General features: G+C 66.5%; 50 protein-coding genes (2 of these 50 only partly in view). 21 read left to right on the forward strand and 29 right to left on the reverse strand.

The window, feature by feature from the left end:
• The 7 genes from ACSYAO_RS05585 to ACSYAO_RS05615 form a co-directional block, all read right to left on the reverse strand.
• Positions 1 to 693, reverse strand: partial view of a biotin-independent malonate decarboxylase subunit beta gene (locus tag ACSYAO_RS05585; protein ID WP_197655877.1) — the 5' portion only. Its footprint begins 216 nt before the window's first position; only the first 693 of its 909 coding nucleotides appear in the window; its start codon is at positions 691 to 693; its stop codon lies beyond the left edge, outside the window.
• The gene (gene mdcC / locus ACSYAO_RS05590) at positions 690 to 1010 is read right to left on the reverse strand and encodes a malonate decarboxylase acyl carrier protein (protein ID WP_197655878.1); all 321 of its coding nucleotides are present in this window, start codon (positions 1008 to 1010) and stop codon (positions 690 to 692) included. Before mdcC ends, ACSYAO_RS05585 begins: the two co-directional genes overlap by 4 nt.
• Before the next feature lie 10 nt (positions 1011 to 1020).
• A complete protein-coding gene (gene mdcA, locus ACSYAO_RS05595; protein ID WP_197655879.1) occupies positions 1021 to 2664 on the reverse strand; it encodes a malonate decarboxylase subunit alpha in 1644 nt (547 codons plus the stop codon).
• Positions 2665 to 2886: 222 nt separating this feature from the next.
• Positions 2887 to 5094, reverse strand: coding sequence for a TonB-dependent siderophore receptor (locus tag ACSYAO_RS05600; protein WP_197655880.1), 2208 nt, complete (start codon positions 5092 to 5094; stop codon positions 2887 to 2889).
• Positions 5095 to 5362: 268 nt separating this feature from the next.
• Positions 5363 to 7063, reverse strand: a complete 1701-nt coding sequence (gene mqo, locus ACSYAO_RS05605) for a malate dehydrogenase (quinone) (RefSeq protein ID WP_121503932.1) — start codon at positions 7061 to 7063, stop codon at positions 5363 to 5365.
• 228 nt (positions 7064 to 7291) lie between these two features.
• The gene (locus tag ACSYAO_RS05610) at positions 7292 to 7738 is read right to left on the reverse strand and encodes a GNAT family N-acetyltransferase (protein ID WP_197655881.1); all 447 of its coding nucleotides are present in this window, start codon (positions 7736 to 7738) and stop codon (positions 7292 to 7294) included.
• Positions 7739 to 7920: 182 nt separating this feature from the next.
• Positions 7921 to 8826: a LysR family transcriptional regulator ArgP gene (locus ACSYAO_RS05615; RefSeq protein WP_010483397.1), complete on the reverse strand. Its 906-nt coding sequence runs from the start codon at positions 8824 to 8826 to the stop codon at positions 7921 to 7923.
• Positions 8827 to 8964: 138 nt separating this feature from the next.
• Between ACSYAO_RS05615 and ACSYAO_RS05620 the strand changes: the two genes are divergently transcribed.
• Positions 8965 to 9600 (forward strand): LysE/ArgO family amino acid transporter, encoded by a 636-nt coding sequence (locus tag ACSYAO_RS05620; RefSeq protein ID WP_005408523.1) that lies wholly within the window; start codon positions 8965 to 8967, stop codon positions 9598 to 9600.
• A 167-nt stretch (positions 9601 to 9767) separates the two neighbouring features.
• Positions 9768 to 11750, forward strand: coding sequence for an alpha/beta hydrolase family protein (locus tag ACSYAO_RS05625; RefSeq protein ID WP_197655882.1), 1983 nt, complete (start codon positions 9768 to 9770; stop codon positions 11748 to 11750).
• A gap of 58 nt (positions 11751 to 11808) precedes the next feature.
• Here the strand turns inward: ACSYAO_RS05625 and ACSYAO_RS05630 are convergent, their stop codons facing one another.
• Both ACSYAO_RS05630 and ACSYAO_RS05635 read right to left on the reverse strand, forming a co-directional pair.
• The gene (locus ACSYAO_RS05630; RefSeq protein WP_032127610.1) at positions 11809 to 13563 is read right to left on the reverse strand and encodes a peptide MFS transporter; all 1755 of its coding nucleotides are present in this window, start codon (positions 13561 to 13563) and stop codon (positions 11809 to 11811) included.
• Positions 13564 to 13642: 79 nt separating this feature from the next.
• On the reverse strand, positions 13643 to 14791 hold the full coding sequence (locus ACSYAO_RS05635) for a DUF1624 domain-containing protein (protein WP_197655883.1): 1149 nt from the start codon (positions 14789 to 14791) through the stop codon (positions 13643 to 13645).
• A 200-nt stretch (positions 14792 to 14991) separates the two neighbouring features.
• Here ACSYAO_RS05635 and ACSYAO_RS05640 point away from each other — a divergent pair, with 200 nt between their 5' ends.
• The 3 genes from ACSYAO_RS05640 (at position 14992) to ACSYAO_RS05650 (ending at position 20635) form a co-directional block, all read left to right on the forward strand.
• Positions 14992 to 16956 carry an OPT family oligopeptide transporter gene (locus ACSYAO_RS05640; RefSeq protein ID WP_032127608.1) on the forward strand — a complete coding sequence of 655 codons (1965 nt, stop codon included), beginning with the start codon at positions 14992 to 14994 and terminating at the stop codon, positions 16954 to 16956.
• Positions 16957 to 17170: 214 nt separating this feature from the next.
• Positions 17171 to 19249: an alpha/beta hydrolase family protein gene (locus tag ACSYAO_RS05645; RefSeq protein ID WP_149909369.1), complete on the forward strand. Its 2079-nt coding sequence runs from the start codon at positions 17171 to 17173 to the stop codon at positions 19247 to 19249.
• 141 nt (positions 19250 to 19390) lie between these two features.
• The gene (locus ACSYAO_RS05650; RefSeq protein ID WP_032127606.1) at positions 19391 to 20635 is read left to right on the forward strand and encodes a DUF819 family protein; all 1245 of its coding nucleotides are present in this window, start codon (positions 19391 to 19393) and stop codon (positions 20633 to 20635) included.
• Positions 20636 to 20861: 226 nt separating this feature from the next.
• On the opposite strand, the gene ACSYAO_RS05655 is transcribed toward ACSYAO_RS05650, so the two are convergent.
• Genes ACSYAO_RS05655 through ACSYAO_RS05675 form a run of 5 tightly spaced genes read right to left on the reverse strand, consistent with a single transcriptional unit; the run spans position 20862 to position 23887 of the window.
• Entirely contained in the window at positions 20862 to 21341 is a 480-nt protein-coding gene (locus ACSYAO_RS05655; protein ID WP_049398895.1) for a hypothetical protein, read from the reverse strand.
• A 47-nt stretch (positions 21342 to 21388) separates the two neighbouring features.
• Positions 21389 to 21649 (reverse strand): cell division topological specificity factor MinE, encoded by a 261-nt coding sequence (minE, locus tag ACSYAO_RS05660; protein WP_004148073.1) that lies wholly within the window; start codon positions 21647 to 21649, stop codon positions 21389 to 21391.
• A gap of 2 nt (positions 21650 to 21651) precedes the next feature.
• Complete coding sequence (gene minD / locus ACSYAO_RS05665; RefSeq protein WP_010483375.1) at positions 21652 to 22461, reverse strand: septum site-determining protein MinD; 810 nt, start codon at positions 22459 to 22461, stop codon at positions 21652 to 21654.
• Between the two features lie 35 nt (positions 22462 to 22496).
• A complete protein-coding gene (gene minC / locus ACSYAO_RS05670) occupies positions 22497 to 23345 on the reverse strand; it encodes a septum site-determining protein MinC (RefSeq protein WP_049461776.1) in 849 nt (282 codons plus the stop codon).
• A complete protein-coding gene (locus ACSYAO_RS05675) occupies positions 23291 to 23887 on the reverse strand; it encodes a GNAT family N-acetyltransferase (RefSeq protein ID WP_032127604.1) in 597 nt (198 codons plus the stop codon). Before ACSYAO_RS05675 ends, minC begins: the two co-directional genes overlap by 55 nt.
• Positions 23888 to 24040: 153 nt before the next feature.
• On the opposite strand from ACSYAO_RS05675, the gene ACSYAO_RS05680 reads away from it, so the two are divergent.
• The 4 genes from ACSYAO_RS05680 (at position 24041) to ACSYAO_RS05695 (ending at position 27667) form a co-directional block, all read left to right on the forward strand.
• A complete protein-coding gene (locus ACSYAO_RS05680) occupies positions 24041 to 25243 on the forward strand; it encodes a sensor histidine kinase (protein ID WP_049461775.1) in 1203 nt (400 codons plus the stop codon).
• Positions 25243 to 25884 carry a response regulator gene (locus ACSYAO_RS05685; RefSeq protein WP_006424175.1) on the forward strand — a complete coding sequence of 214 codons (642 nt, stop codon included), beginning with the start codon at positions 25243 to 25245 and terminating at the stop codon, positions 25882 to 25884. The genes ACSYAO_RS05680 and ACSYAO_RS05685 overlap by 1 nt, the downstream gene beginning before the upstream one ends.
• Positions 25885 to 26118: 234 nt before the next feature.
• Entirely contained in the window at positions 26119 to 27192 is a 1074-nt protein-coding gene (locus tag ACSYAO_RS05690) for an SRPBCC family protein (RefSeq protein ID WP_032127602.1), read from the forward strand.
• A 103-nt stretch (positions 27193 to 27295) separates the two neighbouring features.
• Complete coding sequence (locus ACSYAO_RS05695; protein WP_019659313.1) at positions 27296 to 27667, forward strand: DUF423 domain-containing protein; 372 nt, start codon at positions 27296 to 27298, stop codon at positions 27665 to 27667.
• A 394-nt stretch (positions 27668 to 28061) separates the two neighbouring features.
• Here the strand turns inward: ACSYAO_RS05695 and ACSYAO_RS05700 are convergent, their stop codons facing one another.
• From ACSYAO_RS05700 to ACSYAO_RS05720, 5 genes are read right to left on the reverse strand one after another with little or no spacing between them, the layout of a single operon-like run.
• Positions 28062 to 28871, reverse strand: coding sequence for a M15 family metallopeptidase (locus tag ACSYAO_RS05700; RefSeq protein ID WP_197655949.1), 810 nt, complete (start codon positions 28869 to 28871; stop codon positions 28062 to 28064).
• A 9-nt stretch (positions 28872 to 28880) separates the two neighbouring features.
• The gene (locus ACSYAO_RS05705; RefSeq protein WP_049461504.1) at positions 28881 to 29474 is read right to left on the reverse strand and encodes a PH domain-containing protein; all 594 of its coding nucleotides are present in this window, start codon (positions 29472 to 29474) and stop codon (positions 28881 to 28883) included.
• Positions 29475 to 29477: 3 nt separating this feature from the next.
• The gene (locus ACSYAO_RS05710) at positions 29478 to 29657 is read right to left on the reverse strand and encodes a DUF4177 domain-containing protein (protein ID WP_032127598.1); all 180 of its coding nucleotides are present in this window, start codon (positions 29655 to 29657) and stop codon (positions 29478 to 29480) included.
• Positions 29654 to 29833 (reverse strand): hypothetical protein, encoded by a 180-nt coding sequence (locus tag ACSYAO_RS05715; protein ID WP_049398902.1) that lies wholly within the window; start codon positions 29831 to 29833, stop codon positions 29654 to 29656. The genes ACSYAO_RS05710 and ACSYAO_RS05715 overlap by 4 nt, the downstream gene beginning before the upstream one ends.
• A 45-nt stretch (positions 29834 to 29878) precedes the next feature.
• Complete coding sequence (locus ACSYAO_RS05720; RefSeq protein WP_414574487.1) at positions 29879 to 30760, reverse strand: SPFH domain-containing protein; 882 nt, start codon at positions 30758 to 30760, stop codon at positions 29879 to 29881.
• Between the two features lie 137 nt (positions 30761 to 30897).
• Between ACSYAO_RS05720 and purT the strand changes: the two genes are divergently transcribed.
• Positions 30898 to 32085: a formate-dependent phosphoribosylglycinamide formyltransferase gene (purT, locus tag ACSYAO_RS05725; protein WP_012479445.1), complete on the forward strand. Its 1188-nt coding sequence runs from the start codon at positions 30898 to 30900 to the stop codon at positions 32083 to 32085.
• Positions 32086 to 32157: 72 nt separating this feature from the next.
• Here purT and ACSYAO_RS05730 read toward each other — a convergent pair whose 3' ends face one another.
• Entirely contained in the window at positions 32158 to 33372 is a 1215-nt protein-coding gene (locus ACSYAO_RS05730; RefSeq protein ID WP_044569657.1) for an endonuclease/exonuclease/phosphatase family protein, read from the reverse strand.
• Positions 33373 to 33410: 38 nt separating this feature from the next.
• Positions 33411 to 34166, reverse strand: coding sequence for an arginyltransferase (locus tag ACSYAO_RS05735; protein WP_005408547.1), 756 nt, complete (start codon positions 34164 to 34166; stop codon positions 33411 to 33413).
• Positions 34167 to 34322: 156 nt separating this feature from the next.
• Between ACSYAO_RS05735 and ACSYAO_RS05740 the strand changes: the two genes are divergently transcribed.
• Positions 34323 to 34886, forward strand: coding sequence for an EF-hand domain-containing protein (locus tag ACSYAO_RS05740; RefSeq protein ID WP_049461453.1), 564 nt, complete (start codon positions 34323 to 34325; stop codon positions 34884 to 34886).
• Positions 34887 to 34937: 51 nt separating this feature from the next.
• On the opposite strand, the gene ACSYAO_RS05745 is transcribed toward ACSYAO_RS05740, so the two are convergent.
• The 4 genes from ACSYAO_RS05745 to ACSYAO_RS05760 form a co-directional block, all read right to left on the reverse strand.
• The gene (locus ACSYAO_RS05745; RefSeq protein WP_049398908.1) at positions 34938 to 36155 is read right to left on the reverse strand and encodes an RNA polymerase sigma factor; all 1218 of its coding nucleotides are present in this window, start codon (positions 36153 to 36155) and stop codon (positions 34938 to 34940) included.
• Between the two features lie 207 nt (positions 36156 to 36362).
• Entirely contained in the window at positions 36363 to 36872 is a 510-nt protein-coding gene (locus tag ACSYAO_RS05750; protein WP_049447046.1) for a pathogenicity-like protein, read from the reverse strand.
• 4 nt (positions 36873 to 36876) lie between these two features.
• On the reverse strand, positions 36877 to 37797 hold the full coding sequence (tesB, locus tag ACSYAO_RS05755) for an acyl-CoA thioesterase II (protein ID WP_414574486.1): 921 nt from the start codon (positions 37795 to 37797) through the stop codon (positions 36877 to 36879).
• A gap of 127 nt (positions 37798 to 37924) precedes the next feature.
• A complete protein-coding gene (locus ACSYAO_RS05760; protein WP_049462328.1) occupies positions 37925 to 38701 on the reverse strand; it encodes an enoyl-CoA hydratase/isomerase family protein in 777 nt (258 codons plus the stop codon).
• A gap of 34 nt (positions 38702 to 38735) precedes the next feature.
• Here ACSYAO_RS05760 and ACSYAO_RS05765 point away from each other — a divergent pair, with 34 nt between their 5' ends.
• Complete coding sequence (locus ACSYAO_RS05765) at positions 38736 to 39182, forward strand: copper chaperone PCu(A)C (RefSeq protein WP_049462329.1); 447 nt, start codon at positions 38736 to 38738, stop codon at positions 39180 to 39182.
• 241 nt (positions 39183 to 39423) lie between these two features.
• Here the strand turns inward: ACSYAO_RS05765 and ACSYAO_RS05770 are convergent, their stop codons facing one another.
• From ACSYAO_RS05770 to uvrA, 3 genes are all read right to left on the reverse strand, one after another.
• Entirely contained in the window at positions 39424 to 40149 is a 726-nt protein-coding gene (locus ACSYAO_RS05770; RefSeq protein ID WP_049462330.1) for a hypothetical protein, read from the reverse strand.
• Between the two features lie 98 nt (positions 40150 to 40247).
• Positions 40248 to 40655 (reverse strand): acyl-CoA thioesterase, encoded by a 408-nt coding sequence (locus tag ACSYAO_RS05775; RefSeq protein WP_006424673.1) that lies wholly within the window; start codon positions 40653 to 40655, stop codon positions 40248 to 40250.
• Positions 40655 to 43657, reverse strand: coding sequence for an excinuclease ABC subunit UvrA (uvrA, locus tag ACSYAO_RS05780; protein ID WP_049462331.1), 3003 nt, complete (start codon positions 43655 to 43657; stop codon positions 40655 to 40657). Before uvrA ends, ACSYAO_RS05775 begins: the two co-directional genes overlap by 1 nt.
• Positions 43658 to 43996: 339 nt before the next feature.
• On the opposite strand from uvrA, the gene rplU reads away from it, so the two are divergent.
• The 3 genes from rplU to cgtA all read left to right on the forward strand — a co-directional run bounded on the left by rplU (position 43997) and on the right by cgtA (position 45817).
• On the forward strand, positions 43997 to 44305 hold the full coding sequence (rplU, locus tag ACSYAO_RS05785; protein WP_005408557.1) for a 50S ribosomal protein L21: 309 nt from the start codon (positions 43997 to 43999) through the stop codon (positions 44303 to 44305).
• Positions 44306 to 44323: 18 nt separating this feature from the next.
• A complete protein-coding gene (gene rpmA, locus ACSYAO_RS05790; protein ID WP_005408558.1) occupies positions 44324 to 44587 on the forward strand; it encodes a 50S ribosomal protein L27 in 264 nt (87 codons plus the stop codon).
• A gap of 177 nt (positions 44588 to 44764) precedes the next feature.
• The gene (gene cgtA / locus ACSYAO_RS05795; protein WP_440566650.1) at positions 44765 to 45817 is read left to right on the forward strand and encodes an Obg family GTPase CgtA; all 1053 of its coding nucleotides are present in this window, start codon (positions 44765 to 44767) and stop codon (positions 45815 to 45817) included.
• 204 nt (positions 45818 to 46021) lie between these two features.
• Here the strand turns inward: cgtA and rpsT are convergent, their stop codons facing one another.
• Positions 46022 to 46291, reverse strand: a complete 270-nt coding sequence (gene rpsT, locus ACSYAO_RS05800) for a 30S ribosomal protein S20 (RefSeq protein ID WP_005408560.1) — start codon at positions 46289 to 46291, stop codon at positions 46022 to 46024.
• A 117-nt stretch (positions 46292 to 46408) separates the two neighbouring features.
• On the opposite strand from rpsT, the gene murJ reads away from it, so the two are divergent.
• The 6 genes from murJ to ACSYAO_RS05830 all read left to right on the forward strand — a co-directional run.
• Positions 46409 to 48013: a murein biosynthesis integral membrane protein MurJ gene (murJ, locus tag ACSYAO_RS05805; RefSeq protein WP_049462332.1), complete on the forward strand. Its 1605-nt coding sequence runs from the start codon at positions 46409 to 46411 to the stop codon at positions 48011 to 48013.
• A gap of 75 nt (positions 48014 to 48088) precedes the next feature.
• Positions 48089 to 49036: a bifunctional riboflavin kinase/FAD synthetase gene (locus tag ACSYAO_RS05810; RefSeq protein WP_032127582.1), complete on the forward strand. Its 948-nt coding sequence runs from the start codon at positions 48089 to 48091 to the stop codon at positions 49034 to 49036.
• Complete coding sequence (gene ileS, locus ACSYAO_RS05815; protein ID WP_049462333.1) at positions 49033 to 51864, forward strand: isoleucine--tRNA ligase; 2832 nt, start codon at positions 49033 to 49035, stop codon at positions 51862 to 51864. Before ACSYAO_RS05810 ends, ileS begins: the two co-directional genes overlap by 4 nt.
• Positions 51864 to 52388 carry a signal peptidase II gene (gene lspA / locus ACSYAO_RS05820; RefSeq protein WP_049424357.1) on the forward strand — a complete coding sequence of 175 codons (525 nt, stop codon included), beginning with the start codon at positions 51864 to 51866 and terminating at the stop codon, positions 52386 to 52388. Before ileS ends, lspA begins: the two co-directional genes overlap by 1 nt.
• A 27-nt stretch (positions 52389 to 52415) precedes the next feature.
• Entirely contained in the window at positions 52416 to 53366 is a 951-nt protein-coding gene (ispH, locus tag ACSYAO_RS05825; RefSeq protein ID WP_019337505.1) for a 4-hydroxy-3-methylbut-2-enyl diphosphate reductase, read from the forward strand.
• A gap of 201 nt (positions 53367 to 53567) precedes the next feature.
• Positions 53568 to 55298: the 5' portion of a M61 family metallopeptidase gene (locus tag ACSYAO_RS05830; protein ID WP_134951753.1), read on the forward strand. It continues 153 nt past the right edge of the window; the window shows 1731 of its 1884 coding nt (coding positions 1–1731); the start codon lies at positions 53568 to 53570; the stop codon falls past the right edge of the window.

Consider the following 55298-nt stretch of genomic DNA (forward strand, 5'->3'; position numbering starts at 1 on the left):
ATTACTGGCAGCCTGCGCGAACGCCTCGATGGCATCGGGCACCAGCACCTGTGCCTGGTCGATCAGGTAGCGGTGCTTGCCTCCCGTTATGCGCCAGACCAGCGCGCGATCGCGGGAATCGAACTCTTCCACACCACGCACGGTCTCGATTACTTCCGGCCCGGACAGTGACAGCCGGCCTTCCTCGGACATGACCACCGTGCTGCAGCAGCGGGCGACGATGCCCATGCCACCGAATGCGCCGTTGCCGCTGCCGATCAGCGCCACCACAGGGACGCCTGCAGCGCGCGCATCCAGCGTGGCGCGCATGATCTCGGAAATGGCGATCAACCCCGCGTTGGCTTCGTGCAGGCGCACGCCGCCGGTATCGAGCAGCAGCAGCACACCGTCAGGTCGGGTTTCTGCTGCACGGTGCAGCAGCCCGGTCAACTTGGCGCCGTGCACCTCGCCCACGCCGCCGCCCATGAATTCACCCTGCTGTGCGGCCAGCAGCACGCGTCGGCCGCGCAGTGTGGCTTCGCCGACAACGATGCCGTCGTCGAACGCCGCGGGCTGGTCGAGCTGTGCCAGGTGCGGGCTGATCATCCGCCGCGCCGGGCCGAGGAATTCGCGGAACGAGCCGGCGTCGGCCAGGCCGGCGATGCGCTCGCGTGCATCGGCTTCGTAGTAACTGTGGCGCTGCGTCCGGCTCATCGTGGATCTCCAGCAAGCAGGGTTTCCACCGCCTGGCCCAGGCGCAGGCTGACCACCGCCGGGGTCGCACCGGCATCATTGATCGAGACGCGTACATCGCGCAGCGGATGGCGCTGTGCGAAATCACCGATCACCGCCTCCCATACGCGGCCAAAGCCCTGCGCGGCGGTGATGATGCGCACCGTCATCGCGCCGTCCAGTGCGGCCGGTTCCAGCAGGATTTCCAGGTTGCCCGAGGCCAGTACGCCGACCAGCACTGCATCGCGCGGAAACTGCACCGCCGTGTGTCCTTCGAATCGATAGTCGAGGGTTTCCATGCTCAGCCCCTTACCAGTTGCGGAAGCGCTTGGGCGGGTCGTACAGGCCGCCGGACCAGCGCACCAGGTCCTTCACCGAACGCGCCGCAAGCAGGTCACGGCTGGCATCGCGCACGGAGATGCCGAGGTCATCGGGACGGCGGATCACGCCGCGGTCGCGCAGGTTCTCCACCATCGCGCGGTCGCGCCCCATGCCCACGGCGGTATAGCCGGACACGCCGCGGATCGCCTGTTCGCGCTCTTCAGGGGTGCGGCACAGCAGCAGGTTGGCGATGCCTTCTTCGGTCAGTACATGGCTGACGTCGTCGCCATAGATCATCACCGGTGGCAGCGGCATGTCCGCGCGCTCGGCCAGCTCCCAGGCGTCCAGCCGATCGACGAAGGCCGGTGCCATGTGTTCGCGGAAGGTTTCCACCATCTGCACCACCAGCTTGCGGCCACGCGGCATCTCACCGGGGCGTGCGGCCTGCTGGCCGGCCTTGACCCAGGCCTCGCTGGCATGGCGGCGGCCACGTGCATCGGAGCCCATGTTCGGTGCGCCACCGAAGCCGGCGATGCGGTCGCGGGTGGCGGTGGAGCTGTTGCCCTGCAGGTCGATCTGCAGGGTGGAACCGATGAACATGTCGCAGGCATACAGGCCGGCGGTCTGAGAGAACGCGCGGTTGGAGCGCATCGAGCCATCGGCACCGGTGAAGAACACATCGCTGCGTGCGGCGATGTACTTCTCCATGCCCAGTTCGGAACCGAACGAATGCACCGATTTGACGAAGCCCGATTCGATCGCCGGAATCAGTGCGGGGTGTGGATTGAGGGCCCAGTGCTGGCAGATCTTTCCCTTCAGCCCGAGCGATTCGGCGTAGGTCGGCAGCAGCAGCTCGATGGCCGCGGTGTCGAAGCCGATGCCATGGTTGAGGCGGTTGACGCCGTACTCGGCGTAGATGCCCTTGATCGCCATCATCGCCATCAGCACCTGGATCTCGGAGATCTGCGCCGGGTCGCGGGTGAACAGCGGCTCGATGTGGTTCGGCTTCGGGGCCTGCACTACGAAGTTGACCCAGTCAGCAGGGATATCGACGCGGGGCAGGGTGTCGACGATCTCGTTGACCTGGGCGATGACGATGCCGCCACCGAACGCGGTTGCTTCGACGATCACCGGGGTGTCTTCGGTGTTGGGGCCGGTATAGAGGTTGCCGTGGCGGTCGGCCGCCTGCGCGGCGACCATCGCTACGCGGGGCGTGAGGTCGATGAAGTAGCGGCCGAACAGTTCCAGGTAGGTGTGGATGGCACCGATCTGGATGCGCCCTTCGGCCACCAGGTTGGCCAGCCGCACCGATTGCGGGCCGGAGAACGAGAAGTCCAGCTTCGAGGCGATGCCGCGTTCGAACACATCCAGGTGCGAGGGCAGCGACAGCACCGACTGCACCATGTGCAGGTCATGCACCCGCGCGGGATCGAGGTCAGCCAGGCACTGGGCGAGGAAGTCGGCCTGCTTCTGGTTGTTGCCTTCCAGGCAGACCTTGTCGCCCGGCTCCAGCAGCGCGTGCAGCAGCTCGCCCACGTCGGTGGCGGCGACCTCACGTCCCCGGGCCCACTGTGCGGCACGTTCCAGGCGGGCCTGGCGGCTGCGTTCCAACGTATCCCAGCTCGGGTTCATCGACCGGCTTCCGATTGGTGTCGATGTAATTACGGCATAATTACAGTCGGGCATGCAACCCGCACTGCAGCAAAAAGAAGGGCCCGCGCGAAGGCGGGCCCATTCAGATTGAAATGGAGGATGACCCGCATCGATCGGGGTAGTGCCGGCCGCTGGCCGGCTCCGCGTCATCGATGCATCGCTTGGAGCCGGCCAGCGGCCGGCACTACCGTTTCTGGTGGCTCAGAACTTCCAGCGCAGGCTGGCCGACACGAAGCGCGGTTCGCCGTAGTTGTTGTAGTCCAGATTCGCCCAGTAGGTCTTGTCCAGTGCGTTGCGCACGCTCAGCGTTGCCGTCCAGTTGTCGCTGATGCGGTAGTTGGCGTTGAACTGCACCAGCATGTAGGCCGGCTGGTTCACCGTCACCGTGCCGCCCAGCGGGTAGGCGATGTTGTAGCCCTGCACCTTGCTCTGCCACTGCACGCCACCGCCAACGCTCAGGCGTTCCAGCGCACCGCGCAGCTGCAGCTGGGTGTTGAGCTGCAACAGATCCTTCGGCGGGTTGGCGTACAGCAGATCGGTGGCGGCGCGGGTGACCTTGACGTGGGTGTAGCCGGCATTGACCATCCAGCCCGGCAGGATCTCGCCATTGACGTCCATCTCCCAACCGCGCGCCTTGGTGCCGTTGACGCCGACGTAGGCGGAGGTGCCATCGCTCAGCGAACCCTCCGGCACGCCCATGTCACGCACCGCGTAGTTGTCCTGCTTGGCTTCGAACACGGCGGCATTGGCGGTCAGGCGGCCATCGAACCACTGCGTCTTGATGCCCGCTTCCAGGTTCGAGCCCTGTACTGGCGCCAGCAGGTTCTCGTTGCGGTCCTTGAAGTTCTGCGGGTTGAAGATCTCGGTGTAGCTGGCGTACGCCGAGACGTTCGGCGTGATGTCGTAGACCAGGCCCACGTACGGGGTGACTTCATCACTCACCTTGTATGCACCGCTGGTGCCGGTGTAGGCGCCTGCGGCGTTGTAGGAGCGGCTGAGGGTTTCCCAGCGGCTCAGGCGTGCGCCGGCAATCAGCGACAGCGGATCGGCCAGGCGCAGGCGGGTGGCCAGGTAGATGCCACTCTGCGTGGTCTTGGCCACGCGGCGCGCGCCGGTACGGCGGTAGGTGACCTCGGAGATATCGCCGTTCCAGCTGTACACGTTGGGAATGTAGTAGCAGCGTTCGCGTGCACCCGTGGCGCTGACACACGTTGCCCAGTCGGCCGGGAAGTTCAGTGCCAGGGTATTCGTCGTGCCTTCCAGGTCCGACCACTGGGCCCCCACAGTGAGGTCGTGGTCGCGGCCGAACAGATCGAAGCTGCCGGTCAGGTAAGCATCGACGTTGCGCCGGGTGTCCTTCGAATCACCGGCGGCCGCGCGCAGGAAGATGCCCGAGCCGGTCACCGGGTCCGGGTTGCCGGTGCCGTACAGGCGCACATTCTGCACGTTGCCGCGGGTGTAGGCGGTGTTGATCTTCAGCAGCCAGTTGTCGCCGAAGCGCTGTTCCAGGTTGGCGAAGGCAGTGTTGCTCTCGCGCTTCCAGTAGCTCCACTTCGGCGACAGGTTGGTCGAGCGCGGCAGGTGCGCAAAATTGCCCTGGTTGTCGAAGAACGGCACGGTGCCCCAGGTCGAGCCGGTCGGATTGTTGTCCTGGCTCTGGTAACCGAGGGTGATCGTGGTGCTGTCGGTGACGTCGCCTTCCAGCACCGCCATGCCGGCCATCTTGTTCTCGTCGTAGCGGTCGTAATACAGGCCACGATCGGTATAGGCGGCGACCACGCGGCTGCGGAAACGGCCGTCATCGGTCAGCGGCGCGGTCACGTCCGCCTCCATGCGCCGATAGTCCCAGCTGCCGGCGCTGACCGCGAACGAGGCATCGAACTCCTTGCCCGGCCGCTTGCGCAGCAGATTCACCGTGGCCGACGGCACGCCGGCGCCGCTGAGCAGGCCGTTGGCACCGCGGATCACTTCGATGCGGTCGTAGAAAGCGGTGTCGTATTCCTGGTTGGTGGAACCGCTGTAGGTGGGAATGCCATCGACCTGGAAGTCGGTGATGGCGAAGCCGCGTGCGTAGTACAGCGGGCGCTGGGTGTCATAGAAGGACACGCTTACGCCGGTGACGTTGCGCATCACGTCGTTGATGCTGAACAGCGATTCGTCCTGCAGGCGCTTCAGGCTGATCGCAGTGGCCGACTGCGGGGTTTCCTGCAGTGTGATCGCCAGGCGGGTGGTGCTGGATGGCGGAGCGGACTGCTCGGCACGGACGCTGACCCGGTCCAGGGTCTTGGCGTCGGATGCATCGGCGGCGGCCTCGGCGAACGCCGGAGACGCGACCAGCGCGAGCGAAGAGAGCAGGGCAGCCGGCAGCAGCGCGCGGCGGGGCAGGCGGTTACGGAACGTCAGGGACATGGTGGGTTCGAAGCTCGGAGACGGGAAGGGGGCGGCAACAGTCGTCCAGCACCCGGGGCGGCGGCTTCGGGCACATCAGGTCCATCTGGGAGGGGCGCGGTCACTGCGCAGGGCGCAAATGTAAATAATTCTTAACAACATTACAATTCGCGTCATTGTGCATAGGATTCCCGGCGCCGGGCATCGCTTTCTGCAGCAGGGAGCGGCCCAAACGCGAACGGCCACCCGAAGGTGGCCGTCCGTGTCTGCTGCAGGGAATCTGCCAGGCTTACAGCGCCTGCAGTTCCTCGTTGGCGTTGCGCTTTTCCTTGGCTGGTGCCGGAACCGCTGCCGGCACCACCGCAGGAGCGGGCGATGCCGCGTCCGCATCCACCGGCACCTCCAGGTACGGCAGGCGCAGGGTCTGGCTGGTCAGCGTGCGGATCTCGTTGACCAGCGCGGCGTTGTCGTTGAGCTTGCGCCCGTACGACGGCACGATCTCGCGCAGGCGGGTTTCCCAGCCGGCCTTCATCTGGTCCGGGAAGGCCTTGGCCATCAGGTCCAGCATGATCGGCGGCGAGGTCGATGCACCCGGCGAGGCACCGAGCAGGGCGGCGATGGTGTGGTCCTTGTCGGTCACGATCTCGGTACCGAACTGCAGCACCGGGCCCTTCAGCGGATCACGCTTGATGATCTGCACGCGCTGGCCGGCGGTGACCAGCTTCCAGTCGCCCGGCTTGGCATTGGGGAAGTACTTGACCAGTTCGGCCTGGCGATCAGCATCGTTCAGGCGTGCCTGGGCCATCAGGTACTGCACCAGGTCCAGGTTGTCCTTGCCCACTTCCAGCATCGGGCCAACGTTGTTGTGGGTGACCGAGGAGTACAGGTCCCACCACGAGCCGTGCTTGAGGAACTTGGTGCTGTACAGCGCGAACGGCCCGAACAGGACCACCGGCTTGCCGTCCAGCTTGCGCGCATCCAGGTGCGGCACCGACATCGGCGGCGAACCGGTTTCGGCCATGCCGTAGGCCTTCACACCGTGGCGCGAGGTCACGTCCTGGCCCTGGAAGGCGAGGAACTGGCCACCGACCGGGAAGCCGGCGTAGTCCTTCGATTCCGGAATGCCGGACATCTGCAGCAGCTTCAGCGCGGCGCCACCGGCACCGATGAACACGAAGCGGGCGTGGGTGGTGGACTCGGTTCCGGCCTTGAGGTCCTTTACCGTCACGTTCCAGCTCTTGTCAGCGTTCTGCCGCAGTGCGCTCACTTCGTGGTTCAGGTGCAGGCTGAAGTTCGGGCTGCGCTGCAGGCCGGTGGTCAGCTGGCGGGTGATCACTCCGAAGTTGACGTCGGTGCCCAGCGGCATCCAGGTCGCGGCGACCTTCTGCTTCGGGTCACGGCCTTCCATCAGCAGCGGTGCCCACTGCTTGATCTGTGCCGGATCCTCGGAGTACTGCATGCCGTAGAACAGCGGATTCTTCACCAGGGCCTGCTGGCGCTTGTGCAGGTAGGCGATGTTGTCATCGCCCCAGACGAAGCTCATGTGCGGGGTCGGGTTGATGAAGTCGCTGGGCTGGCTCAGGCGGCCTTCCTTCACCTGGTGCGACCAGAACTGGCGCGAGACCTCGAACGATTCGGCGATGCCGACCGCGCGCTTGGTCTCGATGCTGCCGTCGGGCAGTTCGGGGGTGTAGTTCAGTTCGGCGAAGGCCGAGTGGCCCGTGCCGGCGTTGTTCCAGCCGTCGGAGCTTTCACCGGCGACGCCGTCGAGGCGTTCGTAGACCTGGATGTTCCAGTCCGGCTGCAGTTCCTGCAGGTAGGTGGCCAGGGTGATGCTCATGATGCCGGCGCCGACCAGCACAACGTCGACGGGCTTGTCGTTGCTGGCGGCGGGCACCGAGCGCTGGGTCAGCGGCCAGTACAGGAACAGCGCGGCGGCCAGCAACAGCAGCACGAGCAGGGCGAGCAGGGCCTTGCCAAATTTCTTCATGGGGGCGGGATCGTTGGCGGAGGGGAAGGGGTCAGGATGCGCGTGGGGCAGGGAAAGGGCGTGAAGAAACAACGCCTTGCGCCATCCATCCGCGATTCTAACCGGATCCGGTCCGTTTTTGATGCAACGCAGCATCCGACGTTTCGCGGCCCCGTCACGTGAGCGGCGGGCCCAAGCCTGGCGATCGTAGCCCCAGTAGCGCCAGGCCATGCCTGGCGACGCCTTCAATCAGACCAGCTCCAGAATCTCGTCACCGGCCTCATCGATCTCGCCGGTCGGACGCCAGCCCAGGCGGCGGTAGAAGCCGTGCGAGCGCGAACGCGGGTCGGCCGAGCAGGCCAGGAACAGGCGCCGGTGGCCCGCATCGCGGGTCAGGCTGACCACTTCCTGCAGCAGCTGCCGACCGACGCCACGGCCTTCGTAGTCCGGCAGCAGGGCCAGCACCAGCACCTCGCCGCTGTCGCGGTCGGCGAAGCAGTAGCCGGCCATGCGTTCGCCTTCCCAGGCAACGCGGCCGATCGAATCGCCCTGGGCGATGCCGGCCGCCCAGCTTTCCGGCGTGATGCCCAGCTCCGCCAACTGCGCGGCACTGAAGCCGTTCTCGCGGGTGCGCCCGCGCAGGTCGATGCAGGCGGCGGCATCTTCGGGGCGCGCATCGCGGACGAATACAGGCATGCAGGGCATCCTTGCAGTGATCGGCCGACCAGTATCCGCATCACGCATGGACCCGGTGTGGAGACTTCGTGGAGATTGGATGGAGCAAAAAGGGGACGGAGGGGATTAAGTCGTCTTTGCCCAGAATGTCGTTTGGGCCTTAAACGACTTAATCCCCTCCGTCCCCTTTTTGCGGCGCTGCCTCAGCGCTTGCGCCGCACCAGCGCTGAGGAGGCATCCAGCACGGCGCGGGTCAGCAGGGCCATGGTCTGGACGTCACCCTTCCAGTGCTGCCAGTACAGCGGCACGTCCTCCCACGCGCGCTGGCGTACGTAGACCAGGCGGCCGGCGTCCAGGTGCCGTTTGACCAGCGGCAATGGGTTCATGGTCCAGCCCATGCCGCCCAGATTGGCCTGCACGAAGGCGCGGGTGGAGGGAATCCACCAGGTCGGCGCGGTGCTGGGCAGGTCGTCGCCGGCCATGCGCCGGGCAAAGCGCGACTGCATTTCGTCCTTGCGGTTGAACACCAGCACCGGCGCCTGCGCCAGCGCCTGCGCGGTCACGCCCTTGGCAAAATGGCGTTCGCGGAATTCGGGGGTACAGGTGGCGGCGTAACGGATGCTGCCCAGCGCGTGGATCTGGCAGCCCTGCACCGGCTCGTCCAGCGTGGTCACCGCACCCAGCACCGTGCCCTGGCGCAGCAGTTCGACGGTGTGGTCCTGGTCCTCCACGCGCAGGTCCAGGGTGGTGCCGGTGCTCTGTGCGAACTGCGAGGCGGCCTGCGGGAACCAGGTTTCCAGGCTGTCGTGGTTCACCGCCACCGGAATGCTGGCCTGCGGCAGGTCCTCATCGGCCAGGCCCATCCGGTGCAGGGCGTCGTGCTCGAGCAGGGCGGTCTGCTCGGCCAGCTGCACCAGCACCTGGCCCTCGGCGGTGGCGGTGGCCGGGGTGCCGCGCTTGACCAGCAGGCGACCGACCCGGTCCTCCAGTGCCTTGACCCGCTGCGAGATGGCCGAGGGCGTGACATTCAGCGACTGCGCGGCGCGGTCGAAGCTGCCTTCGCGGATCACTGCGGCGAGGGCGCGCAGCTGGGCATGGTCGATACGCATCGAATTAAGTTCCGCTAATGTTGGTTTAGGAAGTTTAGCTCGTCTTTTTCATGTTGCGGCGCGACAATGGCGCCCGTTCCGGTGCTGTCCGCCTTCGCGAGGCACCGTCCCCCCAAGCAAGCAAAGGCACTGAATCCCATGTTCTCGGTCATCTCCGCCAGCACCGGCCTCGGTGCCTGGTTCTCTGGTGCAGCTACCGGCATCGGCCTGTTCGCCGTGGTCGGGGCCCAGAGCGCCTTCATTCTGCGCCAGGGCATCCTGCGCAAGCACATCGTGCCGGTGGTTGCCACCTGTGCGGCCATCGATGCGATCTTCATCTTTGCCAGCGTGGCCGGCCTGCGCACGCTCACTTCGGCGCTGCCGTGGCTGACCACCGCCGTGCTGTGGACCGGCGTCGCGTTCCTGGCCTGGTACGCCATGAAGTCGGCACGCCGTGCGATTGCCGGTGGCGGCGGCATGGGCGAGGCTGACAGCGACGACGGCAGCCGCCGCGCGGTGCTGATGGCCGCGGTCGGCTTCTCGCTGATCAACCCGCACTTCTGGCTGGACATGATGGTGATCGGCTCGATCGCCGAGAACTTCGGCAACGCCCGCATGGCCTTCGCCGCCGGTGTGGTGACTGCCAGCTGCCTGTGGCTGACCGCGCAGGGCCTGGGCGCACGCCTGCTGGCGCCGCTGTTCACCAAGCCCAGTACCTGGCGCGTGCTCGACGGCACCATCGCCGTGATCCTCAGCATCCTGGCCCTTACGTTGGCGGTGCGCGGGGTCCACTGACCCGGCGCACGCCCCCCGAACCCACGTCCTGACTCTCTCTCCAAGGTAGTGGTAACGACGGCACCGGCAACGGTGCCGTCGTTTTTTCTGCCGATGTGGCGCGGCAAACGGTCACGTGCCTAGAATCGTGCATCCGGACAGGGTGTCCGGTTTTCCATGGGGGAAGGATGCGCAGGATTGTGCTGGCTGTACTGTTGGGCGCGGTTGTGGGTGGGGCATCGGCCGCAACGCTGGACCTGGATCGCTATCTGCGGCAGGAGTCGTTTACCGACATCAAGATTTCACCAGGGGGCGAGTACATCGCCGCGACGGTTCCGCTGGAGGCGGGAACCGCATTGGCGATCTACCGCATTGCCGACATGAAGATGGTCGGCAGCTTCCGCCCGCCCCGCAACGATCACGCGCACACCTTCGACTGGGTCAGCAACGAGCGGCTGCTGGTGGGCATGGCACAGAAGTTGGGCGTGCTGGACCGGCCGACGCCGACCGGTGAACTGTTCGGTATCAATGCCAACGGCAAGGGCGGCGAGCTGCTGGTGGGGTACCGGGTTGCCGACCAGAGCCTGGGCACCAACATCAAGGTCAAGCCGGCAGGCCTGGTGGCCGCCTACCTCAGTGATGAGCTCAAGGACGATGACCGCAACGCGCTGGTGACGGTGATCCCGCTGGTCGGCAGTTCGCATGCGCAGGTCGAGCGCATGGACGTGATCACCGGTCGCCGCAACGCCGTGGCGCGCGCTCCCATTCCCGATGCGGACTTCACGACCGATGAGCAGGGCGAGGTGCGTTTCGCACGCGCTGTCGTTACCGATGGCACGCAGAAGCTCTACTACCGCACGGGCAGCAACAGCGACTGGGTCCTGCTCAATGATGAATCCCTGAGCAAGCGCATCGAGGCGCCGCTCGGCTTCTCGGCCGATGGTCGCCTGGCGTACCTGCAGGTCGAGCAGGCAGATGGACCTGATGCCATTGTCAGCTGGGACCCCCAGAGCAATGAACGACGCACCGTGCTGCGCGATGGGAGTGCCGACCCGGCGCGCATCATCCGGCGCCCCGGCAGCCGCGTGCCAGTCGGGGCCCTGTTCCTTGGCAGTGCGCCGCGAACGGCATTCTTCGATGACGCCTCGGACGACGCTCGCCTGTACCGCAGCCTCGAAGCCGGCCTGGGCGGAGCGGTCTACATCACCTCCAGCACGCGCGATGGCAAGACGGTGCTGGTGGAAACCTGGTCAGGCAGCAATCCGGGCGATTTCTATCTCTATGACACGGTTGGCAAGAGTGCACGGCACCTGATCAGCCGCAGTGACTGGATCGACCCCGCGCTGGCGGCGGAGGTGCGTCCGATCAGCCTGACGGCCCGTGATGGGCGTCCGCTGCATGGCTTCCTTACCGTCCCGCATGGCCGCGAGGCCCGTGCGCTGCCGATGGTGGTGGTGCCGCACGGAGGTCCGATCGGTGTTGCCGACCAGGGCGCCTATGACACCGAGACACAGATGCTGGCGGCGGCAGGTTACGCGGTACTGCAGGTGAATTTCCGCGGCTCTTCCGGCTATGGCCGGGCCCACATGCAGGCCGCGCGAAAGCAATGGGGGCTGTCGATGCAGGATGACGTCACCGATGCCACGCGCTGGGCGATCGAACAGGGCGTGGCCGACAAGAACCGCATCTGTATCTATGGGGCCAGTTACGGTGCCTATGCGGCGATGATGGGGGCGGTGCGCGAACCGGGCCTGTACCAGTGCGCGGCCGGCTATGTCGGCATCTACGACCTGCCGTTGATGTACGCCCGCGGAGACATCCAGAGCGATGAGTCAGGCCTGGCCTACCTGCGGAACTGGCTGGGATCGCCCAAGGATCTTGCAGAGCGTTCCCCGGTGAATCTGGCCGCGCAGGTGCGGGTGCCGGTATTCCTGGCCGCGGGTGGCCAGGATCAACGTGCGCCGATCGTGCACAGCGAACGCATGGAAGCTGCGTTGAAGAAGGCCGGCACGCCGGTGGAAACCCTGTACGTCAAGAATGAAGGGCATGGTTTCTATTCCCCTGCCAACCAACGTGCGTACTACAGCAGGTTGCTGGCCTTCCTCTCGCGCAGCCTGGGCGGCCAGGTGGCCGGGCAGGCCGCACCTGCGGAGAAGAGCAGCGCGCCCTGAACAAGCCGGGGGCGGCGGATGATCGATCCGCCGCCCCCGGAGTTCGCCTGCATCAGGCTTACTTGACCCCGTGCATCATCTTCTTCAGCAGCGGCGCGGCGATGAAGGCGGCCAGCGCACAGCCCAGGCCGATCCACATCAGCAGCCAGAACAGGTGCGCATAGGCGCCGGCAGCGGCCACCATGTCCAGCGATTCGCCCTCCGGCACCTCGATCGCGGCCAGCTTGCCGAACAGCGCGGCCAGCGTTTCCGAGAATGCGGTGGCCAGGAACCAGGTGCCCATCATCAGGCTCATCACCCGCGGCACGGCCAGCTGGGTCACTGCCGACAGGCCGACCGGCGACAGGCACATCTCACCGCTGGCCAGCAGGAAGTAGGCCAGCACCAGCCACCACACGCTGGCCATCTCGCCGGTGGCGCCGACCTGCTGTGCGGCCAATGCCAGCGGCACGAACGACAGCGCGCCGATCACCAGGCCCCAGGCCGATTTGACCGGCTTGCCCGGTTCCCAGCCGCGGCGGTCCATCCACGTCCACAGTGCGGCGAAGGCCGGCGCCAGCAGCACCAGGAACAGGCCGCCGAGGTAGGTCAGCGAGCCGGCGGTCTGCGGAATCACCAGGCAGTCGCGCACCAGCAGCACCAGCATCAGCACGACGATGGCGGCGAAGAACGTTCGCGGCGCAGATGAGCCCGGACGGCGCTCGGACAGCCGCGCGCTGACCACGAAGCCCAGCGGCGCCAGCAGCAGCGAGATGATCGACCACGGCAGCGGGGTACCGCCGGTGATCACCAGCGAGGGCACGATGTCCTTGGTCAGCAGGCGGTCGGTGAAGGTCACCCAGGAGCCATACGACTGCTCGTACATCGTGAAGAACACCAGTGCCATGAAGATCAACACCATCAGCGCGACCATCTGCTGGCGCTGCACCGGCGTGCACTTGCTGCCGGTGAACCAGGCGAACCAGACCAGCACGCCGCCCAGCACCACCAGCATCAGCATCAGTGCCAGGCTGATTTCACCGCCCAGCGCGAACGCGCCGTTGCCGGCCGCCCACATCAGCCACGCCACCGGCAATACACCGAGCATCGCGCACAGATAGATGAGCCATTCGCGCGGCAGGCCCAGCACCTTCTGCTTCAGCGCGGCCGGCTGCGGCGGCTCGGCGTGGCCCTGCAGGTACTTCTGGCCCCACAGGAACATCGCCAGGCCGGCCAGCATGCCGATGCCGGCCGCACCGAAACCGTACTTCCAGCCATAGGCCTCGCCGAGGAAGCCGCACACCAGCGACGAGAACAGCGCGCCGAGGTTGATGCCGGCGTAGAACAGCGAGAAGCCCGAATCACGGCGCGGATCGTCCTTGGCGTACAGCTTGCCGACGATGGTGGAGATGTTCGGCTTGAGGAAGCCGACGCCCATGATGATCAGCGCCAGCGACAGGTAGGTCACCGCCAGTGCCGAGGTGTCGCGCACCACTTCGCCGTTGACCCGATAGGCGGCGTGGCCCTCGAAGGCCATGCCGAGGTGGCCGAGCACCAGCAGGATGCCGCCGAACAGCACCGCCCGGCGCATGCCCAGCCAGCGGTCGGCCAGCATGCCGCCGAACACCGGGATGCAGTACACCAGGCCGCCATAGGCACCGAGCAGGTCCAGGCCGGCCTTGTCGCCGAACAGGTGGTACTTGGTCAGGTACAGCAGCAGCAGCGCCTTCATGCCATAGAAGGAGAAGCGCTCCCACATTTCGGTGAAGAAGCAGACGTAGACGCCCTTGGGATGGCCCAGGAAATCGTCGGAAGCGATAGCGGTGGAATTCATCGCGGAATTATAGGCCTGTGGCCCGATCCGCTTTCAGTAGATCCACGCCATGCGTGGATTGCCGGACTGGCCTGGGCGATCACAGGTACCGCAGCCACGCCAGATCGCGCCTTCGTGCCTTGAACCGCGCGAACGCCCGTGTCGGCGGGTACAGCACCACCGCCAGCGCACAGGCCACCAGCAGCAGGCCGGCCACCGAATCCAGTGCGTACAGATCACCGTGTGTCGGCCCCCAGATCGCCAGCGCGGCCAGGTACAGCCCCTTCAGCACATACAGGTGCAGCAGGTAGAAGAACATCGGCGCGGCGCCGACATCGGCCAGCGGGCGCAGCGCACGCGCCAGTGGCGGCCATTCGTACAGGCGCAGCAGCAACAATCCCACGCCCAGCGTCAACAGCAGGAACTGCAGCGACGGCGGGTACTTGGTGATGTTGAACACGCTCATCCAGGTGCGCAGCGTGCTGGTCTGGTACTGCCACGGTGCATCCCCGTACTGGTTGGCGAACCGCAGCAGGGCGAACAGGGCCAGCGCGCCGACGCCTGCGCACAGCAGCCAGCGCTGGCGTTGCGCCGGGTCGCGGTCGCGGGCGAACCACGGCCCCATCAGGTAGCCCAGCGCGATTACCCCGATCCACGGCAGCACCGGGTAGGAAGTGCGCAGGCGCAGCGCGCCGGTCTCGATCCAGTCGCGCTGGTGCAGCACTTTCCACAGCATCGCCAGCAGACCGTGGCCTTCCACTCGCACGCCGTCCAACAGGTTGTGCCCGGCCACCAGCGCGACTGCCAGCACCAGCAGGGCCGGGCGCGGCAGCCACAGCAGGCCGGCCAGCGCGATCATGCTCAGGCCGATGGCCCAGATCACCTGCAGGTACAACGTGTCCGGCGGCAACTGGAAGGTCCAGGCGAAGTTCACCAGGGTCAGTTCCAGCACGACCAGGAACAGCCCGCGCTTGAGCAGGAACGTGGCGGTGGCCCGGCGCGGATCCGCCTGGCGCTGGCCGTACAACCAGGCCGACAGCCCGGTCAACAGGACGAACACGGGCGCACACAGGTGGGCCAGCAGACGGCAGGCGAACAGCGCAGGGGAGACCGTCGATGCGTCCATCGGGTCGCTTACCTGATGCTGCAGGAAGAAGGTCTCGCGCACGTGGTCCAGCAACATCAACAGCATCACGGTGCCGCGCAGCTGGTCGATGGAGGCCAGGCGAGGGGAGGGGGAAGGGGGCATGCGATGCAGTAACAGCAAGGTAGAATTAAGATATAACATATCATTTGCTCCGCGCCCAGCCGGACTTTGCCGGGTCGGTCGATTGCCGGTCCACGTACGGGCCCATTGCGCTGCAGCACACGCCCCCATCCTTTGGCACGCTGGACTTGATCTGCCCTGAACGCTAGCGTGGCAGGGATTTTTTGCCAGCAGGGGCTTCCATGAACCACGACGCTGCGCCCAAGCAGCTCACCTTCCGCGCAGTGGCCCTGGCCATCGTGCTGGCGGTGGTGCTGTCGGCCGCAAACGCCTACCTCGGTCTGTTCGCAGGCCTGACCATCGCCACCGCCATTCCCGCCGCGGTGATTTCCATGGGCGTGCTGCGCCTGCTGGGCGGTGGCTCCATCCTTGAAAACAACATCGTGCAGACCGGCGCCTCGGCCGGTTCGTCGATCGCCGCCGGTGTGATCTTCACCATCCCGGCGCTGGTGATCATGGGCTACTGGCCGGACTTCAAGTACTGGTGGGTGCTGGGCATCGCCGGCCTCGGTGGCCTGCTGGGCGTGCTGTTCTCGGTGCCGCTGCGCCGTTCGATGATCGTTGAAGACCCGCTTCCGTTCCCGGAAGGCAAGGCCGCGGCCGAAGTGCTCAAGGCCGGTGAGAACCCGGGCCCGGGCCTGAAGATCCTCGGCCTGTCGGCAGTCATCGGTGCCTTCGTCAAGCTGGCCGCGGAAAGCGGCATGCGCCTGATTCCCGACGCCTGGGCCACCTCGGCCTACGTCGGCAGCTCCAAGGTCACCGCCTTCATCGGTACCAACCTGTCGCCGGCACTGCTGGGCGTGGGCTACATCGTCGGCCTCAACGTCGGCATCGTGGTCGTGTCCGGCTCGATCCTGACCTGGCACATCGCCATTCCGATCTACCAGGCGTTCTTCATGAACACCGATCCGGCACTGGCCGCGTCGGTCGCCACGGCATCCTCCACCGAAGCGGCGTTCGCCATCTGGGGCGCGAAGATGCGCTACCTGGGTGTCGGCGCAATGCTGATCGGTGGCATCTGGACCCTGATCTCGCTGCGCAAGTCGCTGCTCAATGGCGTCAAGAGCGGCTTTGCCGCCGCCCGCAAGAGCGGTGGCCCGGTGCTGGCGCACACCGAGCGCGACCTGCCGATGAAGTGGATGCTGGTGGCCCTGGTGGTCTTCGTGCTGCCGCTGCTGGCCCTGTACCAGGCCATCGTGGGCCAGTGGCACGTGTCGATCCCCATGACCATCATCATGATCGTTGCCGGCTTCCTGTTCGTGTCGGTCTCGGCCTACCTGGCCGGCTTGATCGGTTCGTCCAACAACCCGGTGTCGGGCATCACCATCTCCACCATCCTGTTCGCCTCGGCCGTGCTGGTGGTGCTGTTGGGCGCCGATGGCCTCAAGCCGGTCGGTGCCGGCGGTGCGCCGCTGGGCGCGGTGGCGGCGATCATGATCGGCGCGGTGGTGTGCTGCGCCGCAGCGGTTGGCGGTGACAACCTGCAGGACCTCAAGGCCGGCTATATCGTAGGTGCCACCCCGTGGAAGCAGCAGCTGATGCTGGGCATCGGTGCCTTCTCGTGCGCGCTGATCATGGCCCCGGTGCTGAACCTGCTGGCCACCGCCTACGGCATCGGCGTGAAGTCCGAGCTGCACCCGAACGCGCTGGCTGCGCCGCAGGCCAACCTGATGGCCTCGGTGGCCAAGGGCCTGTTCGGTGGCGAACTGCCCTGGACCTTCATCGGCATCGGTGCCGTGGTCGGTGCCGCCATCATTGCCTTCGACAGCTGGCTGAAGTCGCGCAACGCACGCTTCCGCGTGCCGGTGCTGGCCGCCGCCATCGGCATCTACCTGCCGCTGGAGCTGATGGTGCCGATCTTCCTCGGCGGCCTGATCGCCCACCTGGTCGAGCGCTTCCACAAGGTGCGCGCCGATGACGAAGAAGGCCGCGACCGCGTGCACAAGCCGGGTGTGCTGTTCGCTGCGGGCCTGATCACCGGTGAGGCACTGATGGGCATCGCCATCGCGATTCCGATCGTGGTCAGCAGCCGCGCCGACGTGCTGGCCGTGCCGTTCCACCTGCCGGGCGCGCAGTGGATCGGCCTGGCCGTGCTGTTCCTGGTGGGCTGGCTGATCTACCGCACCGGCAAGTACACCAAGGCGTAAGGGACGGGTAGTGCCGGCCGCTGGCCGGCAATCCCGGAATCCCGTGATACCCCTGGTTGCCGGCCAGCGGCCGGCACTACCGCAAACCGCGCTACGGCGCGGTTTGCTTTTTCTGGCGGCGGGGCCAACCCCGCGGGCAGCCATGACCGATGGCCTTGGCAGCCCCGGCCGCACGGGCCTAACATCGGTTTTTTGCCGTCCTGCGGAGACCCCGATGAAACTGCGTCATGCCCTGCTGCCACTGAGCCTGCTGGCTGCCCTGCCCAGCGTTGCCGCTGCCCGTGGCCTGGAAGTCCGCGACATGGTGGCCATGGACCGCGTCTCCGCGCCGGTACTGACCACGGACGGTGGCACTGTGGTGTTCGCCAAGCGCAGCGTGGACGCCAACCTGAAGGCCTCCACCGCGCTGTTCGCGCGCAACCTGCGCACGCGTGACGCCGCTCCGCCGAAGCAGATCACCCCGGCTGGCTGGAGCGTCAATTCCGCGTCGCTGTCGGCCGATGGCCAGACCGTGTATTTCCTCAGTGCCAAGAACGGCAGCCAGCAGCTGTACGCGCAGCCGATCAACGGCGGCACCCCGCGCCAGCTGACCGACTTCCCGGTGGACGTGGACAGCTACCACGTGTCACCGCAGGACGACCGCGTGCTGTTCAGTGCCGGCGTGTTCCAGGCCTGTGCCTCGGACCTGGCATGCACCGAGAAGAAGCTGAAGGAAAAGAAGGACGCCAAGGCCAGCGGCCAGGTGTGGGATTCGCTGTTCGTGCGCCACTGGGATACCTGGAACGACGGCCGCCGCAACACCCTGTTCGTGGCACCGCTGCCGGCAGCCAAGGCCGGCGCGGTCAAGGGCGCCTCGGCGCTGAGCGCGACCATCGACGGCGATGCACCGTCCAAGCCGTTCGGTGGCAATGACGATTTCGCGTGGTCGCCGGATGGCGCCAGCGTGGTGGCCAGCATCCGCGTGGCCGGCAAGCAGGAGCCGTGGTCGACCAACTTCGACCTGTACCGCTTCGACGCTGCGGGCAAGCAGGCGCCGGTCAACCTGACCGCCTCCAATCCGGCCTGGGATGCCGGCCCGGTGTTCAGTGCCGACGGCAAGACCCTGTTCTACCGTGCGATGAAGCGCCCGGGCTTCGAGGCCGACCGCTTCGGCCTGATGGCGATGGACCTGGCCAGCGGCAAGAGCCGTGAGATCGCGCCGCAATGGGATCGCTCGGCTGGCGGCATCACCCTGTCCGCCGACGGCGCCAGCATCTACACCACCGCCGATGACCTCGGCGAGCACCCGCTGTTCCAGATCGACGTGGCCAGCGGCAAGGCCACCAAGCTGATCGGCGACGGCAGCGTGACCTCGGTCGACGTGGCCGGCACCAGCGTGGCGATCACCCGCAACAGCCTGAAGAGCAACGACCAAGTGCTGGTCGGCCTGCTGCCGGCCGCCGGCGAAGCCATCGGCGAGCTGCGCGCGCTGACCCCGGCCGCTGGCGACGTGCTCAAGGACGTCAGCTTCGGTGACTACGAACAGTTCGAGTTCAAGGGCTGGAACAACGACACCGTGCACGGCTATGTGGTCAAGCCGCACAACTACCAGGAAGGCAAGTCGTACCCGGTCGCGTTCCTGATCCACGGCGGCCCGCAGGGCAGCTTCGGCAATGGCTGGAGCTACCGCTGGAACCCGCAGACCTATGCAGGCCAGGGCTACGCCGTGGTGATGATCGACTTCCACGGTTCCACCGGCTATGGCCAGGCCTTCACCGATGCGATCAGCCAGCACTGGGGCGACCGTCCGCTGGAAGACCTGCAGAAGGGCTGGGACGCGGCGCTGAAGAAGTATTCCTTCCTCAACGGTGACAAGGCCTGTGCGCTGGGCGCCAGCTACGGCGGCTTCATGGTCAACTGGATCGCCGGCAACTGGAACGGCCCGTTCAAGTGCCTGGTCAACCATGACGGCGTGTTCGACCAGCGCATGATGGGCTACGCCACCGAAGAACTGTGGTTCACCGAGTGGGAGCAGGGCGGTACGCCGTACCAGAAGGCGGCGAACTACGAGAAGTTCAACCCGGTCAACCACGTGGCGGACTGGAAGAAGCCGATCCTGGTCATCCACGGCCAGCAGGACTTCCGTATTCCGGTCGAGCAGGGCCTGGCCGCGTTCACCGCCGCCCAGCGCCAGGGCATCGAATCGAAGTTCCTGTACTTCCCGGATGAAAACCACTGGGTGCTGAAGCCGAACAACAGCATCCTGTGGCATGACACCGTCAATGCCTGGCTGAAGCAGCACATCGGCAACTGATGACTGCAGCGCCGCCCTTCGGGGCGGCGCTTTTGTTTCGCCATCTGCTGTACCGGTGGGTGCCGACCGTTGGTCGGCACACCTTCCTGATCTGCCGCCCACAGCAGCCGGCCAGCGGCCGGCTCTACCCAGAGCGCCTGCATGCCCTCGACCGCCCTGATCCAGAACGACATCGTCGTCTTCGGTTTGATCGCCGCCACCCTCGGCGCCGTGTTCTGGACCGCCTCGCGCGAGCAGGGCCTGTGGAAACGCTTCTACACCTTCGTGCCGGCACTGCTGCTGTGCTACCTGATTCCCGGCATCTACAACACCGTCGGCCTGATCGACGGTCAGAACACCAAGCTCTACAACCCGATCGCACGCGACATCCTGCTGCCGGCAGCGTTGATCCTGCTGACCCTGGCGGTGGACATCAAAGGCATCCTGCGGCTCGGCCCGAAGCTGGTGCTGATGTACCTGGGTGCGTCCGCCAGCATCATGCTGGGTGCGGTGGTGGCTTTCCTGGTGATGCGCGCGCTGCATCCGGAAACGGTGGCCGGTGACACCTGGGCCGGCATGGCCGCACTGGCCGGCAGCTGGATCGGCGGCGGTGCCAACATGCTGGCGATGCGCGAAGTGTTCGACGTCAACGCCACCACGTTCGGCCAGTTCGCGGTGGTCGATGTCGGTGTCGGTTACGTGTGGATGGCCGCGCTGATCTTCCTGGCCGGGCGCGCAGCGAAGATCGACGCGCGCAGCGGTGCCGACACGTCGGCCATCGATGAGCTGAAGGAGCGCATCGCGCGCTTCCAGGCCGAGCATGAGCGCGTTCCCAGCCTCACCGACCTGATGCTGATCGTGGCAGTGGCCTTCGGCGGCGTGGGTCTGTCACACGCGATCGGTGCGCCGCTGGCAGCATGGTTCAAGGCCAATGTCAGCTGGGCCTCGCAGTTCAGCCTGGATGCGCCGTTCGTGTGGGTGGTGGTGCTGTCGACCACGCTGGGCCTGAGCCTGAGCTTCACCCGTGCACGCACGCTGGAAGGTGCGGGCGCCTCGCGGCTGGGTTCGCTGCTGCTGTACTTCCTGATTGCCTGCATCGGCATGCAGATGGATCTGCTGGCGCTGCTGGACCGCCCGTGGCTGTTCCTGCTCGGCCTGATCTGGATTGCCGTGCACATCGCGCTGCTGTGGTGCCTGGGCAAGCTGCTGAAGGTGCCGTTCTTCTATTTCGCGATCGGTTCGCAGTCGAACATCGGTGGCCCGGCTTCGGCGCCGGTGGTGGCTGCAGCGTTCCATCCGGCCCTGGCGCCGGTGGGCGTGTTGCTGGGCACGATGGGCTACGCCACCGGCACCTACCTGGCCTACATCGTCGGCATTACCCTGCGCGCGCTGGCAGGGCAGGGCTGATGGGGTAGTGCCGGCCGCTGGCCGGCAACCAGGTAATGCTGCACGGGTTCATGAGGTTGCCGGCCAACGCCCGGCACTACCGGTGCGTTACGCCACCGGCAATCCGCGTTCGATCAACCACGCCTTCGCGTCTTCGGCGTCCTGCTCGAACCGCGCCGAGTGAAAAGAGGGGCGCCGCAAGGTCCGGCGCGTCGCCACGCGCCCGTGGCCAACCGCGCCCGCGGCTTTACGCCACCGGCAACCCGCGTTCGACCAGCCACGCTTTCGCGTCTTCGGCGTCCTCTTCAAACCACGCTTTCGTAGACCCCAGCCGATACGTATACCCCCAGGCATCCATGTCGGCCATCAACCGCGCACTGCCAACGCCAGGCAGCTGCCCGGCCAGCACGATCTGCAGGTAGCAGGTGGCATCTTCCTCGGCCACCGAGTCGGTGGCGTCGGTATGCACCTGCGCACGCCGCTCCGGCGGCAGCACGATCAGATGGCAGGCTTCGTGCAGCATCGAGTGCACGGGCGTGTCATCGCGCACGTACACGTTGCTGGCGATGATGCCGGCCTCGGGCTCGCCCCAGTAGCTGCCGGGAATCGGTTCACCGGCCGCGACGTGGTGCAGCTGCAGGCCATGCGCGGCGAGCAGGCACTGCGCATCAGCGAAGGCGATGTCGCCCACGCAGGTGATGTCCACGGCGGTTGTTGTATCGGTCATGCGGGTCAGGCAGCCCCGCTCGTGCAGGCACGGGCGGGGGCAGAGCTTCAGGGTTTGTCCGGGCCTTCAGGCAGCGCCACGGAGATGTCCAGCACATCGTGCTGGCCATCCTTCACCAGGTCGACCTTCACTGCATCGACGTCGATGTTCACGTACTTCTTGATCACTTCCAGCAGCTCGCGCTGCAGCAGCGGCAGGTAATCGGGGCCGCCGCGGTTGCTGCGCTCCTGCGCGATGATGATCTGCAGGCGGTTCTTGGCGGTTTCGGCGGTGGTCTTCTTCGCTTTGAGGAAATCAAACAGGCCCATGCTTACCCTCCGAACAGCTTGCTGAAGAAGCCCTTCTTCTCGACGTTGGTGAAGCGCATCGGGCGTTCTTCGCCGAGGATGCGCGCGACGGCGTCGTCGTAGGCCTGGCCGGCTGCGGACTCGACATCCAGGATGACCGGCTCGCCCTTGTTGGAGGCGTTGAGCACGTCACCCGACTCGGGGATCACGCCAATCGCCTTCAGGCCGAGCACTTCCTCGACGTCGGCGATGCTGAGCATCTCGCCGCTTTCCACGCGCAGCGGGGTGTAGCGGGTCAGCAGCAGGAAGGCCGGCACGTCCTGGCCGGACTCGGCCTTGTGGGTCTTCGAGTCGAGCAGGCCGATGATGCGGTCCGAGTCGCGCACCGACGACACTTCCGGGTTCACCACCACCACCGCACGGTCGGCGAAGTACATCGCCAGGAAGGCGCCCTTCTCGATGCCGGCCGGGGAGTCGCAGATGATGTAGTCGAAGCCGTCGGCGGCCAGGTCCTTCAGGACCTTGCCCACGCCTTCCTGGGTCAGTGCGTCCTTGTCGCGGGTCTGCGAGGCGGCCAGCACGTACAGGTTCTCGAAGCGCTTGTCCTTGATCAGGGCCTGCTTGAGGGTCGCTTCGCCGTGCACGACGTTGACGAAGTCGTACACCACGCGGCGTTCGCAGCCCATGATCAGGTCGAGGTTGCGCAGGCCGACGTCGAAGTCGATCACCGCCACCTTCTTGCCGCGCCGTGCCAGGCCGCAGGCCAGGCTCGCGCTGGAAGTGGTCTTGCCGACGCCGCCCTTGCCGGAGGTGACTACGATGATTTCAGCCAAAGGACTTCTCCTGATGATTCTGTTTGGGTGCTGCGTCAGTCCAGCGCAGCGATCTTGATCTGGTCCTGTTCCAGCCACACCTGCACGGCCTTGCCGCGCAGGGAGTCCGGGACATCGTCCAGTACCTTGTAGTGGCCTGCAATGGCGACCAGTTCCGCATGGAAATCACGGCAGAAGATGCGTGCCGCGGTGTTGCCCTGTGCCCCTGCCAGCGCGCGGCCGCGCAGGGTGCCGTAGATGTGGATGCTGCCATCGGCGATGACCTCGGCGCCGGCGCCGACGGTGGCCATCACGGTCAGGTCGCAGTTTTCAGCGTACAGCTGCTGGCCCGAACGCACGTTGCCCAGCTGCATGCGGCCCGGCTGCGGTGCGGCGGCGTCGGCAACCTTGGCCACCGGCGTGGCCGGTGCCGGCTTCGGTTCGGCACGGGCTGCGCGACGCGGTTCCGGCGCGGGCGGCGGCGGCGGGGCCGGCTCGGCCTCGGCACGCTCGTACTGGGCGCGGAACTTGGCCAGCAGTGGCAGCCCGAGCTGCTGCGAGAGCACGTCGACCGCGCTGGTGCCATAGGCCAGCGCCACCGGCAGCACGCCGGCACTGCGCAGGCCATCGACCAGCGCCTGCGCGGTGGCCACGTCCGGCACCTGGCTCAGGCCGCCGAAGTCGAGGATCACCGCGGCGCGGCCGAACAGTTTCGGCGCACGGGTGACGCGTTCGCGCATTTCCTGCACGAGGCGTTCGACATCAAGGGTACGGATGCGCAGGTTGGCGATGCCCACCTGGCCGATCTTCAGTTCACCGGCCTGTTCGTAATCGAAATTCACCGCCACGCTCAGGTCCCCGTCGGCCGCTGTGCCTGCGCCGGCAGATGCCGGGCACGTGTCCATGCCACATCCGGCAGCTTGCCGCCGTAGGTCTCCTGGACCCACGGGTAGCTGCACAGTTCCTTGGCCAGCATGCTGGCGCGCACGTCGACCTGCGGCATGGTGTTCTGGCCCAGCTCGCGGAAGCCGAAGCTGCCGTGGAAGAGCAGGGCGGCATCGGCGCCATGGTCGAGGAAGACTTCGCAGGTCATCTGCGGGTAGCGCAGCTCGGCAAAGCTCTGCGCGTCGGCATAGAACGCACGGCCGACGCCACCGCCACGACGGCGGCTGGCGACCACGATGCGGTCGATATAGAAGAACGGGGTGTCCAGCTGCTGCTTGAACCAGGCGAAGTTGCTGCTGTCGTGCTGGCTGTCGCTGCCGAAGCCGATCAGGAACCCGGCCAGGTTGCCGTCGCGCTCGGCGACGCGGAAATACTCAGCGGTTTCGTAGAACAGGCGCAAGCGGGCCGCATCCAGGGGAAGGATGGCCAGGCCAGCGTTGTTGTTCAAAGCCAGGACGGAATCGAGCTCGTGCTCGCGCACGTCGCGGATGACAATCGACATTGTGACTCCGTGGGGTAACGCGGTTGGTCCGTCAAATAGGACCCTGCGCACGATTATTGCATGCCCGGGGTGGGCTGCGGCATGAACAGGGGACCTCGGATGCATGACTTCCGTGGGAGTGCGCGACGCGGGCCGGGCCCGTAGAGTGCTGGCATGTTGGGAGTCCTCAGCCATACCCGCGTCCTCCGTCTGGCCGGCCTGTTTACCTGGGTCATGGTCGGCCTGCCACTGGCGTACTCGCAATTCGAGAACCTGCACAGCCGCAGCGATATGGGCAGCTGGGCGATCCTGCTGTTCGTCGCCTACCTGTCCTTCGGCGCCGCGTACTACTGGCTGACCCGCCTCCTGCGCAGTGACAGCGACAGTCACACCACCTGGCTGGACCGCGGCCTGCTGCTGCTGCTGACGGTTTCGGCGCTGGGCGTCAGTTTCCTCAGTGGTTCGGGCCTGGGCAGCATCCTGATGATGGTGGCTGCCGGCGTCATTCCGTGGATGCTGTCGGCGCGTCTGTGCGTGCTGTGGCTGCTGGTCAGCCAGCTGGCGGTGGCCCCGGTCTATTACATACTGCTGAACTTCCCGCTGTTCGAAGCCGTGATGCAATCGCTGCTGTATGGCGGCTTTTCCATGTTCATCTTCGTGACCAGCCTTGTCGCGAGACAGCAGACCCAGGCCCGCGACGAGCAGCGCAGGCTCAATTCGGAGCTGCGTGCCACTCGTGCCCTGCTGGCCGAAAGCGCTCGCGTCAACGAGCGAACCCGCATTTCGCGTGAGCTGCACGATCTTCTGGGGCATCAGCTGACCGCACTGACCCTGAACCTCGAAGTGGCCGGTCACCTGGCCGAGGGCCAGGCGCTGGACCATGTGAAGCGCTCGCATGCCTTGGCCAAGCTGCTACTGGGCAACGTGCGTGAGGTGGTCAGCCAGCTGCGCGAGACCGGCGCCATCGATCTGGCGGCGGCGCTGCGCCCGCTGACCGAGAACGTGCCCTCGCTGGACATCCAGCTGGAGATCGAGGATCCGCTGAACGTGGAGGACCCGCAGCGGGCCCACGTGCTGCTGCGCTGCACCCAGGAGATCATCACCAACGCGGTGCGCCATGCCGGCGCCCGCCACCTGTGGATCAAGGTGTACCGTGAAGCCCCCGACCGGGTGGTGGTGGAGGCCCGCGACGACGGCGTCGGCGCGGATATGGTCAATGTGGGCAATGGCTTGCGCGGCATGCGCGAGCGCCTGCAACAATGTGGTGGCCAGCTGCAGGTCGAAACCCGTCCCGGTGAAGGCTTCCGGCTGCGGGCGACGGTGCCGGCAACGGTGCTGGTGGCCGCCCTTACCAAGGTTCCTGAAGGAGTGCGTTGATGATTCGCGTCTGCCTGGTCGACGACCAAACCCTGGTGCGGCAGGGAATCCGCTCCCTGCTGGCGCTCGACGACGGTATCGAGGTGGTGGCCGAGGCCGGCGATGGCCGGCAGGCGGTCGAACTGATACCGCAGGTGCGCCCCGACGTGGTGCTGATGGACATGCGCATGCCGGTGATGTCCGGGCTGGAGGCGCTGCAGGTGCTGTCGCGCCAGGAGCAGCTGCCGCCGACCATCATCCTCACCACCTTCGACGACGACCAGCTGGTGCTGGCCGGGCTCAAGGCCGGAGCCAAGGGCTACCTGCTCAAGGACGTGACCCTGGCGCAGCTGGTCGGTGCCATCCGCACCGTGGCCGACGGCGGTTCGCTGGTGCAGCCGGCCGTGACCCAGCGCCTGCTGTCCGGCCTGGAGCACATGCGCAACGAGTTCGTCAGCCTGGACCGCCCGGACCCGTTGACCGACCGCGAGACCGAGATCCTGCGCCTGATGGCCAGTGGCTTCTCCAACAAGGAGATCGCCAACTCGCTGGGTGTGGCCGAAGGCACCATCAAGAACCACGTGTCCAACATCCTGTCCAAGCTGGGCGTGCGCGACCGTACGCGCGCCGTACTGAAGGCGTTCGAACTCCAGCTGGTCTGAGGAAAACCTTTTCAGGACAATGACTTGAGGTCCAGTCATGGCCCTCGGGTGGGGTTGCCCCCTACTTCACGGGTATCGGTATGCGGTACCCTTCGAATTCTTTGCCCATACAAATACGCAGCCGGCAGGGAAACCGGTGCGCCAATCCCGATAAACAATGCCCGCGAAGCCTGCTAGGATTGGCGCTTCGCTTCAATCAACCCGGCCGTGGGATCGGCCCCGGAGACTCTCTGAATGACCCGTATTATCGAGTTCCTGATCGCCTTGGGGATCGTGGCTGGCCTGTTCGTCATCATTGGCGTATGTCTGCCGGGCGAGCGTCACATCACCGAAAGCATCGAGACCAACCGCAAGATGACGATCGTGTACGACACGGTCAGCAGCCTGCGCCGCTTCAAGGACTGGAACCCGCTGGTACTGCGCGATCCCGCCGTTGAACTGAAGCTGTCCGGCCCGGCCTCCGGCGTCGGTGCCACTCTCGACTTCACCTCCAAGGACCTGGGCACCGGCTCCTGGAAGATCACCGAAGCCGAAGAGAACAAGCGTGTTGCGATCGCCATCGATGACGCCACCAAGGGTCACGACAAGATCACCACCTTCACGCTGGAGCCGACCGGCAAGGGTGGCCGCAACGTCAAGATCACCCAGGACTACTCGGTGAAGTACGGCTTCGACCTGTTCGGCCGTTATGCCGGCCTGTATGTCAGCCGCCAGATCGGCGACGACATCAAGATGGGTCTGTCGCGTATGGCCAACATGCTGGCCAGCGTCCCGAACGTGGACTACCGCACCCCGGAAGCCCCGCTGACCGATCTGGCCATCGTCAATGTGCCGGCTGAAGACCTGCTGGTCGTCAACGCCGGTAACGTGGACCGCGGTCAGGACACGATCACCAAGTCCATCAAGGACAACCAGGAGTGGATCAAGCGCGTGATGGAGGCCAATGGCCTTGAAGCCGCCGGTCCGTTCCGCATCATCACCACCGATTTCGGTCAGGAGAAGTACGCCTTCGACATCGCCCAGCCGGTGAAGAAGAAGGGTGCTGAAGGTGCCACCGCTGAAGAGCTGACCGTCAAGATCGACGGCGGCGCTCCGGTCAAGTACGTGCACGTGGCCCCGCACCGTTCGGCGCATGCCGCCTACACCGGCCACATGGCGGGTCTGGACGTGGCCCGCAACGGCCTGCGTGCCTGGGCTGTGACCAACGGTTCGGAAGTGGTCGATCGCCCGTACGAAACCTGGAAGGACGGTCTGGACAAGTCGTTCACCCCGGAAGCGACCTACGACATCTACTGGGCCGTCAAGTAAGCCTCGGCTGACCCATGTAGTGTTGGACACGAAAACGCGCCGCTCATTGCGGCGCGTTTTTTTTCATCTGGCGCCCGGCAAGGGCGCTGCGCAAGGAGCCCACATGTTCAATCTCGAACGTCGCGCACGTAAGCCATCACTGCTGGCCTGCCTGGGGGCGCTGCTGGCCGCCGCCTCTATCGGCCTGTCGGCCTATGCCTCGCACGGTGTGGCCGACCCGCTGGCGCAGCAGCATCTGAACATGGCGGCGCTCTATGCGTTCGCGCATGGCGCGGTACTGGTGGCGCTCGGGCCGCGCGCGCAGGGCGCGATCGCGCACCTGGCGTTGTACGTGCTGCTGCTGGGCGTGCTGTTGTTTTCCGGCAGCCTGGTGGGCGGTGCGTTGTGGCAGTGGCCGACGCGGATGGCACCGATCGGTGGCACCAGCATGATGGCCGGATGGGTGTTGCTGGCGATCAATGCGTTGAGGCGGTGACGGTCGCAGGGCTGTCGCTTCGATCCATGCCGATGCGATCCTAAGGGTTCATGGGCGTTACTTTTCTTTTCGCGCGAAAAGAAAAGTAACCAAAAGAAACGCGCCGCCGGCCGCGAGCCGGTGCTGCGCACCGGTCCCCTGTGCTCCTCGGCCCGTCGAGGGACGGTGCGGGAACTCGCTGCGCTCAGACACCCGCACCTCTTCGCCCTCGTCGGACCTGCGGTGCTCGGCTCGCTTGAAGGCGGACCCAACAGCCGCGCGCTGATCCGTTATAGAGGCTTCGAGCGAAGCGACCCGCTTTTGTCTTTGCTCTCTTGTTCCATTCCGTGGCGGACGCACGCGGAATCCGCCCGGACAGCTCCATGAAGTTCGCCGTGCAGCCGCCACGAGGGGCTCAGCCGTTTGCCGGTCTCCAGCACCAGTGCCAAGGTTCGTAGACGATCCCATGCGGGTTGTCGCGCGGGTAGCTCAGCTGGAAGCCATGCCCACCGGCATTCGCCTGCAGCCACGCAAACGCGTCGGTGGCTTCGAACGATTCTTCGGCCGGGGCGTCGCCCGGTGTGCCGATGTCCAGCGCGTGGCCGCTGTGGTGTTCGCTGAAACCCGGGGCGGCATTGATCTTCAGGATCTCCGCCACGCTCAAGCCGCGCGCCAGCTTCCGTTCGAAGATGCCCAACTGGTAGGCATGGCTGCGGAAGCCGGAGATGGCGTCCAGCGCAATGCCATCCTGTGCCGCATGCAGTCGCATCCGTCGCCAGCCCTGCGCGGCGCCACGGCGCAGCCATAGCGGGCGGGCGAAGCGATCGCGGCCGGCAAAATGCAGCAGGCAGGGTTCGGGTTCCAGCGGCAGGCCGCTGTCGTCGGCGTAGCGCTGCGGGTCCAGGCCAAGCTGCTGCAGGCGCTGCTGCAACCCGGCCAGCGGCAGCCACTGATCTTCCAGTCCGGCGCCGAAGGGCCGTGCAGCCGCGGTGTCCAGCAGCGCCAGTGCATCCTCGACCCCGGGCTCGCGCGGCAGGCGCGGCACCATCGAATGCACGCCGTGCGGCAGTACCGCCGCCAGATAGCGGCCATCACGCTTGCGCCGCAGCACCCACTGCGCCTGCGACAGCAGGCGTGCATCCAGGTTGCTGCGTGCGCGCAACAGGTGGGCGGGCCACAGCTCGATGGCCTCGGTATTGATCAGCAGGGGCGGGCGTCGTTGCATCGCCTCAGCCTACTGCCGTGGTGCCGACGCGGCCACCTTGCGCAGCGCATCGAGCAGCGCCTGCGGCCGGTCCACGCTGAGCAGCAGCGTGCTGCCATCACTGACCGGCAGGGCGAGGACACGCGCACGGTCGGTGACGAGGGCGAAGCCCTTGCCGCCTCCCTGCAGGCGGAAGTGGCCCGAGTAGAAGCCCGGCATTGAATAGCCATTGGTTTTGACACGGATGCCATAGCGGCGGTCACGCTGCAGGTCGACCACCTCGGCCTGGTCCAGCCGCAGCTGCGCCACCGGCACGCGCCGCCGGTACATCGTCGAGCGTACGTCCAGCACGTTGCCGGCCAGCTCCACCCGGCGGCGGAAGAAGGCGGCCCCCAGCCCGACAGCGAGTACAGCGATGACGATCAGGCTCCATGCCGCACTGCCGCCCATCCGGAACCAGGGCGGCGACAGCGTAACTTCGATCCAGGGTGCGTTCGCCGGTGCCTTGTACAGCTGCGCATACAGGCAGGCCACGAAGGCAGCCAGCAGCGGCAGCACGATCCACAGCACGCGCAGCGGCGAACTCTCGACCACGTCAAAGGGTTTCGGGTCACTGCCGCCCATGGTTCAGGCCTCCTTCTTGAACACCAGCATCGCCGGGCGCATCGGCGCCGGGATGATGATGTTGACCAGCTCCCAGCCCAGCTGGCCCTGCCGGCTCAGCTCGGCCTGGACATCCTCGGCCTTGAGTACGCCCATCATGGAGGTCTTGACCTCGATCGTCTGGTAGCTCCAGCGCTTGCTCATTCCTTGTCCTCCGGCGATGCCTTGGGTTTGGGCAGGCGTCCTGCCTTGCGCAGCGCGTCGCGCAGCACGTATTCGATCTGCGCGTTGAGGCTGCGCAGCTCGTCATCAGCCCAGCGCTGCGCCGCAGCCAGGACGTCGGCGTTGATGCGCAGCGGGTAGGCTTTCTTCTCACTCATGGGGGCTCCTGGCGGGGCGGTGGGGCGCCCCGTTGCGAGTGTGGCTCAATACAGCGAGCCTGCATTGACGATCGGCTGGGTGCCGCGGTCCGAGCACAGCACGGTCAGCAGGTTGCTGACCATGTGCGCCTTGCGTTCCTCGTCCAGCTGCACCACGCCGTTCTTCTGCAGTTCGGCCAGGGCCATCTCGACCATGCCGACCGCACCGGCAACGATGCGCGTGCGTGCGGCGATCACCGCGTTGGCCTGCTGCCGCTGCAGCATCGCCTGGGCGATTTCGGCGGCGTAGGCGAGGTGGCTGATGCGTGCGTCGATGACCTGCACGCCGGCGTCGGCCAGGCGCTCGGCCAGTTCGTTCTTCAGGTGCTGGGAAATCTCGCTGGCATGACTGCGCAGTGCCAGCTGGCCATCCTCATGCTGGTCGTAGGGGTAGCTGGTGGCCATCGCGCGCAGCGCCGATTCGGACTGGATGTGCACGAAGCTCTCGTAGTCGTCCACGTTGTAGACCGCCTCGGAGGCATCGACCACCTGCCAGACGATGACCGCGGCGATCTCGATCGGGCTGCCGTCCAGCTCGTTGACCTTCAGCTTGCCGCTCTCGAAGTTGCGCACGCGCTGGCTGACCCGGCGCTTGGCGTAGAAGGGGTTGTTCCAGCGCAGGCCGTTGTCCTTCACGGTGCCCACGTACTTGCCGAACAGGCTCAGCACCGCCGCCTGGTTGGGCTGGATGGTGTACAGGCCGGCCAGGATGAACACGCCCAGCACCACCAGCAGGGCGCCCAGCAGCATCAGCAACAGATTGGGCGAGCCGGCACTGGCCTTGGCTGCCACTCCCAGTACGAACAGGGCGGCGCCAGCGAGGGCGACGAGCAGGGCGCCGACCAGCGTGCCGAGGCCGTTGAGGGAAGACAGTGACTTCTCTTTCATGGCAGTACGTCCTTGAGGGTTCGAGTTGAAGATATCAAAGTGATATCACTTGTCGACTACCGTTCGTCGGATGCCGTGGCCGGGGCGGTCGGCCAGCTAGAATGCCCACCCGCCTTCACATCGCTGCTGGAATCGCCATGGCCAAGCTTGGAACTCCGTTGTCCCCCTCCGCCACCCGTGTGCTGCTGCTGGGCTCGGGCGAACTCGGCAAGGAGGTGGCCATCGAGCTGCAGCGGCTGGGCGTGGAAGTGATCGCCGCTGACCGCTATGCCGATGCGCCGGCCATGCAGGTCGCGCACCGCTCGCACGTGATCGACATGCTCGACGCGATGGCCCTGCGTGCGCTGATCGCCCAGGAGCAGCCGCACCTGGTGGTGCCGGAGATCGAGGCCATCCACACCGAAACCCTGGTCCAGCTGGAACAGGAACAGGGCCTGCGGGTGATCCCGACCGCGCGCGCTGCGCGCCTGACCATGGACCGCGAAGGCATCCGCCGCCTCGCCGCCGAGACCCTGGGCCTGCCGACCTCGCCGTACCGCTTCGTCGATACCGAGGCCGAATACCGTGCTGCCGTGGCCGCCATCGGCCTGCCGTGCGTGGTCAAGCCGGTGATGTCGTCCTCGGGCAAGGGCCAGAGCACCCTGCGCAGCGAGGCGGAAATCGCCCCGGCGTGGGAGTACGCGCAGACCGGTGGCCGTGCCGGTGCCGGCCGCTGCATCGTCGAAGGCTTCATCGATTTCGATTACGAGATCACCCTGCTGACCGTGCGCCATGCCGGCGGCACCTCGTTCTGCGCGCCGATCGGCCATCTGCAGAAGGATGGTGATTACCGCGAAAGCTGGCAGCCGCAGCCGATGTCGAGCGCCGCGCTGGCGCGTGCCGAAGAGATTTCGCGCGCGATCACCGACGACCTTGGCGGCTGGGGCCTGTTCGGCGTCGAGCTGTTCGTGAAGGGTGATGAGGTGTGGTTCAGCGAAGTGTCGCCGCGCCCGCACGACACCGGCCTGGTGACGCTGGTATCGCAGGAACTGAGCGAATTCGCGCTGCATGCGCGCGCCATCCTTGGCCTGCCGATTCCGGTGATCCGCCAGAGCGGCCCGTCGGCATCGTGCGCATTGCTGGCACACGGCGAGGGCGTGCCGTACTTCAACAACGTCGCCGCCGCGCTGCAGGTGCCGGACACCGCCGTGCGCCTGTTCGGCAAGCCGAGCGTGCACGGTCATCGTCGCGTGGGCGTGACCCTGGCGCGCGCGGAAACCATCGACGAAGCACGCGCCATCGCGCGTGATGCCGCCGAAGCCATCGGCGTCGAACTGCGCCCCTGAAAAAGGAGCGACGACCAACGGTCGTCGCCTACCGAAACCCGGTGGGTACCGACCGTTGGTCGGTACGCTGCTCTACCGCACGTCCACCCACACCAGATGATGGTCGCTGCCGTCGGCGATCTTCGCTTCCGGGCTTTCATTGGCCGGCCAGAAGATACCGCTGCCGACGTATTCGAAACCGGTCGAGGGCAGCACGTAGTCCAGGCGCATGGTGCCGGACTTCGGGCCGAAATCGCCGGTGGCGTGGAACGGTGCGCCCTTGCGCTCGATGCCCTTGGCCGCATAGGCCAGGCTGGTCTGCTCGCCGCCGACGCTGCGCGGGGTGGGGTAGCGCAGCACGCGGGCGTTCTCGATCAGCTCGACGATCGCCTCATGGCGACCGTCGCCGTCGACCGGGTCGTTGTTGAGGTCGCCGAGGATCACGAAGCGCGCGTCCTGCGCCAGGCCGCCGCACTGGCCCTTGTCGTCGCACAGCCACGGCTTGTCACCCTTGGACAGGTATTCCTGCCACAGGCGCAGTTCGTCGTGGTTGCGCGCCGCGTTGCGCTTCTCCGGACCGTCGAACACCGGCGGGGTCGGATGCGAGACCAGCGCATGCACCACGCCGGCCGGGGTCTTCACCGGCACGTCCCAATGCGACTTCGACGACAGGCGCAGCTGCGACCACACGTGGTCGTTGTAGAAGCTCTTGCCGGTACGCGGATCGACCGGGCGGATCGCACCGGGCATCGCGCTCCACTTCAGCAGCTGGAAGCTGCGCACCTTGGCTTCATCGATCGGGTAGCGCGACAGCACCAGCATGCCGTACTGGCCCGGGTGCAGGCCGTAGCCCCATGCATCGTTGCCGCGGCTGCGGCCTTCGCCACCGACCACGCCGTTGTTGTCCAGGTCCAGCCCGCTGGGCACGCCGGTGTTGACCGGTGCCAGGTAGCGGTAGGCGAAGTGCAGCGGCTTGCCGCCGCCAGGCTGGGCCACTTCCAGGTAGCGCTTCTGGAACAGGTCGGCGGCGCGATGGGCGTCGTCGAAGTCGAACTCATTCAGCAGTACCAGGTCCGGGCGCACCTGCTGCAGCACCGCGGCGATCTTGCGCGCGTGTTCGCTGTCACCTTCCAGTTCCTTGATCAGGCCACCGGCGTCATCGGAGTACAGCGAGGTGTTGTAGGTGGCCAGGCGCAGCGCAGCGGACGGCTTTTCGGTCATCGCGGGGGACGTGGCGAAGGCAGGGGCGGTGGCGCCGCAGAGCAGGGCCAGGGCGAGGATCAGGGGGGGGCGGCGGGTCATGTTCATGGGCCGTATTGTGCACCCGGCCCGGTGTCAGCGGTTTGTCAGCGCCCGTCCAGATCATTGTCGAAATCGTGCCAGCGGCGGCCATCGTAGGCTTCCAGCGGATGGAAGCGACGCTTGTAGTCCATCTTCTGGTGGCCGCGGATCCAGTAGCCCAGATACACGTGTGGCAGCCCCTCGCGGCGCGCCCATTCGATCTGTTGCAGGATCGCGAAGGTGCCCAGCCCGCGCGCGGCATGGTCCGGGTCGAAGAAGGTGTAGACCGCCGACAGCCCGTGCTCGGTGACGTCGGTCACCGCCACCCCCAGCAGCTGGCTGGGCTGGCCGTCGTGGCCGGGCAGGCGCATTTCCATGAAGCGGGTGTGCGACCAGCTGCCGATCAGGAACTGCTCGAACTCGTGCGGTCCATGGTCGTCCATGCCGCCGTTGGCGTGGCGGTGGGTGAGGTAGCGGTGATACAGCGCGAACAGGTCGTCGCGGGCGGTGGCGGCGGTGATCCGCACCTCCAGGTCGGCATTGCGGGCGGCGCAGCGGCGCTGGCTGCGGTCCGGAGCGAAGCGCGCCACCGGGATGCGCACCGCCACGCAGGCCTGGCAGTGCGCGCAATGCGGCCGGTAGACCAAGTCGCCGCTGCGGCGGAAGCCCCAGCTCAGTGCCAGCGGATAGAGCGCACCGAGGCGGCGGTCGTTCGGGTCCAGCACCAGGTCGCGTGCCACCCGGTCCGACCAGTACCCGCAGGGGTGCTCGCCGGTCTGGAAAAGTCGCAGTTCGTCGTCTCTGTCGCCATGTATCGCCATGGGCACAGCATAGCCCCAGCCTGTCGCAGTGGCGGCAACTGTCCGCCGGATGAATGGAACCGGCAGTGGCGTCAACCGATGTCGCGCCCGGGCGTTGTTGTTCCCCGAGGGTGAAGTGATCACCCCGACGCTGTTCCCATCCCCAGGAGTGACCTCATGATCCGTACCCCCCTGCTGCTGGCCCTGCTGCTCGGCACCTCCGCTTCCGGTATCGCGCTGGCCGCCGACACCCCGACCACGCCGGCGCAGCGCCCGGCCAAGCTGGACACCAACGGCGACGGCGTGATCGACCGCAGCGAGGCCGCTGCCAACCCGCGCCTGGCCGCGAAGTTCGACGAGCTGGACAAGAACAAGGACGGCAAGCTATCGCGCGATGAGCTGCCGCGCTGGCAGCATGGTCGCCGTGGTGGCCACGGCGGTGAGCGCTGGGCCAAGCTGGACGTCAACAAGGACGGCCGCATCAGCCGCGAGGAAGCCAAGGCCGACCCGCGCCTGGCCGCGCGCTTCGACCAGCTCGATCTCAACAAGGATGGCTACCTGGACAAGGCCGACCGCGAGCTGCGCATGAAGCAGCGCCGTGACGCCTGGTTCGCTGCCGCTGACACCAACAAGGATGGCCAGCTGAGCAAGGCCGAGTTCGACGCGGCCAAGGGCCCGATGCACGGTGGCCCGCGCCACGGCGGTCCGCGCGATGGCGAGGCGCCGAAGCCGCAGCGCTGAGGTTCAACGCAGTGAATGACGACAACGCCGGCGCACTGCCGGCGTTGTCCGTTACAGGCGGCCGCTGCGCATCAGTGAGTACACCACCAGCGCGATGACCATCAGGTTCATGGCGATGATGCCGGTGCGGCCGTACATCGATTCGAACTTCCAGTTGATGCCGGTGCGTCCGCGGCGGGCCGAATCGCGCGCGATCATCGGTGCCATCACCCGCTGCAGCGGCACCAGGCACTGGTAGTTGACCACGCCCAGGCCTACCGCCAGCACCGTCAGCTGCGCCCAGACCGGCGCCTGCAGCATCACAGCCAGCAGGATCGCCAGGCACCAGAACATGCCGGTGATGATGTTGAGGTAGAGGAAGCGGCGCACGTCGCGGCGCTCGGACGCCGTTTCGGTGTACGACATCAGGAAGCGGCCGCCGAGATAGCTGCCGATCGCACCACCGACCACGCCGCCGATCACCGCCCCCCAGCTTTCGGCCGGCAGCACGTGCAGCTGGCCCAGCGTGGCAGTCAGCGAGCCCATCGCGGTGCCGCCCGCAGCGCTGGCACCGCCGAGGCCAAGCTTGCTGCCGCCGATGCCGACACCGGTGCCGAGCAGCACCGCAGCACTGGCCGTGCCGGGCGCAGCCACCAGTACCATCGAAACCACCGCCGTAGCGAACGCGGCACTGGGTGCGCTGCTGCGCGCGAACTCGCCGAAGCGTTGCAGCAGGCCGTCGCGCACCAGAGCGCGGGCACGCGACAGGCGCTTGCGCACGGCGGCGTCACTGAGCCCGAGCAGGTCAGCCACCTGCTGCGAGCGCTGGCCTTCGCGGTAGTACAGCAGCAGTACTTCGCGGCTGTCGGCCGGCAACGCGGAAATGATGTCCTCGGCGGCGATCTCTTCTTCCACCCGTTGCAGGCGGTCGGCCGCGCCCGGGGCCGGGTCGGCGGCCATGCCCATCGCCACCTCTGCGGCCTCGCCGGTCAGTGGCCGGCCGCGCTGTGCGCGCAGCCAGTCGCGGGCCAGGTTGCGGGTGATCTGCCGCAGCCAGGGCAGGAAACTGGTCGAGCTGCGCAGCTGGTGCAGCTGCTGCCAGCCCTTCACGAAGGCCTCCTGGGCGATGTCCTCGCTGGCCTGACGATCGCGGGTGATGGCCAGTGCGATGGCGGTAACCGTGTTCTGGCAGGCCAGCACGATGCGGCCATAGGCGTGCTGGCAACCGCTGGCGGCGGCAGGCAGTTCGCGTTCCAGGGTCTGGTCGATCGATGCGGCGAACGTCGTCATGGCGGCGGCTCTCCTGCTGGGATTGTGTCCCAAGACGGAGCCGCGCGCCGAATGTGACCGGCCTTCTGCACGGTAGCGCCGGCCGCTGGCCGGCAACCTCATGACAAAAAAGGGGACGGAGGGGATTAAGTCGTTTGTGCCTCAAACGACTTAATCCCCTCCGTCCCCTTTTTCGGCTGCCGGCCAGCGGCCGGCACTACCCGTGCGTCACTTCGAGGGCTGGATGCGGACCCGGACTTCTTCCTCTTCCGGTGCGGCCTGCGGAGCCGGTTGCGTCTGCTGCGGCTGGGCCTGCGGGGCAGGGGCCGGTGCGACCGGCGCCGGGGCGCCGCGATGGCGCAGGCCGATCACCAGCGCTACGCCGGCGATCACCACCAGCAGGGCGATACGGATGCGCCAGGCCCAGCTGCGGCCACCGCTGCCCTGTTCCGGCGCGTCGCGGAAGGCGAATTCGGCGGTCGGATGGTCGCGGCGGGTGGTGTCGAGCAGTCGCGCCTCGCGCAGGATTTCACGCGCGCGCGGCTGGTCGTCGGCGCGCACGATCCACACCGCTGGGTAGGCGTTGGCGTTGCCCAGGTCGGTATAGCTGAACTGGCCGCGGCGACGGGTCTTGTACGAGCGCCCGTTGGTCACCTTGACGTCGATGCCATGCCCGCGCAGCAGCTCGGCGACGCCTTCGACGGTTTCCACGCGCTGGCTGCTGAAGATCTGGCGCATCGGATCAATCCTTGGCCGGCACGGCGGAGGCCGCTGCCTGGTCGGGAACCACGCGGATCAGGCCTTCCTGCGCGGTGCTGGCCACCAGTACGCCGTTGCGGGTGAAGAACTGGCCGCGGGCCAGGCCGCGCGAATCCTGCGCGCTGGGGCTGTCCAGCGAGTACAACAGCCAGTCGTCGGCGCGGAACGGGCGGTGGAACCAGATCGCGTGGTCGAGCGAGGCCATCTGCACGTGCGGGTGGTAGTAGCTGATGCCGTGCGGGAACGTCGCCGTGCCCAACAGGTGGAAGTCGGAGGCGTAGGCCAGCAGCGCCTGGTGCAGCTCCGGGGCATCGCCGACCGGCTCGCTCAGGCGCAGCCACACCTGGTGGTACGGCGGGCGCTTGGGTGGATTGAGTTCGTCACGCGGGTAGACGTGGCGGAACTCGAACGGGCCGCCGCGCGACAGCCAGCGCTGCACCTTGATCGGCAGCCGCTCCAGCACTTCGGCCGGCAGCGGGCGGTTCGGTTCGATGTCTTCCGGCTGCGGCACTTCGGGCATCTTGTGCTGGTGCTCGGCACCGGTTTCGGCCTGCTGGAACGAGGCCGCGCAGAAGAAGATCACCTTGCCGTGCTGGATTGCGGTAACCCGGCGCACCGAGAAACTGCCGCCGTCGCGGGTACGGTCCACGTCGTAGACGATCGGGTGGTCGATGTTGCCGGCGCGCAGGAAGTAGGCGTGCAGCGAGTGCACGTGGCGCCCGTTGTCGACCGTGGCCTGCGCCGCAGCCAGCGCCTGGCCCAGCACCTGGCCGCCGAACACGTACTTGGTGCCGATGTCGCGGCTCTGCCCGCGGAACAGGTTGTCCTCCAGCCGCTCCAGGGTGAGCAGGTCGATCAGCTCGGAGACGACGGGTTCGGGCGTGTCGTTCAAGGGGGCGGCCACAGCAATGAAGAGGCCCCGATTATACCGTTGCAGGCCAGTCCATCATTGGTAGTGCCGGCCGCTGGCCGGCAACCTCATGATCCTCCAGGGGCACCTGCGGTTGCCGGCCAGCGGCCGGCACTATCGGTTACTTGCCCAGCCGGGCGACCAGCGCCTGCAGGGCATTCTGCGCATCCGGGGCGAACCAGGCCTCGACGAAGCGGTCGAGCTGGATCAGGTCCGGCTGCAGCGCCACGTGCAGGTCGGCACGGGCGATGGCGCGGGTCAGCAGCATCGGCTGGCGCGGCTGCTTGAGCAGGTTCTGCAGCCAGGCGATGGCGCGCGCCACCACCAGGTCGCCTTCGGCCAGTTCATCGACCAGGCCGATCTGCAGCGCCTGTTCGGCCGGCACCAGCGAACCGGTGGTCAGCAGGACGCCGGCGCGGTGCACGCCCACCGCACGGCGCAGCAGGCGCTGGATGCCCTCCGGCGCGATCAGGCCCACCTGCACTTCGTTCAGGCCGATGGCATACGGCCGCGACGGATCGGCGCTGCGCGCCATCACCCGGTAGTCGCAGCACAGGGCCAGCACGCAGCCACCCGCCGGTGCGTGGCCGGTGATCGCCGCGACTACCGGGATACGGCTCTCGGCCAGCGTGCGCACGGCGCCAAAGAAGGCGTTCCAGGTGTCCAACAACTTGTGCTTGTCATCGCCATGCGAGAGCAGGTGCGGCACGTCCATGCCACCGGTGAAGATGCGCTCGCTGCCCGACAGCACGATGCCGTGCGCGTCTTCGGCCATGGCCAGCTCGATGGCATGGATCAACTGCCGGCACAGTTCGGTGTCCAGTGCGTTGACCGGCGGCCGCGCCAGGCGCAGTTCGCGGATGGGGCCATGGTTGATCACCTCGATGAGCGTCGTCATGCTGCGGTCTCGTTGCGAAGAAGGAACCTGGGCGATGATAACCAAACCATTCGTTGGCGTACTGTTGGTTCTGTGTGCGGCCGCAGCATCGGCGTCGGCGGCGGAACCGGACTGCGTCACGGTGGAGCAGGGCTGGGCGCGGTTGCCACCGAATCCGGCGATGCCGATGACCGCCGGCTACGGCGTGATCCACAACGGCTGCAGCAAGGCGGTGGCGATCACTGGCGCGACCAGCAGCAGCTTCAATGATGTGTCGCTGCACGAAACCACGATCACGGATGGGGTCAGCCGGATGCGCGCGATCGAGCGCCTGCCGCTGGCACCGGGCGCACGCGCCGAGCTCAAGCCCGGTGGCCTGCACCTGATGCTGACGCAGGGCAAAGGCGCGTTGAAGGAAGGCCAGGCGCTGCCGCTGCGGCTGCAGCTGGAAGGCGGTGGCGAAGTGAGCGCGACGTTGGTGGTGCGCAAGGCCGCGCCGTAAGCGCGCGGGGAAACGGCACGCTGCTGCTGAAGCAAGGAGTTGGGATGGTCGTCGTAGCGTCGAGCTTGCTCGACGGCCCCGGCCTGCAGCAGTCGAGCAAGCTCGACTCTACGGATGAAGCGACGATTGGGATGGCTGCCGTAGCGTCGAGGACGCTGGGCGCGAACGGAATATCCGGTAGTGCCGGCCGCTGGCCGGCAGGACGCGAAATGCCGGCCAGCGGCCGGCACTACCAGGGGGCTTACGACCAGTCGTACGAGAACAGCACCGTGCGGCTTTCCGGCTCGTACAGCATCACGATCGCATCGGCGCCGGTGGCGCACCAGTTGTAGCCGGCCACTTCGGCCACCGCGAAGAACGCGTTGCCATCGCGGCGGATGATTGCCAGTTCCGCATCGTCCGGTGCATGCCGGTCGTTGGCGGCGTCGGTGAATTCCAGGGTGAAGGCGTTCGGGATGTCAGCCGTCTCGATCCAGTTGCCGCAGGAAATCTGTCCACCCAGCGTATCCAGATAATCGCGCTCGCTGGCCTCACCCTTGCCGTAGCGCGAGTAGCAGGCGAGACGGCCATGCGTGGCATGGTAATCGCGGGCCTTGGCGTAGCTCTCGCGCATCTGCGCGATGTGTTCCTGCGCATCCTTGTCCTGCACCGCATCACCGATGAAATAGCCCGCGTTGCCGAGGAAGCGCATCTCGTTGCCGGCGGTCAGTTCAAAGGCGATCCAGTTGGTGCCGGTGAAATCGTTGTGGTGTTCTTCTGTGGTCTCGCCGATGCAGCCGTCATACGGCTCGATCGGGCACAGCATCGTTGCCACCTGGCCGGCCAGTTCCGGGCGCAGCACGCCGAGGTCGATCTTCAGCAGCGGCAGCAGGTGCTGGCCGAGCCAGGCCTGGTCGGCGGGGAAGACATCGGTGGGGAAGGCGACCATGCCGGGCAGCAGGTCGCGCAGTTCAGTCTGGTGGATCATGTCAGTCCTTTGAATTGGATCGGTAGTGCCGGCCGCTGGCCGGCATCCGCGATACATCTGGAGGTTGCCGGCCAGCGGCCGGCACTACCACAGGCGCGTCAGGTCGACGCGCTGCGGATCGCTTCCGGCAGCGGCGCGCTCTTGCCGGTCTGGGTGTCCATCCACACCACCACCACGTTGCCGTCCGAATAGAGCTTCGATTCGTCCTGCTGGTCGACGATGCGGTGGCCGATGGTCACGCTGCTGTTGCCCAGGCGCTCGACGAACAGCTCGACCAGGATGTCGTTGGGCCACACGATCGGCAGCCGGTAGTTGACGTTGGTCGCGGCCACCACGGGTGCGATGCGGTCGGTCATCGACACACCGTCCACGCCCAGCATCCAGCGCACGCGCGCTTCTTCCAGGTAGGAGATGTACTTGGCGTTGTTCACATGGCCCATGCTGTCCATGTCACGCCAGCGCACGCTGATCGGGATGCGGGCCAGGATCTTGTGTTCGCTGCTCATCAGGCGTCCTTTTTCTTCTTGCTGGCAGTGGCGGTCTTGCTGGTCTTGCCGGTGCTCTTGGCGGCTACCGCCTTCTTGGCGACCTTGGCCGGCTTTTCAGGCTTCACCTTGCGCGGCGGGCGGGCGTCTGGCTTGTTGGCCACGGCAGCCGGCTGCTCGGGGCGGGCGCTGGTGGAGGGCAGCATGCGGGCCAGGAACTGGCCGGTGTACGACTGCGGGCAGGCCGCCACGTCTTCCGGCGTGCCGGTGACCAGGATGGTGCCACCGCGATGGCCGCCTTCCGGACCCAGATCAACGATCCAGTCGGCGGTCTTGATCACGTCCAGGTTGTGCTCGATCACCACCACCGTGTTGCCTTCGTCGCGCAGCTTGTGCAGCACGCCCAGCAGCGCTTCGATGTCGTGGAAGTGCAGGCCGGTGGTCGGCTCGTCGAGGATGTACAGGGTGCGGCCGGTATCGCGGCGCGACAGTTCCTTGGACAGCTTCACGCGCTGCGCTTCACCACCGGACAGCGTTGTCGCGCTCTGGCCCAGCTTGATGTAGCTCAGGCCGACGTCGACCAGTGTTTCCAGCTTGCGCGCAATCGACGGCACCGGCTCGAACAGCTTCAGTGCATCCTCGACGGTCATTTCCAGCACGTCGTTGATGTTGAAGCCCTTGTACAGGATCTCCAGCGTTTCGCGGTTGTAGCGCTTGCCGTGGCAGACGTCGCAGGGCACGTACACGTCCGGCAGGAAGTGCATCTCGACCTTGATCAGGCCGTCACCCTGGCAGGCTTCGCAGCGGCCGCCGCGCACGTTGAAGCTGAAACGGCCCGGCGAATAGCCGCGCGCACGCGCTTCGGGCACTTGTGCGAACAGTTCGCGCAGCGGCGTGAACAGGCCGGTGTAGGTAGCCGGGTTCGAACGCGGGGTGCGGCCGATCGGCGACTGGTCGATGTCCACCACCTTGTCGAACAGGTCCAGGCCATCGATCTCCTTGTACGGAGCGATCGGGTGCGAGGCGCCGTTGATCTCGTTGGCGGCCAGCGAGAACAGGGTGTCGTTGATCAGGGTCGACTTGCCCGAGCCGGACACGCCGGTCACGCAGGTCAGCAGGCCCGACGGAATCGCCAGGTCCACGCCCTTCAGGTTGTTGCCGGTCGCCCCGCGCAGGTGCAGGGTCATCTTCGGGTTCGGCGTGTGCCGGCGCGCCGGAATCTCGATCGCGCGCTTGCCCGACAGGTACTGGCCGGTCAGCGAGCGCGGTGCCTCCAGGATGTCCTGCAGGGTGCCCTGGCCGACGATCTCGCCGCCGTGCACGCCCGCGCCCGGGCCGATGTCCAGCACGTAGTCGGCCAGCCGGATCGCATCCTCGTCATGTTCGACCACGATCACCGTATTGCCCAGGTCACGCAGGCGGGTGAGCGTACCGAGCAGGCGTTCGTTGTCGCGCTGGTGCAGGCCGATCGACGGCTCGTCGAGCACGTACATCACACCGACCAGGCCGGCGCCGATCTGGCTGGCCAGGCGGATGCGCTGTGCCTCGCCACCGGACAGGGTGTCGGCCTTGCGCTCCAGGGTCAGGTAATCCAGGCCGACATCGACCAGGAAGCCGAGGCGTTCGCCGATCTCCTTGACGATCTTCGCGGCGATCTCGCCACGCCAGCCCGGCAGGCTCAGTTCACTGAAGAACTTCAGTGCCTCGTCGATCGGCAGCACCACCAGCTCCGGCAGCGGGCGATCGGCCACGAACACGTTGCGCGCCGCCTTGTTCAGGCGCGCACCATGGCATTCCGGGCACGGCTGTTCGCTGATGTACTTGGACAGCTCCTCGCGCACCGCCGGCGACTCGGTTTCCTTGTAGCGGCGTTCGAGGTTGGGAATGATTCCCTCGAAGCGATGCTTGCGCTGGGTGCGGCCACCAGCTTCGGTGAAGTAGGTGAAGGTGATCGTCTCGTCGCCGCTGCCGTACAGCACGGCCTGCTGCACCTTGGCCGGCAGCGAGTTCCAGGCGGCGTCCACATCGAACTTGTAGTGCTTGGCCAGCGAGGCGATCAGCTGGAAATAGTAGGCGTTGCGGCGGTCCCAGCCGCGCACCGCACCGGCGGCCAGCGACAGCTCCGGATGCACCACCACGCGCGAAGGGTCGAAGAACTCGGCGATGCCCAGGCCATCGCAGCCGGGGCAGGCGCCCATCGGTGCGTTGAACGAGAACAGGCGCGGTTCCAGCTCCGGCAGCGAGTAGTCGCACACCGGGCAGGAGTACTTGGAGGAGAACAGTGCCGGCGTGGCGTCGGCGGTGTCCAGGCTCTGCACCGAGGCCATGCCATCGCCCAGCTTCAGTGCGGTCTCGAAGCTCTCGGCCAGGCGTTGCTTGATGTCCTCGCGCGGGCGGAAGCGGTCGATCACCGCCTCGATGGTGTGCTTCTGGCGCAGCGCCAGCGGCGGCACCGCATCGATTTCATACAGCTCGCCGTCCACGCGCACACGCACGAAGCCCTGCGCACGCAGCTGGTCGAACACCTGTGCGTGTTCGCCCTTGCGGTCGCGGATGACCGGCGCCAGCAGCATGTAGCGCTGTTCCGGGTCCAGCGTCAGCACCTGGTCGACCATCTGGCTGACCGTCTGCGCTTCCAGCGGGTAGCCGTGGTCCGGGCAGCGCGGGGTGCCGACGCGGGCGTACAGCAGGCGCAGGTAGTCGTAGATCTCGGTGATGGTGCCGACCGTCGAACGCGGGTTGTGCGAGGTCGACTTCTGCTCGATCGAGATGGCCGGGGACAGGCCTTCGATGTGGTCCAGGTCCGGCTTTTCCATCACGCTCAGGAACTGGCGCGCATAGGCCGACAGCGACTCGACGTAGCGGCGCTGGCCTTCTGCATAGATGGTGTCGAACGCCAGCGAGGACTTGCCCGAACCGGACAGGCCGGTGATCACGATCAGCTTGTCGCGGGGCAGGTCGAGGTCGAGGTTCTTCAGATTGTGCGTCCGCGCGCCGCGGATGCGGATGAAATCCATCGCCATGGGGGATCCGGTTGTGGGGGCGTTGGCTGGGTGCCGGGCCAGCAGGGAACGGCAATCGGTCAGCCTACCGAGGTGACCAGATGGGGGCAATGGGCGACAATGCCAGCCCGATGTCTCACCTGATGAGACAGGCCGACAGCTTTGTGTAGAGCCAAGCCATGCTCGGCTGCCGGGACCCCGAACCGTTCAGCCGAGCATGGCCCGGCTCTACAGGGCCCGGTCTCCAGGCCGTTCAGGGGTTGACTTGACCCGCGCCCGCTGATCTGCGTACAATTCCGCTCCTGTCCGCCCTCGATGGCGGCAGCTCAGACCACAATAACTACAGAGGAAGGCCTGGTCATGTACGCAGTACTGGTCACCGGCGGTAAGCAATACCGCGTGGCGCAGGGCGAAAAGCTCCGCATTGAAAAGCTCGAAGTCGAAGTCGGCAGCGAGATCAAGTTTGACAACATCCTGATGCTGGGTGACAGCGACGGCGTGAAGCTGGGCGATGCGCTGAAGGGCGCTGCCGTCACCGCCAAGGTCCTGTCCCAGGGTCGTGCTGACAAGGTCCGGATCATCAAGTTCCGTCGCCGCAAGCACCACATGAAGCGTCAGGGTCACCGTCAGTACTACACCGAAATCGAGATCACCGGCATCGCCGGCTAAGCATCAGGAGAAGCAGTCATGGCACATAAAAAGGGCGTAGGCTCCTCGCGCAACGGTCGCGACTCCAACCCGAAGTACCTGGGCGTCAAGATCTTCGGCGGCCAGGCCATCGAAGCCGGCAACATCATCGTGCGTCAGCGCGGCACCCAGTTCCACCCGGGCACCGGCGTTGGCCTGGGTCGTGACCACACCCTGTTCGCCCTCGTGGACGGCAAGGTGGAGTTCTCGGTCAAGGGCGCCAAGAAGCGTCGCACCGTCAGCATCGTCTCGGCCGACGCCTGATCCAGGCATCGCCGGCGCCCGTGCCTCGGCATGGGGGTGCTGCATGAAGAGCCCCGCTTCGGCGGGGCTTTTCGTTAGAGTTGAAGCAAGACCGGCCAGGCCGGGCTGCCGGCCATCGGCAGGCATAACATTCAAGGTGACGGCCGGCAGGCCGCGCCCATCGCAGGCATCGAAACAATGAAACTGGTAGACGAAGCAGAAATCGAAGTGTTCGCCGGCAACGGCGGCAACGGCTGCATTGGCTTCCGTCGCGAGAAGTTCATTCCGCTCGGCGGCCCGGACGGCGGCGACGGCGGTGCGGGCGGCAGCGTGTACATCCGCGCCGACGAAAACCTGAATACCCTGGTCGACTTCCGCCATGACCGCATCTTCAAGGCGCAGCGTGGCGAGAACGGCATGGGCCGCCAGGCCTACGGCAAGGGCGGCGAAGACCTGACCATCACCGTGCCGGTCGGCACCGTGGTGATCAACGTTGCCACCGATGAAGTCATCGGCGACCTGACCCAGCACGGCGACCGCCTGCTGGTGGCCAAGGGTGGCCGTGGTGGCCTGGGCAACATGCACTTCAAGAGCTCGACCAACCGCTCGCCGCACCAGGCGCTGCCGGGCGAGCCGGGTGAGGAGCGCACGCTGAAGCTGGAGCTGAAGCTGCTGGCCGACGTCGGCCTGCTGGGCTTCCCCAACGCCGGCAAGAGCACCCTGATCCGTGCCGTTTCGGCGGCGACGCCGAAGGTGGCCGATTACCCGTTCACCACGCTGTACCCGAACCTGGGTGTGGTGAAGGTGGAGAACTACCGCAGCTTCGTGATTGCCGACATCCCGGGCCTGATCGAAGGCGCGGCCGACGGTGCCGGCCTGGGTGCGCAGTTCCTGCGCCACCTGCAGCGCACCCGCCTGCTGCTGCACCTGGTGGACATCTCGCCGATGGAGGGTGGGGTGGAAGGCATTTCCCCGGTCGAGCAGGTACGCGCCATCGAGCGCGAGCTGGAAAAGCACGATCCGGAACTGCTGCAGAAGCCACGCTGGCTGGTGCTGAACAAGGCTGACCTGATGTTCGAGGACGAAGCGAAGGCTGCGGCCGAGCAGATCGTCGCCGAGCTGGGCTGGAAGGAGCCGTGGTTCCTGGTCTCCGCGCTGGGCCGCGAAGGTACTTTCCCGATCATGAGCCGGATCATGGCTTTCTTCGATCGCCAGAAGGAAGACGAGCTGGAAGCCCGCAACGCGCAGTAATGCTGTTGTGGTTCCCTGCGAAAACCCGGCTTCGGCCGGGTTTTTTTGTTGTGGTAGTGCCGGCCGCTGGCCGGCAACGTCGATGGGTTGCCGGCCAGCGGCCGGCACTACCGGATCGCGTGGATCGCAGGCAACAAAAAACCCGGCCGGGGCCGGGTTCTTGTCTGCTGCCCGACCCCGAAGGGGCAGGGCGGCAACGCCGGATCAGGCGGCCTTGAGGGCCTTGATGCGGTCGTTCAGGCGGCTCTTGTGGCGAGCAGCCTTGTTCTTGTGGATCAGGCCACGCGCGCTGAAGCGATCCAGGATCGGCTGGGCAACGGCGAAGGCGGCTTCGGCGCCGGCGGCATCGTTGGCGTCCAGCGCCTTGATCACTTTCTTGACAGCGGTGCGCAGCATCGAGCGCTGAGCCACGTTGCGCGCGTTGCGCACGACGGTCTGCTTGGCGCGCTTCTTGGCGGACTTGATATTGGCCACGGTGGTGGTTTCCTGAAAAAATCGGTGTTATGGGAACAGCAAGCTAGCTAGTATGATGGCCCGAGAAATGCACGTCAAGTCGATTGTCAAGAGGGACGCTGAGTGAGTTCACCGAAGATGTTGCGAGGCCTGCTGTCGTTCAGCAGCATGACCATGGTCTCGCGGGTGCTCGGACTTGTCCGTGACCAGGTGATCACCACCACGTTCGGCACCAATGCGGTTACCGATGCGTTCTGGGTTGCCTTCAGGGTACCCAATTTCCTGCGCCGGTTGTTCGCCGAAGGCTCTTTCGCCACCGCTTTCGTGCCGGTGTTCACGGAAGTGAAGGAAACCCGCAGCCATGCCGAGCTGCGTGAACTGATGGCCCGCACCGCCGGCACCCTGGGTGGGGTGCTGATGCTGGTTACCGCGCTGGCGCTGATCTTCGCGCCGCAGCTGGCGGTCGCATTCTCGAGTGGTGCTGATACCGACCCGGTCAAGCAGACCCTGCTGGTCGACCTGTTCCGCCTGACCTTCCCGTTCCTGTTGTTCGTCTCGTTGACCGCGCTGGCCGGTGGCGCGCTGAACAGCTTCCAGCGTTTCGCGATGCCGGCGCTGACCCCGGTCATCCTCAACCTGTGCATGATCGCCGGTGCGCTATGGCTGGCGCCGCGGCTGGGCGGCACCCCGGAAAAACAGATCCTGGCGCTGGGCTGGGCGGTACTCGCCGCCGGCATCCTGCAGCTGCTGTTCCAGCTGCCGTCGCTGAAGGGCATCAACCTGCTGACCCTGCCGCGCTGGGGCTGGCGCCATCCGGGCGTGCGCAAGGTGCTGACGCTGATGGTGCCGACCCTGTTCGGTTCGTCGGTGGCGCAGATCAACCTGCTGCTGGATACCCTCATCGCGGCCAAGCTGACCGACGGCTCGCAGTCGTGGCTGTCGCTGGCCGATCGCTTCCTGGAGCTGCCGCTGGGTGTGTTCGGCGTGGCGCTGGGCACGGTGATCCTGCCGGCGCTGGCCCGCCATCACGTCAGCACCGACCGCGAGGGTTTCTCGCGCTCGCTGGACTGGGGCCTGCGGATGACCCTGCTGATCTCGGTGCCGGCCATGCTGGGCCTGCTGCTGCTGGCCGAGCCGCTGATCGCCACTCTGTTCCAGTACCGCCAGTTCACCGCCTTCGATACCCGCATGACCGCGCTGTCGGTGTACGGCCTGAGTTTCGGCCTGCCGGCGTTCGCCCTGCTGAAGGTGGTGCTGCCGGCGTTCTATGCCCGCCAGGACACCAAGACCCCGGTCCGTGCCGGTGTGGCCGCGCTGGTGGCCAACATGGTGTTCAACTTCGCCCTGCTGGCCGTGCTGTACCAGGTCATGGTGCCGGACGAGCTGAAGGCGCAGGGCGTGATGGCGGCCATCGGCAAGCAGCCGGGCCTGCACCTGGCGCTGGGCATTGCCAGCGCGCTGTCCAGTTACCTGAACCTGGGCCTGCTCTGGTACTGGCTGGGCAAGACCGATGTCTACCAGCGCCGGCCGGGCTGGGGCGGCTACCTGGTGCGGCTGCTGCTGGCCTGTGCGGCCATGGTCGGCGTGCTGTTGGCCCTGCTGCATTGGGTTCCCGACTTCACCGTCATGGACAAATGGCACCGTATCGGTGGCCTGATGCTGCTGGTCGGCGGCGGTGGCGCGACCTATGCGGTGGCCATGCTGGCGATGGGCTTCCGCCCGCGCGACCTGCGTGGGCATTGATCGCGGCCCGTGGCGGCTATACTTCAGGGTTACACCATTGAAGCAGCGGCCCCGGTCGGGCCGGAACGAGAGTTGATGAGCAGGCTGTTCAGAAGCGTCGAGGGCGGGGAGCTGTTCCCCAACGGAAGCGTGGTCTGTATCGGTGCATTCGACGGCCTCCACCTGGGCCATCGTGCGCTGGTCCGCCACGCGGTTGCCCGCGCGCGCGCCTTGGGCGTGGCCGCCGTGGCCGTGGCGTTCGAGCCGCTGCCGCGTGAGTTCTTCGCCCAGGGCACACCTCCGCCGCGGCTGACCCTGGCGCGCAGCAAGGTCGAGATCCTGCGCGAGCTCGGCGTCGATGCGATCGGCCTGCTGCGTTTCGACGCAGCGATGGCGGCGATGCCGGCCGAGACCTTCGTGCGCCAGCTGCTGGTCAATCGCCTGAGTGCGCGTGAGGTCTGGATCGGGCCGGAGTTCTGCTTCGGCAACCGCCGCCGCGGCGACCTGGCCCTGCTGCAGCAGCTCGGCGCCGAGCTCGGCTTCAGCGCCGGCGAGATCGAAGCGGTCGATCTGCACGGCGAGCGCATCTCCAGCACCCGCATCCGCCAGCTGCTGCAGGACGGCGACTTTGCCCGTGCCGGCGACCTGCTCGGCCGCCCGTATGCGATCAGCGGCCGGGTGGTGCGTGGGCGCCAGCTCGGCCGCACGCTGGGCTTCCCCACCGCCAACCTGCGGTTCCCGAAGACCCCGGCGCTGTCGGGCATCTACGCGACCTGGGTGCACGGCGTGTTCGACCAGCCGTGGCCGTCGGTGTCCAGCTTCGGCACGCGGCCGACGGTGGACGGCGTGGAGCCGCTGCTGGAAGCGCACCTGTTTGATTTCCAGGGCGACCTGTACGGGCGCCACATTGACGTGGAGTTCGTCGCCAAGCTGCGCGACGAAGAGAAATTCAATGATCTGGCGGCACTGACCGACCAGATGCACCGCGATGCCGAACAGGCGCGCGCCATCCTTTCCGAACATAGATTGCGAGCCACTGCGTGAGCCAGGACTACAAGACCACCCTGAACCTGCCAGCCACCGAATTCCCGATGCGCGGCGACCTGCCCAAGCGCGAGCCGGGCATTCTGGCGCGGTGGGAAGAGCAGGGGCTCTACCAGCAGCTGCGCGACAACGCCGCCGGCCGCCCGCTGTTCGTGCTGCATGATGGCCCGCCGTACGCCAACGGCCGCATCCACCTCGGCCACGCGGTCAACAAGATCCTGAAGGACATCATCGTCAAGTCGCGCTACCTGGCCGGCTTCGACGCGCCCTACGTGCCGGGCTGGGACTGCCATGGCCTGCCGATCGAGATCGCGGTCGAGAAGAAGTGGGGCAAGGTCGGCACCAAGCTCGACGCCGTCGAATTCCGCCAGAAGTGCCGCGAGTTCGCCGAAGAGCAGATCAACATCCAGCGCGTGGACTTCAAGCGCCTGGGCGTGACCGGTGACTGGGACAACCCGTACAAGACCTTGAGCTTCGACTTCGAAGCCAACGAGATCCGTGCGCTGGCCAAGGTCGTGGCCAACGGCCACCTGGTGCGTGGCGCCAAGCCGGTGTACTGGTGCTTCGACTGTGGCTCGGCGCTGGCCGAGGCCGAGATCGAATACCAGGAAAAGGAATCGCCGGCGATCGACGTGGCCTACGCCGCGCGCGATGCGCAGGCCATCGGCCAGGCGTTCGGCGTGAGCGTGCCGGCCGATGTGGAAGTGGCCGTGCCGATCTGGACCACCACCCCGTGGACGCTGCCGGCTTCGCTGGCGGTGTCGCTGGGCGCGGAGATCAACTACGTGCTGGCCGAAGGCCCGGCGCACAACGGCAAGCGCCGTTGGCTGGTGCTGGCCGCGGCCCTGGCCGAGCGCGCGCTGCAGCGCTATGGCGTCGAAAACGTGGTGCTGCACGGTGAAACCACCGGTGCCGCGCTGGAGAACCAGCTGCTGGCGCACCCGTTCTACCCGGAGCGCGAGATCCTGGTGCTCAACGGCGACCACGTCTCCGACGAGGACGGTACCGGTGCGGTGCACACCGCCCCCGGCCACGGCCAGGAAGACTTCGTGGTCAGCCAGAAGTACGGCCTGCTGGACAAGTACAACGCCGGCCAGGTGACCCCGATCGACGGCCGTGGCGTGTACCTGGAATCGACCCCGCCGGCCGGTGACGTGGTGCTGGCCGGCCAGCACCTGTGGAAGGCGCAGGAGGCCATCGTCGGCGTGCTGCGCGACAACGGTTCGCTGCTGGCCTTCCACCCGATCCGCCACAGCTACCCGCACTGCTGGCGCCACAAGACGCCGGTGGTGTTCCGCGCCACCCCGCAGTGGTTCATCTCGATGGACAAGGCCAACCTGCGCAACGATGCGCTGGCCGCCATCGACACCGTCGGCTGGTTCCCGACCTGGGGCAAGGCGCGCATCCAGAGCATGGTCGACGGTCGTCCGGACTGGACCATCTCGCGCCAGCGCACCTGGGGCGTGCCGATCGCCCTGTTCACCCATCGCCAGACCGGCGAGATCCACCCCCGTTCGGTGGAGCTGATGCAGCAGGTCGCCGACCGCGTCGAGGCTGAGGGCATCGACGTGTGGTATTCGCTGGATGCTGCTGAACTGCTGGGCGCCGAAGCGGCCGACTACGAGAAGGTCACCGACATCCTCGACGTCTGGTTCGATTCGGGCGTGACCCATGAGGGTGTGCTCGCCGCGCGTGGCTTCGGCAAGCCGGCCGACCTGTACCTGGAAGGTTCCGACCAGCATCGCGGCTGGTTCCAGTCCTCGCTGCTGACCGGCGTGGCGATCGACAAGCGCGCCCCGTACAAGCAGTGCCTGACCCACGGCTTCACCGTGGACGAGCACGGCCGCAAGATGTCCAAGTCGCTGGGCAACGGCATCGAGCCGCAGGACATCATGAACAAGCTGGGCGCGGACATCCTGCGCCTGTGGATCGCCTCGGCCGACTACAGCAACGAGATGTCGCTGTCGCAGGAGATCCTCAAGCGCAACGCCGACGCCTACCGTCGCCTGCGCAACACCGCGCGCTTCCTGCTCGGCAACCTGGACGGTTTCGATCCGGCCCAGCACCTGCAACCGCTCGAGCAGATGGTCGCGCTGGACCGCTGGATCGTGCATCGCGCGTGGGAGCTGCAGGAGAAGATCAAGGCGGCCTACGACGGCTACAACATGGCCGAGATCGTGCAGCTGCTGCTGAACTTCTGCAGCGTGGACCTGGGCTCGCTGTACCTGGACGTGACCAAGGATCGCCTGTACACGATGCCGACCGATTCGCACGGTCGCCGTTCGGCACAGAGCGCGATGTACCACATCGCCGAAGCGTTCACCCGCTGGGTGGCGCCGATCCTGACCTTCACCGCCGACGAGCTGTGGGGCTATCTGCCGGGCGAGCATGCCGGCCATGTGCTGTTCACCACCTGGTACGACGGCCTGGCGCCGCTGCCGGCCGATGCCCAGCTCAACGCCGGCGACTTCGACCAGCTGCTGGCCGTGCGCGAGCAGGTGGCCAAGGTGCTCGAGCCGATGCGTGCCAACGGCGCCATCGGTGCCGCGCTGGAAGCGGAAATCACCATCGCCGCCAGCGAAGAGCAGGCCGCGAAGTGGCAGCCGCTGGCCGATGAACTGCGTTTCCTGTTCATCAGTGGCGACGTGCAGGTGCGCCCGGCGACCACCGACGAGGTGTTCGTCAGCGCCCAGCCGACCACCAAGGCCAAGTGCGTGCGCTGCTGGCACCACCGCGCCGACGTCGGCAGCAACGCCGACCACCCGGAACTGTGCGGCCGCTGCGTGAGCAACATCACCGGTGCCGGCGAACTGCGGAGCTGGTTCTGATGGCCGCGCCCCGTCCGCATCCGAACGCCCTGGTCTGGCTGCTGCTGTCGGCCGCCATCATCGGCCTGGACCAGTGGTCCAAGGCCTGGGTGTTGTCGAGCCTGCCGGAGTTCCAGCCGGTGGTGGTCATCGACGGCTTCTGGAACTGGTACCGCACCTATAACACCGGTGCCGCGTTCAGTTTCCTGAGCGACGCCGGTGGCTGGCAGAAACACTTCTTCACCGTGTTGGCGATCGTCATCAGCGGCCTGATGGCCTGGTGGCTGCGTAGCACTGCCCGCGGCAACTGGAAGGCCGCGGTGCCGTACGCGCTGATCATCGGCGGCGCGATCGGCAACGTGATCGACCGCCAGGTGCACGGCCACGTGGTCGACTTCATCCAGTGGTACGTGGGCAGCTACACCTGGCCCTCGTTCAACATCGCCGATTCGGCCATCGTGGTGGGTGCCATCGGCATCGCCCTGTTTGGCCTGTTCGACGGCAAGTCCGCCAAAAAGGCGGATAATGCCAATCCGAAACCGTAAGCCGGCCGCTGCCGGGAGACTGAACTGATGGATGTGCTGCTCGCCAACCCGCGTGGATTCTGTGCCGGCGTCGATCGTGCGATCGAGATCGTCAAGCGCGCGATCGAAACGCTGGGCGCGCCCATCTACGTCCGCCATGAAGTGGTGCACAACCGCTTCGTGGTCGACGACCTGAAGCAGCGCGGTGCGATCTTCGTCGAGGAACTCGATGAAGTGCCGGACAACAACACGGTCATTTTCAGCGCGCATGGCGTGTCCCAGGCCGTGCGCCAGGAGGCCGAGCGTCGTGGCCTGAAGGTGTTCGACGCCACCTGTCCGCTGGTGACCAAGGTCCACTTCGAAGTCGCCCGCCACTGCCGTGCCGGCCGTGACGTGGTGCTGATCGGCCACGCCGGTCACCCGGAAGTGGAGGGCACCATGGGCCAGTGGAACCGCGAAGCCGGCACCGGCCAGATCTATCTGGTCGAGGATGTCGAGCAGGTTGCCACGCTGCACATCAACCAGCCGGAAAACTTCGCCTATACCACCCAGACCACGCTGTCGGTGGACGATACGCGCGGCATCATCGATGCATTGCGTGAGCGCTTCCCGGCGATGCAGGGCCCGAAGAACGACGACATCTGCTACGCCACGCAGAACCGCCAGGACGCCGTGCGCGATCTGGCCAAGCGCTGCGACCTGGTGCTGGTGGTCGGCTCGCCGAACAGTTCCAACTCCAACCGCTTGAGCGAGCTGGCCCGTCGTGAGGGTGTGGAGTCGTACCTGATCGACGGCGCGCACGAGATCGACCCGGCGTGGGTGGCAGGCAAGCAGCATATCGGCGTGACCGCAGGTGCCTCGGCGCCGCAGGTGCTGGTCGATGGCGTGCTGGCGCGCCTGGCCGAGCTGGGCGCCAGCGGCGTGGGCGAGCTGGACGGCGAACCGGAATCGATGGTGTTCGCGCTGCCGAAGGAACTGCGCCTGCGCCTGGTCGACTGACCGGGAAGCGCCTCATCCACGCATGGCGTGGATCTACTGAAACTGCTCTGGTGGGTGCGAACCAGCACAAGGTGGGTGCGAACCTTGGTTCGCACGCTTCTGGGCATGCACGGATGGGCGCTCGCCCATGACCTTTGGCCATGGGGCCGGGCACTGCACAGGCCTAGCATCGGAAAATTCTCCGTTGTTGGAACCTGCCCGATGAAGACCCGAGCCTTGGCGATGTCGTTGCTGTTCGCGCTGGCGGCCACGCCCGCGCTGGCGCAGACCTCGCCGCCGGGCGATGCCGCGGCACCCGGCCTGCTGCGCATCGATGTGGATGCACGTGACCTTGCCCGGCGCATCTTCAAGGTGACCGCCACGGTGCCGGCCAAACCCGGCCCGATGACCCTGCTGTACCCGCAGTGGATTCCCGGCAACCATTCGCCCACCGGTCCGATCGACAAGCTGGCCGGCCTGCGCGTGACCGCCAACGGCGAGCCGCTGGCCTGGCAGCGCGACCAGTTCAACGTCTATGCGTTCAAGGTGTACGTGCCCGAGGGTGTGAGCGAGATCGTCGCCCACTTCGATTTCCTGTCCTCGCAGGGCGGCAGCCAGGGCCGGGTGGTGATGACCCCGGAAATGCTCAACCTGCAGTGGAACGCCAATTCGCTGTATCCGGCCGGCGTCGATGCGCGCAACCTGCAGGCGCAGGCCAGCGTGACCCTGCCCAAGGGCTGGTCGTTCGCCACCGCGTTGGAGACTGCGCGCCGCGACGGTGACACCGTGGTGTTCAAGCCGATCTCCTATGACCACCTGGTCGATTCGCCGTTGTTCGCTGGCGAACACTACCAGCGCATCGATCTCGACCCCGGCGCAAAGGTGCCGGTGCACCTCAATGTGTTTGCAGACGAAGCCAAGTCGCTGAAGCCGAGCGACGAACAGATCAAGCTGCACCGCGCGCTGGTGCAGCAGGCCGACAAGCTCTATGGCGCGCGCCATTACAACCACTATGAGTTCCTGCTGGCGTTGACCGACCGCCTCGGTGGCATTGGTCTGGAACACCACCGTTCCAGCGAGAACAGTGCCGATCCAGGCTACTTCACAGAGTGGGACAGCAACGCGTGGATGCGCGACCTGCTGCCGCATGAGTACACCCACTCCTGGAACGGCAAGTACCGCCGCGGCGCGGACCTGGCCACTGCCAACTTCAACGTGCCGATGGGCGACAGCCTGCTGTGGGTGTACGAGGGGCAGACCCAGTTCTGGGGCCAGGTGCTGGCCGCGCGTTCGGGTCTGTGGTCGACGGCGCAGGCGCGCGACATGCTCGCGAACGTGGCCGCGACCTATGACCGTGGCCGCCCGGGCCTGGCCTGGCGGCCGCTGCAGGACACCACCAACGACCCGACCATCGCGCAGCGCCGCACGCTGCCTTACCGCAACTACCAGATGAGCGAGGACTACTACTCCGGCGGCCAGATGCTGTGGCTGGAAGTGGAGGGCAAGCTGCGCGAACTGAGCAGCAACCGGCGCAGCCTGGATGATTTTGCGCGCGCCTTCTTCGGGGTCGGCAACGGCGACTGGGACGTCAATCCCTACACCTTCGACGACGTGGTCGCGACCTTGAACGGCATCGCGCCGTACGACTGGGCGACGTTCCTGCGCGGTCGCCTGGATGGCCACGGTTCGTTGACCGGTGGCCTGGAACTGGCGGGCTGGAAGCTGGTTTACCGCGATACCCCGAACGACGCCTACAAGGCGCAGGAAAAGCGCGCCAAGGCCGCGTTGCTGGCGTACTCACTGGGTGCGACCGTGCTCGACAACGGCACGGTCGGTGACGTGATCTGGGACAGTCCGGCGTTCAACGCCGGTCTTGCACCGGGCATGAAGGTGATCGCGGTTGGCGGCCGTGAATACAGCAGCCAGCGCTTGAAGGATGCAGTCGCCGCCGCA

The organism is Stenotrophomonas sp. STK16_22, from assembly GCF_051984505.1.
Taxonomy (GTDB): domain Bacteria; phylum Pseudomonadota; class Gammaproteobacteria; order Xanthomonadales; family Xanthomonadaceae; genus Stenotrophomonas; species Stenotrophomonas maltophilia_A.

What these genes read in the sequence shown, in the direction of transcription:
- mdcC (WP_197655878.1), bottom strand. Translation starts at nt 1,010, where the DNA reads ATGGAAACCCTCGACTATCGATTCGAAGGACACACGGCGGTGCAGTTT.
- mdcA (WP_197655879.1), bottom strand. Translation starts at nt 2,664, where the DNA reads ATGAACCCGAGCTGGGATACGTTGGAACGCAGCCGCCAGGCCCGCCTG.
- ACSYAO_RS05600 (WP_197655880.1), bottom strand. Translation starts at nt 5,094, where the DNA reads ATGTCCCTGACGTTCCGTAACCGCCTGCCCCGCCGCGCGCTGCTGCCG.
- mqo (WP_121503932.1), bottom strand. Translation starts at nt 7,063, where the DNA reads ATGAAGAAATTTGGCAAGGCCCTGCTCGCCCTGCTCGTGCTGCTGTTG.
- ACSYAO_RS05610 (WP_197655881.1), bottom strand. Translation starts at nt 7,738, where the DNA reads ATGCCTGTATTCGTCCGCGATGCGCGCCCCGAAGATGCCGCCGCCTGC.
- ACSYAO_RS05615 (WP_010483397.1), bottom strand. Translation starts at nt 8,826, where the DNA reads ATGCGTATCGACCATGCCCAGCTGCGCGCCCTCGCCGCAGTGATCCGC.
- ACSYAO_RS05620 (WP_005408523.1), top strand. Translation starts at nt 8,965, where the DNA reads ATGTTCTCGGTCATCTCCGCCAGCACCGGCCTCGGTGCCTGGTTCTCT.
- ACSYAO_RS05625 (WP_197655882.1), top strand. Translation starts at nt 9,768, where the DNA reads ATGCGCAGGATTGTGCTGGCTGTACTGTTGGGCGCGGTTGTGGGTGGG.
- ACSYAO_RS05630 (WP_032127610.1), bottom strand. Translation starts at nt 13,563, where the DNA reads ATGAATTCCACCGCTATCGCTTCCGACGATTTCCTGGGCCATCCCAAG.
- ACSYAO_RS05635 (WP_197655883.1), bottom strand. Translation starts at nt 14,791, where the DNA reads ATGCCCCCTTCCCCCTCCCCTCGCCTGGCCTCCATCGACCAGCTGCGC.
- ACSYAO_RS05640 (WP_032127608.1), top strand. Translation starts at nt 14,992, where the DNA reads ATGAACCACGACGCTGCGCCCAAGCAGCTCACCTTCCGCGCAGTGGCC.
- ACSYAO_RS05645 (WP_149909369.1), top strand. Translation starts at nt 17,171, where the DNA reads ATGAAACTGCGTCATGCCCTGCTGCCACTGAGCCTGCTGGCTGCCCTG.
- ACSYAO_RS05650 (WP_032127606.1), top strand. Translation starts at nt 19,391, where the DNA reads ATGCCCTCGACCGCCCTGATCCAGAACGACATCGTCGTCTTCGGTTTG.
- ACSYAO_RS05655 (WP_049398895.1), bottom strand. Translation starts at nt 21,341, where the DNA reads ATGACCGATACAACAACCGCCGTGGACATCACCTGCGTGGGCGACATC.
- minE (WP_004148073.1), bottom strand. Translation starts at nt 21,649, where the DNA reads ATGGGCCTGTTTGATTTCCTCAAAGCGAAGAAGACCACCGCCGAAACC.
- minC (WP_049461776.1), bottom strand. Translation starts at nt 23,345, where the DNA reads ATGGACACGTGCCCGGCATCTGCCGGCGCAGGCACAGCGGCCGACGGG.
- ACSYAO_RS05675 (WP_032127604.1), bottom strand. Translation starts at nt 23,887, where the DNA reads ATGTCGATTGTCATCCGCGACGTGCGCGAGCACGAGCTCGATTCCGTC.
- ACSYAO_RS05680 (WP_049461775.1), top strand. Translation starts at nt 24,041, where the DNA reads ATGTTGGGAGTCCTCAGCCATACCCGCGTCCTCCGTCTGGCCGGCCTG.
- ACSYAO_RS05685 (WP_006424175.1), top strand. Translation starts at nt 25,243, where the DNA reads ATGATTCGCGTCTGCCTGGTCGACGACCAAACCCTGGTGCGGCAGGGA.
- ACSYAO_RS05690 (WP_032127602.1), top strand. Translation starts at nt 26,119, where the DNA reads ATGACCCGTATTATCGAGTTCCTGATCGCCTTGGGGATCGTGGCTGGC.
- ACSYAO_RS05695 (WP_019659313.1), top strand. Translation starts at nt 27,296, where the DNA reads ATGTTCAATCTCGAACGTCGCGCACGTAAGCCATCACTGCTGGCCTGC.
- ACSYAO_RS05700 (WP_197655949.1), bottom strand. Translation starts at nt 28,871, where the DNA reads ATGCAACGACGCCCGCCCCTGCTGATCAATACCGAGGCCATCGAGCTG.
- ACSYAO_RS05705 (WP_049461504.1), bottom strand. Translation starts at nt 29,474, where the DNA reads ATGGGCGGCAGTGACCCGAAACCCTTTGACGTGGTCGAGAGTTCGCCG.
- ACSYAO_RS05710 (WP_032127598.1), bottom strand. Translation starts at nt 29,657, where the DNA reads ATGAGCAAGCGCTGGAGCTACCAGACGATCGAGGTCAAGACCTCCATG.
- ACSYAO_RS05715 (WP_049398902.1), bottom strand. Translation starts at nt 29,833, where the DNA reads ATGAGTGAGAAGAAAGCCTACCCGCTGCGCATCAACGCCGACGTCCTG.
- ACSYAO_RS05720 (WP_414574487.1), bottom strand. Translation starts at nt 30,760, where the DNA reads ATGAAAGAGAAGTCACTGTCTTCCCTCAACGGCCTCGGCACGCTGGTC.
- purT (WP_012479445.1), top strand. Translation starts at nt 30,898, where the DNA reads ATGGCCAAGCTTGGAACTCCGTTGTCCCCCTCCGCCACCCGTGTGCTG.
- ACSYAO_RS05730 (WP_044569657.1), bottom strand. Translation starts at nt 33,372, where the DNA reads ATGAACATGACCCGCCGCCCCCCCCTGATCCTCGCCCTGGCCCTGCTC.
- ACSYAO_RS05735 (WP_005408547.1), bottom strand. Translation starts at nt 34,166, where the DNA reads ATGGCGATACATGGCGACAGAGACGACGAACTGCGACTTTTCCAGACC.
- ACSYAO_RS05740 (WP_049461453.1), top strand. Translation starts at nt 34,323, where the DNA reads ATGATCCGTACCCCCCTGCTGCTGGCCCTGCTGCTCGGCACCTCCGCT.
- ACSYAO_RS05745 (WP_049398908.1), bottom strand. Translation starts at nt 36,155, where the DNA reads ATGACGACGTTCGCCGCATCGATCGACCAGACCCTGGAACGCGAACTG.
- ACSYAO_RS05750 (WP_049447046.1), bottom strand. Translation starts at nt 36,872, where the DNA reads ATGCGCCAGATCTTCAGCAGCCAGCGCGTGGAAACCGTCGAAGGCGTC.
- ACSYAO_RS05760 (WP_049462328.1), bottom strand. Translation starts at nt 38,701, where the DNA reads ATGACGACGCTCATCGAGGTGATCAACCATGGCCCCATCCGCGAACTG.
- ACSYAO_RS05765 (WP_049462329.1), top strand. Translation starts at nt 38,736, where the DNA reads ATGATAACCAAACCATTCGTTGGCGTACTGTTGGTTCTGTGTGCGGCC.
- ACSYAO_RS05770 (WP_049462330.1), bottom strand. Translation starts at nt 40,149, where the DNA reads ATGATCCACCAGACTGAACTGCGCGACCTGCTGCCCGGCATGGTCGCC.
- ACSYAO_RS05775 (WP_006424673.1), bottom strand. Translation starts at nt 40,655, where the DNA reads ATGAGCAGCGAACACAAGATCCTGGCCCGCATCCCGATCAGCGTGCGC.
- uvrA (WP_049462331.1), bottom strand. Translation starts at nt 43,657, where the DNA reads ATGGCGATGGATTTCATCCGCATCCGCGGCGCGCGGACGCACAATCTG.
- rplU (WP_005408557.1), top strand. Translation starts at nt 43,997, where the DNA reads ATGTACGCAGTACTGGTCACCGGCGGTAAGCAATACCGCGTGGCGCAG.
- rpmA (WP_005408558.1), top strand. Translation starts at nt 44,324, where the DNA reads ATGGCACATAAAAAGGGCGTAGGCTCCTCGCGCAACGGTCGCGACTCC.
- cgtA (WP_440566650.1), top strand. Translation starts at nt 44,765, where the DNA reads ATGAAACTGGTAGACGAAGCAGAAATCGAAGTGTTCGCCGGCAACGGC.
- murJ (WP_049462332.1), top strand. Translation starts at nt 46,409, where the DNA reads ATGTTGCGAGGCCTGCTGTCGTTCAGCAGCATGACCATGGTCTCGCGG.
- ACSYAO_RS05810 (WP_032127582.1), top strand. Translation starts at nt 48,089, where the DNA reads ATGAGCAGGCTGTTCAGAAGCGTCGAGGGCGGGGAGCTGTTCCCCAAC.
- lspA (WP_049424357.1), top strand. Translation starts at nt 51,864, where the DNA reads ATGGCCGCGCCCCGTCCGCATCCGAACGCCCTGGTCTGGCTGCTGCTG.
- ispH (WP_019337505.1), top strand. Translation starts at nt 52,416, where the DNA reads ATGGATGTGCTGCTCGCCAACCCGCGTGGATTCTGTGCCGGCGTCGAT.